Origin of the sequence: Amycolatopsis sp. A133 (genome assembly GCF_031082405.1) — a bacterium.
In the GTDB taxonomy this organism is placed as follows: domain Bacteria; phylum Actinomycetota; class Actinomycetes; order Mycobacteriales; family Pseudonocardiaceae; genus Amycolatopsis.
The window spans coordinates 285,027-331,347 of the sequence record NZ_JAVHJU010000009.1; the positions used below are offsets into that span (position 1 = coordinate 285,027).

The following is a 46,321-nucleotide window of genomic DNA, read 5'->3' on the forward strand; positions in this document are numbered from 1 at the left end:
CAGCGGAACGATCCACGGCGACACCGAAGTCGCGAACGACTTGCCGAGGAACGGACCCAGCGGCTGGTACTCCCACGCCTGGATGTCGCGCGCCGACCAGTCGTTGACCAGGCAGACGCCGAACACGTGGTCCGCGAAGCCCGCCGTGGGCACCCGAGTGCCCACAGTGGACGGAGTGCCGACGACGAAGCCGACCTCCGCCTCGATGTCGAGCCGCTGCGACGGGCCGAACGAGGGCGTGTCGGCGTTGCGGGGCTTGCGCTGCCCGTGCGGCCGGACGACCGGCGTGCCCGAGGCGACGACGGTGCCCGCCCGGCCGTGGTAGCCGATCGGCAGGTGCTTCCAGTTGGGCGGGAGCTCGGTGGCGTCCGGGCGGAAGATCTTGCCGGCGTTGAGGGCGTGGTGCTCGCTGGAGTAGAAGTCGACGTAGTCGGCGACCTCGAACGCGAGGTGGTTGGTGACCTCGGCGAGGGGCACCAGGTGCGGCCGCAGCTGGTCGGCGTAGCGGGGTTCGGTCAGCCATTCGGTGACGGTGCCGCGCACCTCCCGCCAGGTCCCGGGCCCGGCGGCCAGCAGGGGGTTGAGCACCCCGGCGGTCAGCAGCGGGGCAAAAGCGGCGGCGGTCCGCTCGGCCGCGGCGGTGAGGTCGAGCACCTGATCACCGACGGGCACGCCGACCCGCCGCTCGGGAGCCCCACCGACCGAGAAGACGCCGTAGGGCAGGTTGTCCAAGCCGAACGGCGAGTCGTCGGCAAGCTCGAGCCAGGTCACGTTCACTCCTCGTCCCGGGCGGCCCGCGCCGCCGAGTGGTCGGCCACGACGGTCACGCCCCGCCTCCGGCAGCCCGGTCGGCCGCCGCCATCACTTTCCGCTTCCGGCGGTCCGCGCCGCCGGACGGGTCAGCCACCCACGATCACTGCCCGTCCCCGCGGGAGCCCGGCCGGCCGCGGTCACTTGCCCTCTCCTGCACGCGCCGCCACCCAGTCGGCCACCACGTCCGCCAGAACCGGCAGGGGCAGGGTTCCGCTGCCCAGGACCGTGTCGTGGAACTCGCGGATGTCGAACCCCTCGCCCAGCTCGCGCTCGGCCTCGGCCCGCAGCCGCTCGATCTCCAGGCGGCCCACCATGTAGCTGAGCGCCTGGCCCGGGTGGCCCGCGTACCGGTCGATCTCCGCCTCGATCTCGATCTGAGCCATCGGCGTGTTCTCCCGCAGGTAGCCGACCGCCCGTTGCCGGCTCCAGCCCAGCGCGTGCAGGCCCGTGTCGACCACCAGCCGTGCCGCTCGCATCGAATCCTGCGTCAGCAGGCCCAGGCGCGCCGTGTTGTCCGAATACAGCCCCATCTCGTCGGCGAGGCGCTCGGCGTACAGGCCCCAGCCCTCCGCGTACGCGTTGAACATGCCGATCCGGCGCAGCAGCGGCACCCCCGTCAGCTGCTGGGCCAGCGCCAGCTGGAAGTGGTGCCCCGGCACCGCTTCGTGGAACGCCACGGCCTCGCCCAGGGTCCGCTGCCGCTGGTCCGCCTCGTGCGTGTTGGCGTAGTACGTGCCCGGCCGCGAACCGTCGAGCGACGGCTCGATGTAATAGGCGATCGACCCGCTTTCGGCCTCCGCGTCGGGCACCGGCGCCACCTGGCACCGCTGCTCCGGGACGCGCGAGAACCATCGGGGCGCCACGGCTTCCGCTCGCGTGATCGTCGCGCGGGCGGCTTCCAGCAGTTCGTCGCCGTCGCGCCAGCGCAGGGCCGGGTCCGTCCGGATGCGCTCGAAGATCTCCGCGAGGTCGGTCGTGCCGAACACCTCGGCGCCCAGCTCGCGGTACTCCCCCGCCAGCCGCTCGATGATGGCCAGACCCGTGTCGTGCAGGTCCTGCGCCGTGCGCTCGGTCGTCGTCTCGGCGCGGATCAGGGCCGCGTACCGCTCCGGCCCGCCCGGCAGGTCGCCGATCCCCGGCGACGTCTCGGGCCGGGCCACGGGGACGACCTCGTCGGCCAGGAAGTCGCGGTACCGCGCGTACGCCGGGTAGACCACTTCGGCCAGCAACCGGTCGCGCTCGGCCTCCAGCCCGTGGACCGGCACCTTCAGCGGGTCGTTCTCCGGGGCGGCGAGGTACCGCTCGACGTAGCCGACGCCGATGCGCGCCAGGAACTCCGGCGGCGTCAGGCCTTCCGCGAGCGCGGCCCGTTGCCGCTCGATGACCTGGTCCAGGTACGTGCCGACGGCGGCCAGCCTGCTCAGGTAGCCGCGGGCTTTGGCCTCGTCGTCGAGGATCGTCTGCGGCAGCTCCATCAGCAGTTCGAGGGCCGGCGCGGCCAGCCCGTCGCTCACCGCGATGTCGGCCCGGCCGGAGTCCAGCAGGTCGATCTGGGTGCGGGCCTGCCAGATCACGACGTCGCGGGTGAGGCGGTCGCCCTGCGGCAACGCCGCCGTGTCGAGCGCCTCGGCCCGGGCGATGATCCCGGCGAGCCCGGCGCGGAACCGGGCGGCCGCTGCGGCGCTCTGGTCTGCGAGCTTGTCGTGCGTGCCCGGCAGGCCGTACAGGGACGGCAACAGCGGCTGCGCCTCGAACATCAGCTCCAGGCACTCGTCGGCGAGCTTGTCGGGCGTGTCACGGCGCTGCGCCACCCAGTCGGCGACGACGCCGGACAGCACCGGCAGCGGCAAGGTTCCGCTGCCCAGCACGACGTCGTGGAATTCCCGGATGTCGAACGCCTCGCCGAGGGCTTGCTCGGCCTCGGCGCGCAGCCGCTCGATCTCCAGCCGCCCGACCATGTAGCCGAGCGCCTGGGCCGGGTCGCCGGCGTACCGGTCGATCTCCGCCTCGATCTCCAGCCGCGCCATCGGCGTGTGCTCGGCGAGGTAGTCGACCGCCTGCTGCCGGCTCCACCCGAGCGCGTGCAGGCCCGTGTCGACGACCAGCCGCCCCGCCCGCATCGAGTCCTGGGTCAGCATGCCCAGCCGCGACAGGTCGTCGGAGTACAGGCCCATCTCGTCGGCCAGCCGCTCGGCGTAGAGCCCCCAGCCCTCCCCGTAGGCGTTGACGTGCGCGATCCGGCGCAGCAGCGGCAGGCCGTCGAGGCCCTGCGCGAGGCACAGCTGGAAGTGGTGCCCCGGCACGGCTTCGTGGAACGCGATGGCCTCACTGGCGAACCGCGGCCGCTTGTCCGCTTCATGGGTGTTCGCGTAGTAGACGCCCGGACGCGTGCCGTCGAGCGACGGCCGCAGGTAGTACGCGATCGTGCCGCTGGTGGCCTCGGCCGCCGGCACCGGCGCGACCTGGCACTTCTGCTCCGGCACCCGCGAGAACCACTGCGCGGCCACGGTTTCCGCACGGGCGATGGCGGCCCGGGCCCCGGCCAGCAGCTCCTCGCCGTCGCGCCAGCGCAGCGCCGGATCGGTCCGGAGCCGGTCGAAGATCTCGCCGAGGTCGGTGGTGCCGAACAGCTTCCCGCCCAGCTCGCGGTACTCCCCGGCCAGCTTTTCGATCAGCGCCAGCCCGGTCTCGTGCAGCTCCTGCGCCGTGCGCTCGGTGGTCGTTTCGACGCGGATCAGCGCGGCGTACCGCTCCGCTCCGCCCGGCAGGGCACCGATGCCGGGCGACGTCTCGGGCCGGGCCACCGGCAGGACCTCGTCGGCCAGGAACGCGCGATAACGCCCATACGCGGGCCGGACGACCTCGGCGAGCAGGCGGTCGCGTTCGGCCTCGAAGCCGTCGAGCGCATACGGCGGTGTCACCCGCAGCGGATCGCTCCCGGGCGCGCCCAGGTAGCGGTCGACGTAGTCGATGCCGATGCGCACCAGGAAGTCCGGCGGCACCAGGCCGTCACGCACCGCCGCCCGCTGCCGGCCGATCAGCGCGTCGAGGTAACCGCCGATGCCGGCGAGCCGGCTCAGGTAACCGCGGACCTTCGGCTCGTCGTCCAGCACCGTCTGCGGCAGGTAGAGCAGCACCTGCAGCGCGGGCGCACCGAGCCCGTCGCTGACCGAGATGTCGGCGCGGCGCGAGTCGATCTCGTCGATGGCGGACTTCGCTTGGGAGAGCACGACTTCGCGGGTGACCCGCTCGTCGGCCGGCAAGCCGGTGGGGTCGAGCGCCTCGGCCCGCGCGGCGATCGCGACGTAGCCCGCGCGGAGCCGGGCTTCGGTCTCCGCACCCGGATCGGGCAGCCGGTCGTGGTCGCCGGGCAGGCCGAACACCGAGGGGTACAGCGGCTGCCGTTCGAAGTCCAGCGCGACCAGCTCGTCGGCCAGGCTGCGGGGCGTGTCCCGCTGCGCCGCCACCCAGTCGGTGACCACCTTCGCCAGCGCGGACAGCGGCAGCATGCCGTGGCCGAGCACGACTTCGTGGAACCCGCGGATGTCGAACCGCTCGCCCAGCGCCTGTTCGGCTTCGGCCCGCAGCCGCTGGATCTCCAGCCGCCCGACCATGTACCCGAGCGCCTGGCCCGGCCAGCCGACGTACCGGTCGATCTCCGCCTCGATCTCCAGCCGCGCCATCGGCGTGTTTTCGACCAGGAAGTCGATCGCCTGCTGCCGGCTCCACCCCAGCGCGTGCAGGCCGGTGTCGACGACCAGCCGGCCGGCCCGCATCGAGTCCTGCGTGAGCATGCCCAGCCGCGACACGTCGTCGGAGTACAGGCCCATCTCGTCCGCGAGCCGCTCGGCGTAGAGGCCCCAGCCTTCGGCGTAGGCGTTGAACATGCCGATCCGCCGCAGCAGCGGCAGGTCCCGCAGTTCCTGCGCCAGGCTGAGCTGGAAGTGGTGCCCCGGCACGGCTTCGTGGAAGGCGATCGCCTCGCTGGTGAACCGCGGGCGCTTGTCCGCTTCGTGGGTGTTCGCGTAGTACGTGCCCGGGCGCGTCCCGTCGAGCGACGGCTGGAGGTAGTACGCGATCGTGCCGCTCGCCGCGTCGGCCTCGGGCACCGGCGCGACCTCGCACTTTTCGGCGGGGATCCGCGAGAACCACCGCGGCGCCACGGCTTCGGCGCGGGCGATGGCGTCCCGGGCCGCGGACAGCAGTTCTTCCCCGTCCCGCCAGCGCAGGGCCGGATCGGTGCGCAGGCGCTCGAAGATCTCGGCGAGCTCGGTGGTGCCGAACACCTTCGCGCCCAGCTCGCGGTATTCCGCGGCGAGCTTCCCGATCAGCGCCAGCCCCGTGTCGTGCAGCTCTTGCGCCGTGCGCTCGGTGGTCGTCTCGGCGCGGATCAGCGCGGCGTACCGCTCCGCTCCGCCGGGCACGTGGGAGATGCCCGGGGCGGTGTCGGGCCGCCCCGCCGGCTCGACCTCCGTGCGGAGGAAGTCCCGGTACCGCGCGTACGCCGGGTGGACCACCTCGGCGAGCAGCCGGTCGCGCTCGGCCTCGAAGCCCTCGACGGCCGCCGTCGTGCCCACCTTCAGCGGGTCGGTGCCCGGCGCGGCGAGGTAGCGGCCGATGTACTCGACGCCGACGCGGGCCAGGTACGCCGGCGGCACCAGCCCGTCGGCCAGGCTTTCGCGCTGCCGCTCGGTCAGCTCGGCGAGGAACGGCTCGATCGCGCCGAGCCGCGCCAGGTAACCGCGCGCCTTCTTCTCGTCGTCCAGCTGGTAGTACGGCAGGTACATCAGCAGCCCGAGGGCGGGCGAGGTGAGCCCGTCGCTGACCGCGAGGTCGGCGGTCCGCGCCCCGAGCCGGTCGGCCTCGACCTCGGCGGAGGCGATCACGACCTCGCGCGTCACGGCTTCTTCCGGCGTCAGGTCGTCCGTGGCCAGTGCCCGTGCGCGGGCGGCGATGCCGGTGTAGGCGGCCCGGTAGCGCTCCTGGGCTTCCCGGGTCTGGTCGGCGAGCCGGTCGTGCTCGCCGGGCAGGCCGAGGACCGACGGGTGCAGCGGCTCCTGCTCGAACGACAGCTCGACGAGCTCGCTCGCCAGGCCGTCGACGGTGTCGCCGAACCCGGCCACCCAGTCGTCGACGACCGTGGCCAGCACCGAGAGCGGCAATGCCCCACCGGCCAGCACGAGGTCGTGGAACGCGCGGCGGTCGAACCGGGAGCCGAGCCGCTGCTCGGCGCGGGCGCGGATCCGCTGGATCTCCAGCCGCCCCACCATGTACGCCAGCGCCTGGCCCGGCCACGCGATGTAGCGGTCGACCTCGGACTCGATCTCGGCGCGCGCCTCCGGCGTGTGCTCCAAGAGGTAGTCCACGGCCTGCTGACGGCTCCAGCCCAGCGCGTGCAGCCCCGTGTCGACGACCAGCCGGCCCGCCCGCAGCGAGTCGCCGGTCAGCAGGCCGAGCCGGGCGATGTCGTCGGAGTACAGACCCATCTCGTCGGCAAGGCGCTCGCTGTAGAGCCCCCAGCCCTCGATGTAGGCGGTGAACATGCCGATGCGGCGCAGCAGCGGCAGCTCGGTGAGCCCTTGGGCGATGCTGAGCTGGAAGTGGTGGCCCGGCACGGCTTCGTGGAACGCGGTCGTTTCGGCCATGTGCCGGAACCGCTCGGTGGCTTCGTAAGTGTTCGCGAAGTAGATCCCCGGCCGGGAGCCGTCGACGGCCGGGCGCAGGTAGTACGCCGCGGGCGCGCCGGGCGCGACCTCCGCCGGCACCGCTTCGACCGTGCACTGCTGCTCCGGGATCCGGCCGAACCACTTCGGGGCTTCCGCCGCCGCGCGGGCGACGGCCGTGCGGGCGGTGTCCAGCAGGTCGTCCGCACTGCGCCAGCGCAGCGCCGGGTCGGTGCGCAGGCGCTCGAAGATCTCGGCGAGGTCGTCCGTGCCGAACACCTTCAGCCCCAGCTCGCGGTACTCGACGGCGAGCGCGTCGATGGTCTCGAGGCCGATCCGGTGCAGTTCCGCCGGGGTGAGCCCGGTGGTCGTGTGCATCCCCGCGAGCCGGGCGTACGTCTCTTCGCCGCCGGGCAGCCACGACACGCCGGGCCGGTCCGCGGGCCGCCCGTGCGGCCTCACCTCGGAGACGAGGAACTCGCGGTACTCGGCGAAAGCCGGGCGGACGACGTTGGCGAGCAACTCGTCCCGCCGTCGCTCGAACTCCTCGTCCGGGGCGGGCTGGCGGCGCAGCGGATCCGCGTCCGGGTCGGCGAGGTAGCGGTCGAGGTGCGCGACCGCGGCATCGACCAGGTGAGCCACCGGGAGGAGCCCGGCGGCGATGCCCTCGGCGTGCCGCCGCGCGGCCTGACGCAGGTACTCCGGGATCGCGGCCAGCCGGCCGAGCTGGGCTTCGGCGGTCTCTCCGGCTGTCACCGTCGTCATCGGCAGCGCCATGAGCAGGCCCGCGGCGGGCCCGATGGAGAGGTCGGTGACCGTGAACTCGGCCAGCCGGCTGTCGATCGCCGCGATCCGGTTCTCGGCCGTGGTGATCAGGACCTCGCGGGTGACGCGGTCCTCGGCCGAGAACCCTCCGGCAGCCAGCGCGCGGGCCCGCTCGAGGAACGTCACGAGCCGCGCGCGGAAGGCCTGTTCGGCCTCGGCGGACAGGTCCGCCAGCCCGGGCTCCGCGGGCCGGACGCCGTGCAGCGCGGGCAGCAGCGGATCGGCGGCGAACAGCGCTTCGACGAACTCGTCGGCGAGTTCGGTGACCGCGGTCATGGCAGGACCCCCAGCTTCGGCTGATGTGCTTCCCGGCCGACCCTAACGGAGATCACCGACAGAAACGGCGGACCGTTCGCCGGGGGCGGACGGCCTTCGGCGCCGCGGATCGGCGAAGCGGTAGCGTTCCCCAGGTGGCCGTGACCGATCCCGTGGATACCCGTCTGCTCGCCGCGCTCGCCGAACTCGGCAAGGCGGCCGTGCACGAGCTGGCGGCGAAGGTCGGCATGGATCCCCGCGAGGTCGCCTACCGGCTGGTCGCCCTCTCCGGCAGCGGGCTCCCCCTGCTCGTCGGCGTCGAAAGCGACCCGAACGGCCTGCGCGCGGCCATCGCCGGCGCACCGCCTTCGTGGGCGAACCGGCCGCCGCAGCAGCAGTTCCCGCCACCGTCCCAGCCGGTGCCGCAGCAGCCCGCCCCGCCGATGCCCCCGCCGGTCCAGGGCACCCCTTCGGGCCCGTACAACGTGCAAGGCGCGCCTTCCGGGCCGTACAACGTCCAGGGCGCGCCTTCGGGGCCGTACAACGTTCACGGCACGCCGTCCGGACCGCACCAAGTCCAAGGCACGCCGTCGGGGCGATACCCGGGCCCGCCGCCCCAGCAGCCGCCGCGCCCGCCCCGGCCGTTCACCCCGCCGCCGGTGCCCCTCGACCCGGCCGTGAGCACGTGGGGCGTGCCGCAGACGGCGTCCTGGGCCCGCGGTGACGAGCCCGCTCGCCCGAGCGCGCCGGCCGCGGGCAAGCGCGGCCGCCTCGGCGAGGTCATGGAGACCCAGGGCCTGGAGGGCGAGCAGCTGTCGGTGCAGCTGCTCGAGGTGCAGGACCCGGCGGACTACCTGTTCAGCGCGGCCGGGTACCGCCTGGAGGACGGCGAACGCGCGGTGGTCGTGCACACCGAGATCACCAACCGCGGGTCGATCCCGTTCGCGTCGCTGCCGGACAACTACCTCGAGCTGCTCGCCGCCGACGGCACGCCGATCGGCAAGGCGCCGGTGTCGCTGACCTCCCGGCCCCCGCACAAGATCGGCGTCGACCCGGGCGAGACCCTGGGCGGCCACACGGTGTACGTCCTCCCGGACGCCACGCGCGTGGTCTCGGTGCGCTGGAGCCCGCGGCCGGAGCCCGACGAGCGCACGATCACCTGGTCGATCGAGGACTAGTAGCTTTCGTCGCGCAGGGTTTCCAGCGCCTTCGCCAGGTCGTCCGGGTACTCGGATTCGAACTCGACCCACCGGCCGTCCGCCGGGTGCGCGAACCCCAGGGTCTTCGCGTGCAGCCACTGCCGGCTGAGCCCGAGGTGGCGGGCCAGCACCGGGTCGGCGCCGTAGGTCAGGTCGCCGACGCAGGGGTGCCGCAACGCCGAGAAGTGGACGCGGATCTGGTGCGTCCGCCCGGTTTCGAGCTTGATGTGCGCGAGCGAGGCCGCGCGGAACGCCTCGACCACTTCGTAGTGCGTCACGCTCGGGCGGCCGCCCTGGACCACCGCGAACTTGTAGTCGTGGCGCGGGTGGCGGTCGATGGGGGCGTCGATCGTGCCGCGCATCGGGTCCGGGTGACCCTGGACGATCGCGTGGTAGCCCTTGTCGACCGTGCGTTCCTTGAACGCGCGCTTCAGCACGGTGTACGCGTGCTCGCTCTTGGCCACCACCATCACACCGGTGGTGCCCGCGTCGAGCCGGTGGACCACGCCCTGGCGCTCGGCCGCTCCCGACGTCGCGATGCGCAGGCCGGCCGCGGCGAGCCCGCCGACAACGGTCGGGCCGGTCCAGCCCGGGCTCGGGTGCACGGCGACGCCGACCGGCTTCGAGATCACCACGATGTCGTCGTCGTCGTGCAGGACCTTCATGCCCTCGACCGGCTCGGCGACGACCTGCACCGGGTTCGACGGCTCCGGCAGCGTGATCTCCAGGAGGCCGCCCCCGGAAAGCCGGTCGGACTTGCCGGCGGGACGGCCGTCGAGCAGCACGTCCCCGGATTCGGCGAGCTCGGCGACGACCGTGCGGGACAGCCCGAGCAGCTTGGCCAGGCCGGCGTCGACCCGCATCCCGTCGAGTCCGTCGGGCACCGGGAGCATCCGTGACGTCACGCCTGCTCCTCCTGCTTCTTCTTGTCCTTGGTCGACGTGCCGTCGTAGTCCTTGCCCAGCAGCGACAGCAGCACGATCAGGGCCCCGCCGACGCAGATCGCGGAGTCGGCGATGTTGAAGATCGCGAAGCCCCTGCCGTTGGGGGCGAACGCCGAGATGAAGTCGACGACGTGCCCCTGCAGCCCGCCGGGCGCGCGGAAGATGCGGTCGGTCAGGTTGCCGGTGGCGCCGGCGAGCACGAGGCCGAGGCCGATGGCCCAGCCGATCGAGCGCAGCCGCCGCGCCAGCCAGACGATCGCGATGACCACGGCGAGGGCGACCAGCGCGAGCACCCAGGTCATGCCGGTGGCCATCGAGAACGCGGCACCGGGGTTGCGGATGACCTGCAGGTAGATCAGCCCGCCGAGGATCCGGACCGGCTCCTTGCCCTCCAGGTTGGCGGTGACCAGGTTCTTCGTCACCAGGTCGATCGCCCAGAACACGACGGCGATGGCGAACACCCAGCCGACCCGCCGCTTCGGCAGCAGCGGCTTCGCCGGGACCTCCGGGTTCTCCGGCGCGTCGGCGGCGGGATCGGGCAGCGCCTCGGCGGCGGCTTCGGTGTCGGGCTCGGAGTGGCTGGGCTCGGTGCTCACCGGTCCATTGTCCACGGCGCTGGTCAGACCGCTTCGGGCCCGTCCGGCCGGGGGCGCAGGAGGACGGCGAACGCGGCCGCGAACAGCACGCCCGCCCCGGTGAGCGCGCCGGCCACCGGGGGCAGGAACACCGTCGCGACCAGCGCGAACACCCCGGCGACGGCCAGCACGAACCAGCTGCGCTCGTAGCCGGCCAGCAGGAGCAGGCCGAGGGCCGCCAGCAGTGCGCCGCGGACGTCGCCGTCGAGCCGGAGCTGGAGGGCGCCGACCAGGTCGAGCAGCGGGACGGCGGCCAGTGCCCCGAGTGTGCCGAGCAGGAACCGGCCGGGCCGCTGCCGCCGCAGCGGCCACCAGTACCAGGCGGCCACGGCGAGCACCACGCAGATGAGACCGGCGAGCCAGCCGAGCGTCGCCGAGGGCACCACGTCGGCCGAGGCCGCGAACGCAATCCCGTAGAACTGTGTCTCCGGATAGCCGGTGCCGCCGACTCCGCCGGTACCGAGGCCGGACAAGCCTTGGGTCAGCGGGTACCCCTGCGCGGCTTCGATGTCGTCCGGGACCACTTCGACGGCCACCATCACCAGCAGCGCGAACCCCAGCGCGGCCAGCGGGAACCAGTACCGGCGGGAACTCCCCATCGCGTCAGGGTATCGAGCGCGGGTTTTCCCGCAGCAGGGCGATGAAGGCGGCGGCCAGCAGGATCACCGCCGAGATCAGCACGCCGGCCATGTCCGCCGAGAGCACCACGGCGACCAGGGCGAACACGATCGTGGTGAGCAGGACGAACCGGCTGCGCTCGTACGCGGCGAGGATGAGCAGGCCGAGCGTGGCCAGGAGCGGGCCGCGCAGGCCGTCGCCGATGCGGAACTGCCACGAGAAGACCAGGTCGAGCAGCGGGACGGCGAGCAGCGCGGCGACCGTGCCGAGGACGAACCGCCCGGTGCGGGCGGGCCGCAGGGCGACCGCGTACCAGACGGCCGTGCCGGCGAGGACCACGCCGAGCGCGACCAGCCACGCGGTTTCCCCCGGCAGGCCCGGTCCCAGGGCGTAGAACTCGTCCAGCGGCCGGAACTGGAGCCGGCTGTACTGCGTCGCACCGGCCGGGACCAACGGCCCGAGGAGCAGGTTCGCGGACTCGCTTCCGGCCCGGCTGCGCCGCGACAGCAGTTGTGCCGCGGCCAAGCCGATCTGCGCGAACCCCAGCAGTGCCAGCGGAAACCAGAAACGCGGCCCTCTCCCCATCGGCCCAGGTTAGCGCTCAGCAGAACGGCGGCAGCTCCCGCGGGTCGCCCACCGGCGCCCAGCGGCCGTCGACCTTCGCGTACTCCCAGCGGGCTCCGCGCGCGACGATCTGCCGCAGCGCCAGGACCACGCGGTCGACGTGTTCCTCCGTGCTGCCGAGGCCGAGGCTGACGCGGACCGCCTGCTGCCCGTCGCCACCGGCGGCGGCGATCAGGCGCTTCGCCGCGACGTGGGCGCAGAAGGCGCCGTCGCGGACGCCGATGCCGTATTCGGCCGACAGCACCGCCGCGAGCCAGCCCGGGTCGAAGCCGTCGACGACGAAGCCGACCGTGCCGACCCGATCGACCGGCGCGTCGAACAGCCGCAGCTCGGCGCAGCCCGGGATGCCCTCGAGCCCCTTGCGCAGCCGGGTGAGCAGGGCCTGTTCGTGCGCCTCGACGGCGGCCCAGTGCCGGCTCAGGGTTTCGCACGCGACGCCGAGCGCGTACACGCCGACAGTGTTGGGCGAACCGGCTTCGTGCCGCTCCGGCCCGGTGTTCCAGACGACGGCGTCCTCGGTGACGAGCTTGGTCGCGCCGCCGCCGGCGAGGTACGGCCGGGCCGCGCGCAGCCAGTCGGCGCGGCCGATCAGCGCGCCCGCACCGAAGGGGGCGTACAGCTTGTGGCCGGACAGCGCGACGTAGTCGACGTCCAGTTCCTTGATCGAGATCCGGCGGTGCGGGGCCAGCTGGGCGGCGTCGAGGGCGATGCGAGCGCCGTGTTTCCGCGCCACGGCGGCGATTTCCGCCACCGGGAGCAGCTCACCGGTCACATTGGACGCTCCGGTGACGACCACCAGCCGCGGTCCCTGCGGGGCACCCGCGAGCGCCTCGTCCACAGAGGACACGGCGGCGAGGCGGGTGCGCGGGGTGGGCAGCCGCCGGACGTTCGGGCCTTGCCACGGCAGGAGCGCGGCGTGGTGCTCGGTGTCGAACACGATCACCGTGGTGTGCCGGGGCAGGCTGCGGGCGAGCAGGTTGAAGGCGTCGGTGGTGTTGCGGGTGAAGACGACGGTGTCGGTCCGCCGCGCGTCGACGAAGCGGCGCACGACGTCACGGGTGCGCTCGTAGAGCTTGGTGGAGACCTGCGAGGCGAAGCCGGCCCCGCGGTGGACGCTGGCGTACCAGGGCAGGAATTCGTCGACGGCGCTGCGGACCGCGTCGAGGCAGGGTGCGCTCGCGGCGTGGTCGAGGTTGGCGTAGCCGATGTCCCCGCCGGTCACCAGCGGCACCCGCAGCGACGCACCCGCGACGGCGGGGATGTCCTCGGAAACAACGGTTTCGAGCTGGGTGCGGTCGATGGCGAGAGTCATCGGGTGCCTCCTCGGCGATCCGGGGGACCCCCGGCGAGGGGCCCGCGCTTGCCCGTCGCACGGCGCGACCGGCCCGGTCTTCACCCGGGGCACCCCACCGCGGTAGGAGGGTTGCCGGCCAGCAAGCCGGGGCTTCGCGCTGGCACTCATGACCTGATCCAGAAGGTAACCGAGAGCGCGCCCGGCGGCCAACCCCGCGCTCACATTCTGAGACGCCGCTCACAGGCGGTAGGCGCCGTCGAAGGTGACCGGCTTCGGGCGCAGGGGTGTCAGAAGCTTGCGCGGAAGCGGCCCGGCAGCTGGACCACCGTGTTGTCCGCCAGGTGCGTCGCGGTGCCCGAGTACTGGCCGGCTCCCGCGGTGAAGCGCCAGCCGCCGAGGGTCTTGCCGTCGACCGGCTCGCCGAGGGCCGCCGCGATCGTCGTCGAAATGCGCGCGAACGCGATCCCGTCCCAGTCGCCCGCCGCCGCGTCCGGGAGCGTCCAGAGCGTGAAGTGCACGTGCGCGCCGGTGCTGCTGCCGCCGCACGGCAGCGCGTTGCCGGTCGAGCCGAGCACCGTCCCGGCCGCCACCTGCTCACCGTCGGCGACCCGGATGCCTTCCAGGTGGTAGTAGCCGGTGCGCAGGCCGCCGGCGTGGTCGACGGTCACCCAGTCGCCGCCGGAGCAGTGCTGCAGGTGGACGGTGCCGGCCTCCGACGCGCGGACGGTGCCGTCGGCGGGGCTGAAGTCGATGGCGTTCTTCACGCCGGTGCTGCCGTTGTCAGAGTGGATGCCCGCCGAGTAGACCTGCTGACCGGCCTCGAACGGCCACGTGAGCGCCGGGAACGGAGCGGCGCCGGCCGGAGCAGCGAGGAGTCCCATCGCGGCGGCGATCGCGGCGACGAGGCTCGCCCCGCGCACAGAAGTTTTTGTCACCGGATGCACTCCTTCGGCCCTGTGTTCACCCGTTCGTGCGCACATTAAAGCCAAAAGAGGGACAACTGGGAAGACTGTTCGTAAATTTCCGTTAGCGGCCGGACTCGCCCCTCCAGCGAGCCAGGCGCCCGGCCCGGTCGACGGCGCGAAGGCGGCGTTCGACGGCGTCGCGGACGGCGCTCGTCGTCACGACCAGCAGCTGGTCGTGCTCCTGCAGCCGGCTGGTCTTCTGCGGGGTGAAGCCCGCGCCGTCGCGGACGACCAGGCTGATCGTCGCCCCGACGGGCAGGCGCAGCTCGGACAGGTACACGCCGTGCAGCTTCGACCCCGGCTGGATGCGGACCTGCAGCAGCTCGGCGCCCAGTTCGTCCAGCGGCGCCGAGTCGACCTCGATCTCGTGCGCCTCGGACTTCTTGGCCAGCCCGAGCCGGCGCGCGAGCGGGCCCAGCGTCGCTCCCTGGACCAGCGTCAGCACGATGACCAGCACGAACACCGCGTCGACCAGCCGCTGCGCACCCGGCAGGCCCTGCGACAGCGGGATCATGGCGAGCACGATCGGCACGGCGCCGCGCAGCCCGGCCCACGACAGGAACGCCTGTTCCCGCCACGGCAGCCGGAACGGCAGCATCGACAACACGACCGAGACCGGCCGCGCCAGCAGCAGCACGACGGCGCCCGCGACCAGGCCCGGCACGATCGCGTCGAGCAGCCGGCCCGGCGAAGCGAACAGGCCGAGCAGCACGAACAGCCCGATCTGGGCCAGCCAGCCCAGGCCCTCGGCGAACGAGAGCGTGTCCGACCGGTGCGGCAGCCGCGAGTTGCCGAGCACCAGGGCGGCGACGTAGGTGGCGAGCAGCCCGGACGCGTGCAGCAGCTGCCCCGACGAGTACGCCACGACGCACACCGCGACCGTGGCGAGCGGGTAGAGGCCGGTCGCCGGCAGCGCGGCCCGGCGCAGCGCGATCCCGCCGAGCCAGCCGAAGGCGAGCCCGATGGCCAGGCCCGCCGCCAGTTCGTAGACCGCCAGCAGCGGCAGCGTCCAGTCCACAGTGGTGCCTTCGGCCAGCACCACGACGGCGATGTAGGCCGGCGCGTCGTTGATGCCCGACTCGAGCTCGAGCGTCCCGGTGAGCCGTTTGCCGATCCCCGCCGTGCGCAGCACCGAAAACACCGCGGCCGCGTCGGTGGAGGCGAGCACCGCACCCCACAGCAGCGCCAGCCGCCAGTCGAGGCCCAGCAGCCAGTGCAGGGCGGCGCCGGTGACCGCGATGCTCACCACGACGGCCACTGTGGACAGTGCGATTCCGCTGCCCAGCGCCGGTTTCACCGCCGACCACCGGGTGGTCAGGCCGCCTTCGGCGAGGATCATGACGAGCGCGGCGAGGCCGAGCGACTGGGTGAGCTCGGGGTTGTCGAACCGGATGCCGAAGCCGGCTTCGCCCAGCAGCACGCCGATCCCCAGGTACAGCAGCAGCGAGGGCAGGCCGAGCCGGATCGACACGCGCACGGCCAGCACGGAGGCGAGGAGCACGACGCCGCCGACGCCGAGCAGCACGGGAAGCTGCTCCATGCCGCCTCCCTCCCGAGTGCCGTGGGGCCCTCAGAATAGTGAGGCGCGGAGGTTAACTCGTTCGTGTACCGCTGCCCGGCGCCGGACCCCCGGTGTGTTAAGGCGCCGCAACACCACTGAGCGCGTCGAGATCAACACCGAGGGCCGCGAACGGCTCCCCCGCCGCCGGCAGCACCCTGACCGCGCGGTGCCCGCCGCGGGCCACCCACCCGGCGTCGACCGCCCGGTCGAGCAGCGCTGCGGGCAGGGCACCGGCGAGGTGGTCGCGGCGCTCCGTCCAATCCAGACAGTCGCGCAGCAGCGGCCGCCGCCCGGCGGCGACCGGCACGCCGAGCCGCGCCAGCACTTCGCGCCCGCGCGAGGTGAGCGCGAGGCCGCCGGCCGCGTCGACCAGCCCGGCCGCGAGCATGCCGTCGCGGAGGGCGACGCCGAGCTCACCGGCGAGGTGGTCGTAGCAGGTCCGCGCGAACCCCAGCCGCCGCGCGCGCAGCGACGACGTCAGGCCGGTCACCCGGGGCGGGGCCCCCGATGTCACTGCGTGCTGGGCCAGGTGCTCGATCAGCTCGGCCACGCGCGGGTCGGCGATCCGGACGTAGCTGGCCCGGCCCTGCTTGACGCGGACGACGAACCCGGCCCCGGCCAGCCGGGTGACGTGCTCACTGGCCGTCGAGAGCGCGATCCCGGCCGCCTTCGCGAGCTCGCCGACGGTCCAGGCCCGCCCGTCCAGCAGGACGAGGCACATGGTCGCCCGGCTCGGGTCGGCCAGCACCGCGGCCACCTCGGCCAGCGCGATCGTCTCCATGCCCCCACGCTACGGCGCCGAAACTTCGCCCGCGCCCGAAGCAACGCCGAGCTTTCACGTGAAAGCTCGCACCAGGGGGCCGAGCTTTCACGTGAAAGCTCGGGTTTGGCCGCGAGGGAGGTCAGAGGGCCTTGAGGAACTTGGCGGCCAGGGTGACCGCCGGGCCCGAGTCGTTGGAGTTCTCCAGGACCACCGCGAACGCCACCGTCCCGCGGTAGCCGACGAACCAGCCCGTCGCGTTCGAACCGTCGCCGAACTGGGCGGTGCCGGTCTTGCCGAAGACGGTGCCCGCGGACGCGGCCGCGTGGCCGGTCCCGCTGGTCACCACCGCGCGCATCATCTTCCGCACCTCGCCGAGCACCGCTGCCGGCGGCGGCGAGTAGCCCTTGACGACCGTGGTCTCGAGGTCGTGCCACAGCCGCGGCGTGATCGCCTTGCCGGTGGCGACCGTGGCGGCCATCAGCGTGCCGCCGAGGGCACTGGCCTGGATGCGCCCTTGGCCGAACCCGTCCTCGACCTGCTCGTCCTTGCTCGCCGCGGGTTCGACCTTCCCCAGTTCGGTCTTGATCCCGGGGATCTCGTAGTCGGCGTTGAGGCCGAGTTCGTCGGCCGCCTTCTTCAGCCCGTCCGCGGGCAGGCCGAGCGCGAGCTGCCCGAACGTCGTGTTGCAGGAGCGCGCGAACGCCGTCTGCAGGTTCGTCGCGCCCAGTTCGAAGCCCTCGTTCTTGACCGTCCGCGTGCCGATCGTCGCGACGCCGGGGCAGTCGACCGGCGAAGCCGCGGTGAGGCCGCTCTGCTGGACCGCCGCCACCGACGTCGCGATCTTGAACGACGAACCCGGCTCGTACAGGCCGTTGAGCGCCTTGGGCGTGCTCCCGGCGGCGGCGTTCTGCGCGACGGCGAGGAGGTCCCCCGAGCCCGTGTCGAGGGCGACGAGCATCGCCGACCCCTGGTAGCCGTCCACCGCGGCCTGGGCGGCGTTCTGCGCCGCCAGGCTCAGGCTCGACACCAGCGGCTTCGCCCCTTCGGCCGCAGCCTTCCCGAACAGCGTCTCGACGCTCTTGCCGGCGGCGTCGACGCGCTCGACGGCGAAGCCCCCGCCGGCCGCGGCGGTGACCTGCCCGGTGAGCGCCGAGCGCAGCAGCGGTGCCGGGTTGCCGTCCACCGGCCGAACGCCGCCGGAGCCGCTGATGAGCAGCGGCTTGCCGTCGCGGTCGGCGACCGCGGTGGTGTCCTGCGCGGCCGTGCTGATCACCAGCCGCTGGCCCGCCTCCAGCTTCGGGTGCAGCAGCGACGGCACCCAGTGCACGAGCCACTTCCCCTCGGCCTGGGTGAGCTCGAACGGCACGTCGTAGGTCCAGACCTGGCCCGGCTTCAGCGTCCAGGACAGGCCGAACGTGCCGCCGGTCCGCTTCGCCCCGGCCGGGGTCGGCTGCAGCACGGTCAGCTTGGCGGTCACCGACGACGGGTTCAGCGTGTTCCGCGTGGCCCGCAGGGCCACCGCGGCGGCCGCGCTGTCGTCGGTCAGCCGGGCGGCCGCGTCGGGGTTGTTCTCGGCCAGGTCCTGCAGGTATTCGGTGATCGCCGAGCGCGGGTCGAGCGCGCCGGGACTCTCCACCGCCGTCGCGCCGGTGGCGGCCTCCGGTTTCGACCCCCCGCTGTTCAGCAGGAAGAACGCGGCCACCACGACCACGACGACCAGCAGCGCGCCACCGATCAGGATGCCGCGTCTCTTACCAGGGCTCATTTCCGGTTCCCCTCCCCCAAGGAGCCGCCCACGGGTGGCCGGCCGAGTCTGCACCCTACCGGCCACCCCCGCAGTCAGGCCTTCGCGACCGCCACGGTCACCTTCGTGCCGTCGCCGACCGTGCCGGCGAAGCCCTCGCCGGCCGGGCCGTGGGTCACCGACGTCGCCAGCGTCTCCGACGCGAGGAACTCCTCGTGCGTCCGAGCCGCCTCGACGACGTCGGCGGGCGCGTCGACGGTCAGCGCGATCCGGTCGGCGACGTCGAGCCCGGCGTCCCGGCGGGCCTGCTGCACGACCCGGACCAGGTCGCGGACCAGGCCCTCGGCCGCCAGCTCCGGCGTCACCTCGGTGTCGATCAGGACCAGGCCGGACCCGCCGGGCAGCTCGGCCGCCGCGCCGCCGCCCTTGGCGACCAGCCGGCGTTCGAACTCGCCCTCCTGCAGGGCGATCCCGGCCGCGACCACGGCGCCGCCCTGGAACGACCAGTCACCCGCCTTGACCGCCTTGATCACGGTCTGGACGTCCTTGCCCAGGCGCGGGCCGGCGGCGCGGGCGTTCACCGCGACCTCGAACCCGCCGTGCGCGGCGACGTCGGCGGTCAGCTCGACCGCCTTGACGTTCACCTCGTCGCGCAGGATGTCGGCGAAGGAGCCCATCGTCTCGGCGTCCTCGGCCGCGACGACCAGCGACGACAGCGGCAGCCGCACGCGCAGCTTGTTCGCCTTCCGCAGCGACAGCGCCGAGGACGCCACCTGCCGCACCCGGTCCATCGCGGTGACCAGGGCCGCGTCCGCGGGCAGGTCGTTCGCGTTCGGCCAATCGGTCAGGTGCACCGAGCGGCCGCCGGTGAGCCCGCGCCAGACGACCTCGGTGGTCAGCGGGAGCAGCGGCGCCGCGACGCGCGACGTCACTTCCAGCACCGTGTGCAGCGTGTCGATCGCGTCCTTGTCGCCCGCCCAGAAGCGGTCGCGCGAGCGGCGCACGTACCAGTTCGTCAGGACCTCGAGGAAGTCCCGGACGGTCTGGCACGCGCCCGCGACGTCGTAGTGGTCCATCGCGTACTCGACGTCGGTGACGAGTTCGTGCGTCTTCGCCAGGACGTACCGGTCGAGCACGTTCGTCGAGTCCGTGCGCCACTGGCCTTCCACGCCCTCGGCGTTCGCGTACAGCGCGAGGAAGTAGTACGAGTTCCACAGCGGCAGCACGGCCTGGCGGACGGCGTCGCGGATGCCCTTGTCGGTGACGATGAGGTTGCCGCCGCGCAGGATCGGGCTCGCCATCAGGTACCAGCGCATGGCGTCGGAGCCGTCGCGCTCGAGCACCTCGTTGACGTCCGGGTAGTTGCGCAGCGACTTGGACATCTTCGCGCCGTCCGAACCCAGCACGATGCCGTGCGCGACGCAGGCGCGGAACGCCGGCCGGTCGAACAGCGCCGTCGCGAGCACGTGCAGCAGGTAGAACCAGCCGCGCGTCTGCCCGATGTACTCGACGATGAAATCGCTCGGGTAGTGGTGCTCGAACCACTCGGCGTTCTCGAACGGGTAGTGCACCTGGGCGTAGGGCATCGAGCCCGAGTCGAACCAGACGTCGAGGACGTCCGGGACGCGGCGCATGGTGGACTTGCCGGTCGGGTCGTCCGGGTTCGGCCGGGTCAGCTCGTCGATGTAGGGCCGGTGCAGGTTGTCCAGCCGCACCCCGAAGTCGGCCTCAAGCTCGTCGAGCGAGCCGTAGACATCGGTGCGCGGGTACGCCGGGTCGTCGGACTGCCAGACCGGGATCGGCGTGCCGAAGTACCGGTTGCGGGAGATCGACCAGTCGATGGCGTTCTCCAGCCACTTCCCGAACTGGCCGTCCTTAACGTTCTCCGGGTGCCAGGTGATCTGCTGGTTCAGCTCGACCATCCGGTCCTTGAACTGCGTCACCGCGACGAACCACGACGACACCGCGCGGTAGATCAGCGGGTTCCGGCAGCGCCAGCAGTGCGGGTAGGAGTGGTCGTAGGTCTCGTGCCGCAGCAGCACAGCGCCCTGCTGCGCCGCGGAACCCGTGCCGTTCTTGAGGTCGCGGACGATGTTCGGGTTGGCGTCGAAGACCTGCTGGCCCTCGTAGTCCGGCACGGTCGCGTCGAACTTGCCGTGCGCGTCGACCGGCGTGACCGGCGGGATGCCGGCGGCGTCGGTGACGAGCTTGTCGTCGGCGCCGTACGCGGGGGCGATGTGGACGATCCCGGTGCCGTCGTCGGTGGTGACGTAGTCGGCGGCCAGCACCTGGTGCGCGTTCTCGGTGCCGGTGAAGTACGGGAACGGTGGTGCGTAACGGGTTCCGAGCAGCTGCGTGCCGGTGTAGTGCGCGACGACCGCCGGCTCTTCGCCGAGTTCACGCGCGTACGCGGCAACCCGCGCTTCGGCGAGCAGGAACCGCTTGCCTTCGCTCTCCACAACGACGTACTGCACTTCGGGGTGCACGGCGGTGGCGAGGTTCGACGGCAGCGTCCACGGCGTCGTCGTCCAGATCAGCAGGTAGGTGCCGTCGAGCTCGTTGTTGTTGCCCTCCAGGCGGAAACCGACCGTGACGGCCGGGTCCTGGCGGTTGCGGTAGACGTCCGAGTCCATGCCCAGCTCGTGGTTGGACAGCGGCGTCGCATCGCGCCAGCAGTACGGCAGGACGCGGTAGCCCTCGTAGACGAGTCCCTTGTCCCACAGGCGTTTGAACGCCCACAGCACCGACTCCATGTAGGTGACGTCGAGGGTCTTGTAGTCGTTGTCGAAGTCGACCCAGCGGGCCTGGCGGGTGACGTACTCACGCCACTCGTCGGTGTAGCGGAGAACGGACTCCTGCGAAGCCGCGTTGAACTTCGCGATGCCCATCTCTTCGATCTCGGACGTCTCGGTGATGCCGAGCTGGCGCATGGCCTCGAGCTCGGCGGGCAGGCCGTGGGTGTCCCAGCCGAAGCGGCGCTCGACCTTGCGGCCCTTCATCGTCTGGTAGCGCGGCACCAGGTCCTTGACGTACCCGGTGAGCAGGTGGCCGTAGTGCGGCAGGCCGTTGGCGAAGGGCGGGCCGTCGTAGAAGACGTACTCGTTTTCGCCCTTTTCGCCGGCGGGACGCGCGTCGATGGTCGCCTGGAACGTCCGGTCGCTCTCCCAGTAGGCGAGGACCTGCTTTTCCAGTGCGGGGAACGACGGCTGCGACGGAACTCCTGCGCCGTCGCCGAGCTGGGCCTGGGGGTACATCGGGGTGCTCCTCGGTTCGTCGCTCGCGTACGGACGACCGGCTCCCGCACCGGTCACCCACACGGGGACGAGACGCCTCGGCGTTCCGCGGTACCACCCCGCTTGCCCGGCAGCTGCTCCCGGGCCGCTCATTCGACGGCTGTCACGGGCCGCACCCGTCCGGTTCTACTGAGAGCTCGCGCTCGGTTCTTCCGGAGGCTCCCCGGTGATGGCCGGATCGACGCCGTGTTGCCTACCAGGTTAACCGGCCCGCGCAACCGGGTTGTCACGAGGGGCACGTACGGTCACGCCACCTGAGACCGTGCCGAAACTCGTATCTCGCGTGATTAGAGCCGTAACTCGCGTGATCAAGGCCGTAACTCGCGAGTTACGGCGGGAATCACGCGAGTTCCGGGTCTGATCACGCGAGTTCCGCCGGGCATCACACGTGATCAGAGGGGCATCACGCGTGATTGGCGGGGCATCACGCGTGATTGGCGGGGCTTTGCGGTCAGCGGTGGGCGGCTACCAGGGTGGCGTCGGGGGTGCAGCGGTCGCAGGGGGTGAAGCCGAGCTGGCGGGCCTCGCCGACGCCGATCGGGATCGTGTCGCGGGTGCCGAGCCACTCGCACGTGCGCAGGTGGTAGCGGGGGTGCTCGTCGACCACCACGACCTCGTCCTCGAGGTCGGCCAGGACGGCGACGTCCGCCTCCGGGGTGTCTTCGACTCCCGGGTCGGCATCGGGCGTTGTTTCGGGCTCGGCCGAAGTGTCGGGCGGGTCACCCAGGTCGCCGGCCGCCGGGATCAGGGTGGTTTGTTCCTCTTCGGCGGGTTCCGGCGGAGAGGAGACGGCCGGCGCCTCGGGGGCCGGCGCTTCAGGGGCCGGCGCCGCGGACCGGCGACGGCGGCGCAGCCAGTCGACGACCAGGATCAGCCCGGCCAGGACGGAAAGGCCGATGGAGACCCACGCCCACAGCGAAGAAGCCGTGATCAGCGCGGAGACGAGCAACCCCAGAGCCGCCAGTACCAGGACCAGCACTATGTAAAGCACGCTGCATTACAGCACGAACCACCCGGGAGCGGACCACGACCCGCCCACCGGTGGTACCGGATCGACTCCGAACCGTGGCACACCCCGGTAGCGGAATGTGCCACGGCCGGAAACTCAGCCGGCTTCGGCCCGCGGGCCGAAGGAGTAGCCCTGGCCGCCGCTCGTCGATCCGGACGACTGCCCGGAGTTCGAGGACGCCGACGCGGGCGCCGCCGATCCTCGGTCGTCGAGTTCGCGCAGCTGGGACTCGAGGAACCCGCGCAGCCTCGTGCGGTACTCCCGCTCGATCGTGCGCAGCTCTTCGATCTTCTTGCCCAGTCCGCTCTTCTCCGAGTTGAGGCTGTTCATCGTCTCGGTGTACTTCCGCTGCGACTCGCGCTCCAGCGTGGTCGCCTTGTCGCGCGCCTGGCGCTCCAGGGTCTCCGCACGGGTCCGCGCGTCGTTCAGCATCGTGTCGACGCGGGTGCGGGCCTCGTTCACCATCGAGTCGGACTTCGCCCGGGCGTCCGAGAGCAGCTGCTCGGACTTGGTGCGGGCCTCGGCCAGCATCCCGTCGGACTCGGTCTTCGCCTCGGCGGTGAGCCGGTCGGCCATCTCCTGGGCCAGGCCCAGGACCTTGGCGGCCTGCACGTTCGGCTCGGTGCTGTCACTCACCATCGAGTGCGCCTGGGTCTGCTCCATGGCGGACTGCGGCGGCGGCACCGGCGCGAGACGCCGCGAGGGCTCCTCACGCATCGGTGGCGCGCCGACGTTCGCCTTGGCGTTCTCCAGCTCGCTACGGGTCGATTCGAGCTCCGCGTCGAGCTGTTCCATCTGCTGGCGCAGCTCGTTGTTGTCCTCGATCAACCGGGCCAGCTCGGTCTCCACCAGGTCGAGGAACGCGTCCACCTCGTCCTCGTTGTAGCCCCTCTTGCCGATGGGCGGCTTGCTGAACGCGACGTTATGCACGTCAGCGGGGGTCAACGACATCAGATCACCTCACGCACTCCATGGCCTGCAGGTCCACCCAAGTTTTCCCCGATCAACTTGGAGTCGCCAGTTGCATCGCGAAGAACACAACCAACAGCAGCACCATAATCGACAAGTCCAGTCCGACGCCGCCGATTCGAACCATCGGAATGATCCGTCTGAACAACCGAACCGGCGGGTCCGTCACTGTGTAGATGGTCTCGAGCGTGACCGCAACCCCTCCGGCCGGATGCCACTCACGGGCGAAGGTCCGGACGAGTTCGACCACGATCCGCGCCGTGAGCAGCAGCCAGAAGGCGAACAGCACGTACCAGACGACCAGCCACACAGCTTCCACGTACCTACTCTAACCGGGCGTCCTCTTCGAAGACGCTGCTGAGGGGGTGCCGGCCGCTCCGGGTCGGCAAAGTCACGTCTGCTTGCGCTCAGCGGTCCGAGCGACTTCAGCCCCGCAAAAACAATCCGCCCTCGGCAATCCGCCGACGGTCTTCCGCGGTGACGTCCACATCGGGCGGTGAGAGAAGGAACACCTTGTTGGTGACCTTGTCCATCGACCCTCTGAGCGCGAAGGCCAGCCCAGCGGCGAAGTCGACGAGCCGCTTCGCGTCCGCGTTCTCCATCTCGGTGAGGTTCATGATCACCGGGATGCCCTCGCGGTAGTGCTCCCCGATCGCCCGCGCCTCCGCGTAACTGGTCGGGTGCAGCGTGGTGATGCGGCTCAGCGGATCGCGCACCGGCTGGCGCACGACCGGTTCGGTGACCGGGCGCAGGCGCGCCACCGGCTCCGGCTGCCGGTCGATGGCCAGCGCACCGTGAACGGCGGGCTCGGCACTGGCCACGGAGCGTGATCGGCTGCGACTGACGGGCTCGTCGTACGTGTCCTCGCGCTCGCGGTACCGTGAGCGCGACGACCGCGGGGCCGGCTCCTCGTAGGAGTCGTAGTCGTCGTCGTAGCCGCGCCGGTAGTCGTCCTCGACGTCGTAACCGTCGTCTTCTGCGGGCACCATCCCGAAGTAGGCCTTCAGCTTCTGCAGCGCGCTCATGCCTCTCCCTAGCCCTAGCCGCTCCCGCACCAACGCATATTTCACGCCATCAGTGCCCCGCGCGGGCGGATACGAAACGTCACGACCGCGCGAGCTCCCTACGGCGAGGCTAAACCGCGTCCACCGAGCAACGCGGTTCCGACACGCACACAGGTCGAGCCGTGCGTGATCGCCTGCTCGAGATCATGGCTCATCCCGGCAGAGACTTCTGCGGCATTCGGGTGATCTTTTCGCAGTGCCTCACCCGCGCGAGCGAGCCGCTCGAAGGCGGCGGCCGGGTCCGCACCGAGCGGTGCGACGGCCATCAGGCCGCGAAGCCGCAGGTCCTCCGCCTGCTCAAGGTGCTCGGCGAGCGCGTCCAGTTCGGCGAGCGGGCAGCCGCCGCGTCCGGGGTCGTCGTCGAGGCTGACCTGGATCAGCACGTCGAGGGCTTCCTCACGTTTACCGCTGTAACGCAGGGTGTGCACGGCCTTGGCCAGCGAGTCGGCGAGCCGCGCTGAATCGACGGACTGCACTTCGTGTGCCCACCCGGCCACGGACCGCGCTTTGTTCCGCTGCAGCCGGCCGACCATGTGCCACCGCAGCCCCGGGACTTCGGCGGCTTTCGGGCCGGCCTCCTGGTCGCGGTTCTCGCCGACGTCGGTGACACCGAGCTCGGCGAGCAGCGCGACGTCGGACGCGGGGAACGTCTTGGTGACCGCGATCAGCTTGACCTCTTCGCGCGCTCGGCCGGCGGCGCGGCAGGCGGCGGCGACCCGCTCCTCGACCTCGGTCAGGTTCTCGGCCAGCTCGGCCCGGCGATCGGTCATGCCTCGATCCAGGTGATGCCGGCGATCCGCCCGGTGGTCCCGTCGCGGCGGTAGCTGAACAGCGTCTTGTCCTCGTTCGTGCACCGCGGGTCGACGCCGATCTTGCCGACGCCCAGGTCGGCGAGCTGCCGCCAGAGCCCGGCGCGCAGGTCGAGCCCGGGCGTGCCCGAGCGGGTCTTGCACGCGGTGCCGGGGACGTGCTTCTCGACGTCGGCGGCCATCGCGGCCGGCACCTCGTAGCAGTCGCCGCAGATGGCCGGGCCGAGCAGGGCTTCGATCCGGCGGGGCTCGGCGCCGGCCTCCTGCATGGCCTTGACGGCGGCCGGGACGACGCCGGCGCGCGTGCCCACCCGGCCCGCGTGCACCGCGGAAACCACTCCGGCCTCGGCGTCGGCCAGCAGGATCGGCACGCAGTCGGCGACCAGCACGACCAGCGCGAGTCCCGGCGTGGCGGTCACCAGCGCGTCGGTCGCCTCCGCCGCGCCGGTCTCCGAGCCGTCGACGATCGTCGCCGTCCGGCCGTGGACCTGCTCCATCCAGGCCAGCCGGTCCTCGGCCAGGCCGAGCTCGGCGGCCAGGCGCTTGCGGTTGGCGTAGACGTTCCCCTCGTCGTCGCCGACGTGATCACCCAGGTTGAAGGTGTCGTAGGGCGGCCGGGACGCACCACCCGCCCTGGTCGTGACCACTCGCCGAACCCGCACGAAATCCTCCTCGACATCACTGAAGGCCACCACCCACGACTCTAGTTCGCGGGCGGTGGCCTTCAGAGGCGGTGTTGTCAGCGCCGCATGAACGGCGGGACGTCGACCTCGTCGTCCGACGGGTCGTCGTGCACCGGCATCGCGCGCCCGGGCAGGCTGCCCTGGGTGGCGTTGGAGCCGAGCGGCGAGTAGCCGCGCGAGCCGCCGCCGGGCTGCGGGAGCCCGCCGGACGGCTGGTTGCCCGTGGCCGACGGCAGCGGCGCGTGCGACCGCGGCGGGGCCACCGGGTAGCCGGAGCTGCCCGCGGACGGCACCGGCGTGGCGCCCGACGGCGGTCCCTGCGGGTTGGAGACCTGCCCGGCCGAAGCGGAGGCAGTCGCCCCCGACGACACGCGGGAGCCGGAGCCGAACGTCGACGGGTCCAGCTTCTTGTGCGTCGGCGCGCCGGCGTCGAAGCCGGCGGCGATCACCGTGACGCGGACCTCGTCGCCGAGGGAGTCGTCGATGATCGTGCCGAAGATGATGTTGGCGTCCGGGTGCGCGGACTCCTGCACCAGCGACGCGGCCTCGTTGATCTCGAACAGGCCCAGGTCGGAGCCGCCCGCGATGGACAGCAGCGCGCCGTGGGCGCCGTCCATCGACGCTTCCAGCAGCGGCGAGTTGATCGCCTTCTCCGCGGCCTGGATGGCCCGGCCCTCGCCGCGCGCCGAGCCGATGCCCATCAGCGCGGAGCCCGCACCGGACATGACGCTCTTGACGTCGGCGAAGTCGAGGTTGATCAGGCCCGGGGTGGTGATCAGGTCGGTGATGCCCTGGACACCGGACAGCAGCACCTCGTCCGCGGAGCGGAACGCGTCCATCAGCGACACGCCGATGTCGCCGAGCTGCAGCAGCCGGTCGTTCGGGATCACGATCAGCGTGTCGCACTCGTTGCGCAGCGCCTGGATGCCGTCTTCGGCCTGCTTGCCGCGCCGCTTGCCCTCGAAGGTGAACGGGCGGGTCACGACGCCGATGGTCAGCGCGCCGAGCTTGCGGGCGATCTGCGCCACGACCGGCGCGCCGCCGGTACCCGTGCCGCCGCCTTCACCGGCGGTCACGAACACCATGTCGGCGCCCTTGATGACCTCTTCGATCTCTTCGCGGTGGTCTTCGGCAGCTCGCTGGCCGACCTCGGGGGCGGCGCCCGCGCCGAGGCCACGGGTCAGCTCGCGGCCGATGTCCAGCTTGACGTCGGCGTCGGACATGAGCAGTGCTTGTGCGTCGGTGTTCACCGCGATGAACTCGACGCCCTTGAGGCCGACCTCGATCATGCGGTTCACGGCGTTCACGCCGCCACCGCCGATGCCGACCACCTTGATCACCGCAAGGTAGTTGTGCGGGGGCGTCATCGAAGTCCGCCTTCCTGATCGTTGTACCCGTACAGCCCGCCGGCCGGTGATCACTCTCAACCTCAACCCCAGATTGAGAGTTATGTCAACTGCCGACGTTAGGCAGGACGGTAGGCACCAGGCACGCTCTAATCCAGTAGGCACGCCGTGTGTCGCAAAGGTGTTTTGCCACAACACGTTCGAGCGCGCAAGAGCGGGGAGCCGGAAGCACCGCCCCAGCCCGGTCTGCTATGGCGCCGATCAGGCCGGCACGGGCATGCTCATCAGGACCTCCGAAGGCGTCCCGGTGACCGATCCACCGGCCGGTTCGACGCTCACCGCGAGCTTGTCCACGCCGGCGACGCCGTCCGCCACGACCAGGCCACCGTCGTCCGCCGCCGCGATCACCCCGGCCGAGCGCGGAGCCCCCGAACCGGTGATCAGCCAGGCTTCGTAGACCTTCCCGCCCGGCTGCGACGGCAGGCCCGCGTCCATCACCATCACCCGGTTCAGCGACCGGGACAGGACGACCGTCACACCCCCGCCGGTGGGCGCCTCGCCGTGCGCGGTCTTCGCGTCCGGCGCCGCGAGCAGCGCCGCCACCGGTTCGTACTGCTGCTTCGCCTGGTCGAGCCGGCTCTGCGCGGTCTGCAGCTCCTGCTGCTGATTCAGCGCGATCCCGCCGAACACCCCGCCCGCGGCGAGCCCGACGACGGCGGCCGCGGCCGCCACGACGACCGCCCAGCGCGGGGCCCCGGCCGAGCGGCGGTGCCGCTCGGGCGAGCCGGGCCGGGTCTGCGGCGGCAGCTGGCGGGTGGCGTGCATGGCGGTCAGCACGCGGTCCTTGAACTCCGGCGGCGGCTCCTCGGCCATCGCCGCGCCCAGCCGGGCCGCCGTCGCGCGCAGTTCGGCGACCTCCTGCGTGCAGGAGTCGCACTGCTCGAGGTGGCGGGCGAACTCCGCCCGCTCGACGTCGTTGACGGCGTCGAGCGCGAAGGCGCCGGCCAGGGTGTGCATCTCCGGCGTGCTCAAGCGGTCACCCCCAGGCAGTCCCGCAGGCGGATCAGCCCGTCCCGCAGCCGCGTCTTGATGGTGCCTTGCGGCGTCGACAGCACTTCGGCCACCTCGCGATACGTATAGCCCTGGTAGTAGGCGAGCAGCACGGACTCGCGCTGCAGATCGGTCAGGAAGGACAGGCACCGGCGCACCTGGGAGCGTTCGAGCCGCGCGGCGACGGACTCGGCGACCTCGTCGAACGGGCGGCCGCGGGCGGCTTCGAAGGTCGCCTTCTGCTCCCGTTCGGTGCTCGCGCGCGCCGAGCGGACGCGGTCGACGGCGCGGCGGTGCGCCAGGGTCATCGCCCAGTTCAGCGCCGAGCCCTTCTCGGGTGCGTACCGCGTCGCGGTGCGCCAGAGCTCGACGAGCACCTCCTGGGCGACCTCTTCGGACTGGGCCGCGTCGCGCACGATCCGCCGGACGAGCCCGAAGATCGGCCCCACGAGCTGGTCGTAGAGCAGCTCGAAGGCCCGTTCGTCACCCTTGGCGACGCGCACCATGAGCTCTTCGGCCGTCGGGCCCGCCGGGACTTCGGCGGGCACCGGCGCAAGGGGTCGCGAGCGGGCCGGCTCATCCATGGAGCTGTCCTCCGGCGTTCTGCGGGGTGCGCGGCACGACCGCGGCCTTGCGCAGCCACAGCGTGACGCCGTGGCGGCGGATCAGCGCGGCCACCCGCTGCGGCAGCAGCGGCCGGGCCAGGACCAGCCGGGCCAGCCACCGCGGGTTCACCGGGCGGCGAACTCCTCGCAGCGTAGCGACCAGCGGCGTGGCCGTCCCGCGCCGCAACGCCACCGTGAGGTCGAGCAGCGCTCCCGGGTGCGGCAGGCGCATCCGGTATTCGCCGTCCAGCTCCTGGAACGGCGAGACGTAGAACTCCTTCGCCGCGCGGGCGCGGCCGGCCTCGTCCGGGTGCAGCAGGTAGGCGTGGCGGCCGCCGTAGGTGTTGTGCACCTCGGCCACGACGCAGGCGAGCCCGCCGTCCGGGTCGTGGCACCAGTAGACGCTGATCGGGTTGAACGCGTACCCGAGCACGCGCGCGGCGGCCAGCATCACGACCCGGCCGCCGCGCAGGTCGACCCCGCGGTCGGCGAGCCACGCGTCCAGCTTCTGCCGGATGCCGCGCGGGTCGGCGGCGGCGAAGTGGTCGCGGCGGTCGAAGCGCGCGAACGGCCGCAGCCACCACGGCAGCCGCGGGAGGTCGTCCAGGTCGACCCGCCAGAGGTACACGCGGTGCGCGAAGGCGTGCGGCGGGTCGATCCGCCGCACGTGGGCGACCGTGGCGTCGTAGAGCGCGTTCGTCACCACGCCACCCCCAGGCTCGCGGCGGCGCGGGCGCCCGAGGCGCAGCCGTCTTCGTGGAAGCCCCAGCCGTGGTAGGCGCCCGCGTAGGCGAGCACGCCGTCGTCGAGCTCGGGCAGCCGTCGTTGCGCGGCAACGGATTCGGGCGTGTAGACCGGGTGCTCGTACCGCATCCGCGCGACCAGGTGCTCGTCCGCGGGCCCGTCGCCGGGGTTGAGCGTGACGACGTACCCGGCCGGCTCGTCGAGCCGCATCAGGTGGTTCATGTCGTAGCTGACCTGGACCGCGCCGGTGGGCGCGCCGCAGGCGGGGGCGCGGTAGTTCCACCCGGCCCGGGCACCGGGCCGCGAGGGCAGCACGCTCGTGTCGGTGTGCAGCCAGGCCGCGTTTTCGGAGTACCGGAACGCGCCGAGCACCTCGCGCTCGGCGGCGGTCGGGTCGGCCAGCAGGGATAGGGCCTGGTCGGCGTGCGTGGCGACGACGACCTTGGCGACCCGGTGCGGTGTGTCGGCGTCGTCGCGGATCTCGACACCGCCGGCGATCCGCAGCACCGACCGCACCGGGGTCGACAAGTGCACCGCCGTCAGCTGCTTCGCCGCCAGCTCGACGTACTCGCGGGAGCCGCCGACGACGGTCCGCCAGGCCGGCGAGTCCCGCACCGAGAGCATGCCGTGGTTGCGGAGGAATTCGAAGAGGTAGCGCGCGGGGTACCGCAGGGTGTCGGCGCGATCGGCCGACCAGACCGTGGACACCAGCGGCAGCATGAAGTGGTCGACGAAGTAGCGGGTGTAGCCGCCGATCGCGAGGAACGCGCCGAGCGTGACGTCGCCGGCGTCCTTCGCCTCCAGCAGCCGCTTCGCGTGCCGGTGGAACCGCTTCACCTCGGCCAGCATCCGCAGGTAGCGGCCGCGGAAGGCGTTGCCGCGCTGGGCGAACAGCCCGGCGAGGCCCTTGGCGCCGGCGTACTGCAGGCCGCAGCCGTCGCAGCGGATGCTCATCGACATCTCGGTGTCGCGCGTGGCCACTCCCAGCTCGCCGAACAGCTTCAGCAGCGTCGGGTACGTGCGCTCGTTGTGGACGATGAAGCCGGAGTCCACGCCGACGGTGCCGCCGTGGGAGCTCGGAACGTCGTGCGTGTGCGCGTGCCCGCCCAGCCGGTCGTCGGCCTCGAACAGCAGCACCTCGTACTTGCGCTGCAGCAGGTAAGCCGCGGTCAGCCCGGCCACCCCGCTGCCGATGACGCCGATGCGTTCTCCCGTGATCTCCACACCGGTCCTTCGGGACCGCGGCCCAGCCGGATTGCCGGACTTGGCGACCCCTCCCGCCTCCCCCCGAAACCGGACCAGCCCCCGCGTACCCTCTGCCGCGGCCGGTCGTGAGTGGTAAGGCGGGTTCTAACCCGCCTTACCACTCACGACCAGCTGCGGCAGACCGCTTACGGGTAACTCACCACGTTGACCGGCACCGTGCCTGAAGGCGTGACGCCACCGGTGTCGTTGATGACGTGGGTGATCGTGCCGCGGTAGTTGAGCGACACCGTCAGCAGGCTGTGGAACCGCACGCCGCTCGTGTTCGGCACCTCGAACGCGTGGTAGCTGGACACCGCCGGGTTCGTGTCGAAGAAGCAGTAACTCCCGAGGCCCCAGGCCTCATGGGACGTCACGTTCGCCCCGACCTTGTACGCGGCGTACCCGGCGACCCCCGATGGTGCGTTCCACGACGCCTGGTTCGGCACGTCGTAGGGCATCTCGTTCTGGAAGAAGATCGTCCGGCCGCCCTGGCCGTTCCAGATCACCTGGTACTTCTGGTAGTGCTCGACGAACAGGCCGGTGGCCAGCACGTTCGCGCCGTTCACCACGAGCCCCGTGTCGGCCGTGTTCACGGTCCAGCCGACCGTGCCCGCGTTGCCGTGGTCGGCGCGCCACGCCCAGATGTGGTCGATGATCGTGTTTGCGCTGTTGACGATCAGGCTGTTGGTCGCCTTGCCCGCGATCGCGCCGCCGATCCGGAAGAACACGTCCTGGACCGTCGTCGGGTTCGAGGCGTGCGAAGCCGACGACCCGGACTGGCCGACCGTGAGCAGCGCCTGCGAGTTCGCCGTGCCGGCGTCGAAGAGCAGGCCCTTCAGCCGGACGCCGTCCACATCGGACACCTGCATCGCGTTGACGCCGTTGTCGGGCACCAGCGTCGGGTAGCCGATGCCGAGGATCGTCGTGTTCGCCCGGGTCACGTTGAGCGTCTGGTTGAGGTGGTAGATGCCCGGCGTGAAGAACAGGTTGCAGCCCGCGGCGAGCGCGTTGTTGATCGAAGAGGCCGTGTCACCGGACTTGACGACGTAGAACTGGCTCATCGGGGCCGAAGTGCCCGGCGTGCTGCCGTTCGCCCAGCTCGGGCCGGACGCGTTCGTGCGCAGGGAAGGCAGGAACACGCGGTACTTGCCGGTGCCGTCGAGGTAGACGTAGGGGACGTCCCGGGAGACCGGCGTTGTGGCCAGCGTGGTCTCCGGCGGGTTCGGGAACGTGGTCGCCGGCGCACCGCTGGTGCCGGAGAAGACCATGTTCCACACGCCGCCGTTCCAGCTGCCGAGCGCCGAGTCGCGGGTGTACCACTGCTGCTGCGACACCGACGCGGCCTGGCCGGCCACCTTCGTGTCGGCGATGTAGCCGCCGCTGGCGAAGCCGTAGCTCGCCGGGTACAGCTGCAGCCCGCCGCGCACGTCCATCCGGCGGAACGGCGCGGCCTGCGCGACCGCCCAGCGTTCCTGGCCACCGGACGGGTTGACCGCCATGTTCTCCGCGGAGCGCCAGAAGTTCTGCAGCGCGACGCCGTTGTCGGAGGCGTTGAAGGCGTCGACGGTGACGTCGCCGTTGATCAGGACGTCACCCGGGTTCTGGCCGAGGCCGGCGACCGAGGTGTAGAAGCCGACGTTGTCGTGCACGCCGTTGTAGGTGCCCGGCTTGAAGAGGTGGGCGACCCGCCGATCGGCGAACTGCGCGGTCAGCGTGTCCTTCTGGTTGTTGAAGTCCGTGTCGAGCTGTGCCTGGATCGTCGCCGCGGACATGCCCGGGTCGAAGATCCGCACGTTCGGCCCGAAGTTCGGGGTGTCGGACTGCGTCGGACAGCCGGCCTGGGTGCCGATCGTGTAGCTCGCGCTCGACACCGCGGACGTCGTCGAGCCGGACTTGAGCGCGATGGCGTTGACCGTGCGGGACGTCGGGACGCTGATCGGTCCGGAGTAGACGGGCGACGACGCGGTGGGCGTCGAGCCGTCCACTGTGTACCGGATGGTCGCCCCGGAGGTGGCGCTGGTGATGGTCACCGTCTGCGCGCTGGAGTAGGTGCCGCCGGGCGGGCTGAACGTCGGCGCGGCGACCGTCGTCGTGCCGCCGCCGCCGACGGTGTAGCTGAAGTGCGGGGTGTCGTACTGCGGCCCGCTCTTCTCGTAGGTGAACCAGTAGTCCAGGACGTTTCCGCTGCTCAGGCCGCTGACGGTGGTGCGCCAGGTGCCGGAGCCGTTGGTCATCCGGAGGTTCTGCTGGCCGACGCCGGGGACACCCGTGTAGTGGACGTCCACGTACAGCGCCGGGGTAGTGGGGGTGAAGTTGAGCTGCACTTGACTGGTACTGACCTGCGTGACGCTCTGGGTGTAGTCGTCCGCGGCCAGCGCGGCCGGGGCGTTCAGCCCAGCCGCCACCAGCAGGGCCGAGGCGACGAGCGCGAGCACCGGGCCGCGTCGTCGAAGCTTGTCCAGGGTCCGGTTCACGCCGTGACACCTCCGCCGTTGGGGATCCACGAGCATTTGTTGCGAGTCACAACAAAGTAGCTCCCGGTCAGCGGGTCTTCCATCACTTTTTGATAACACTTGTCTGGACCAATGACAGTGGGCGGCGGGCCGGCTGGTGAACGTGCGGACGACCTCGCCCGAGCCGGCTCGGGCGAGGTCGCGCACCGCGGCCGTCACGCCCGCCGCGGGGCGAGGCGGCCCCGGAGCCGAGCGAGCACCCGGGCACGTGGCCGGCCGTCGACGTCGACCCGGCCCGGGTGCTGCGCGAGCTAACCCAGTGAAATCCGGTCCAGGTCCGGGGCGCCGGCGCGGTCGTTGCCGATCCGGATCGTATTGGCGCCCGCGGTCAGCGTCACCGGGACCGAAGTGGTGTACGGGGTGTTGTTCCCGGCGCCGCTGACCTTCACCTCCGCCGGGGCACCGCCGTTCACCGACACGAAGTACGACCGGTCGCCGTTGACGGTGAAGTCGAGGTACAGCGCGTACTTCCCCGCCGCGTCCACCGTGACGCCCGGGAACGTGACCGCCGCACCCGGACCGATGTTGCGCACCTTCGCCCCGCCCGAGCACGGCGAGCAGTTCGTGACGCCCGCGTCGCCGATGTCGTTCGCCGAGTCCTCCGCCTCGCGCATGAACACCCGGTCCGCCGGCCGCGGTTTCACCTGCACCGGCTTGCTCACCGACTTCGCGCGCCCGAGCGTCGTGAAGGACGCCGTGACCGGGATGGCCACGTCCTGGGCGACCGGGGCGGTCACCGTCCAGGAACCGCTCAGCACCTGCCCGAGCCCCAGCCCGGCCGCGGTGACCGGCCCGCCGGTGACCGTCCAGCCCGCCGGGACGACCGGTGCCAGCGAAACCTGGTCGATCGGGTCGTCGACGTCCAGCCGCAGCGACGCCGTCACCGTCAGGGACTGCTGCCCGGGCGAAACCCACTGCACACCGGCGGGTTGCACGGTCAACGTCGTCCTCGGTGTGGACGACTCCGGCGGCAGCGGCGCCACCGCGATCCGGTCGAGGTCGGCGGAGCCGGAGACCTCGATCGTGTTGCCACCGGCGTTCAGCGGCACCGCGACCGCCCCCGGTGCGGTGACCGCGATCGGGGCCGCGCCGTTGACGCGGACCAAAAGCGTGCCCGGCCCGCTCGTGTCGAGCTGCAGCCGGGAGGGGCCCGAGGCCTGGACGTCACGGAAGACGACGGCGCCGCGGTCGAGGCCGGTCACCGCGTTCGTGCCCGAGCACGCCTCGCACCACACCGGCGTCGCCTTGCCCTCGAAGCCGTTGCGCCACGACTCCGCCTCCAGCGGCACCTCGCCGCGGGGATCGGGATAACCGTAGGCGACGTCGATCTCGTCGAGCGCGAGCTGCCGGTAGAACGGCTTGGCCTGCGGCCCGGACCACGTGTTCAGCACCTCGAGCCGGAGGTACCGCGCGTGCACCTCGCCGACGTCGATGAACTGGACGCCGCGGGCGCTGGGCAAGGCGCCGGTGCGCACCGGCGTGCCCCAGTTCTTCCCGTCGTCACTGGCGTAGACGCGGTAGTCCTTGATCCGCGCGGAATCCTCGGCGCGGCCGAAGGACTCCCGCGCGTACGTCGGCGACGACTCGCGCTCGTGCACCGCCAGGTAGGCCGTCGACCGCTTCCGGCCCAGGTCCAGCGTCACGGACACCGGCAGCTGACCGCCGGCGTCCCAGTGGTTCAGGTAACTGCCGTCGATCAGGTGCGCCGCGGAAGACGCGTTCGCCGACGCGCTCGCCTTGATCGTGCTCTTGTCGTAGAAGTACTGCCGGCCTGCCGTGTCCACTTTGAACACGGTGTCGTAGGCGTCCCAGTCGCGGATGTCCAGAATGGACAGATAACCGCCGGACTGCGCGAACCGGATCGGCTTGCCGGTGCGCAGGTCGGACACGCCGGTGACGCGGTAGCCGTTGTCGCGCAACCGGACCAGGTTGGTCGACGGCCGCGTGACGACGTGCACGTACTGCGTCCGGGCGCCGGGCTTCACCGTGATCACGCCGTGCGCGCCGTCGTTCCAGAAGCCGGGCTGCAGGCCGCTGTACATGTACCCGCCGCCCTCGGTGCCTTCGAGGGACTCCCGGATCGGCTGGGTCCAGGTCGCCATGAAGTTGTTGAACGCCTCCTGCTGCGGCGGGAACTTCCCGTTCAGCATGGCGGTTTCGGCCATCAGTGACTTGATCGACGAGCCGGCGTTGGTGATGTAGCGGCCGGTGGAGAGCCGGAAGTCGACGGCCTGGTCGCCGCCGCTGTACCACCAGTCGCCGTTGGTCGGCAGCTTGTAGTCGGCCTCGGTGAGCCGCGGCATCGGCGTGTAGACCGCCTGCGGGTAGTCGTACGAGGGTGTCATGCCGGTCTTCTGCTCGTTGCTGACCGTGTCCATGATCGGCGTGTCCTCGTTGTTGTTGCTCAGCAACCAGGACGGCCGCTTTTCGCGGATGCGCTCGTAGAGCCCGTGCTGCTCCCAGTACTCGTTGTCGTTGTCGATCCAGAACCCGGCGAGACCGGCGTAGCGGTCCATGACCTCGTCGAACAGGTCGTAGCTGTACTCGCCGAAGCCGGGCCGGGTGGTCAGGTCGACCGGCTTGCGCCGGTACGCTGAGTAGGCGGCCGAGTCGAGCGACTCGTGGCCGGTTTCGTTGTGCCACTGGGGATCGTCGGTCATGTAGAGCAGGACGCGCACGCCCTTGGCCTGCCCCGCGGCGATCAGCTCGCCGAGGAAGTCGCGCTGCGTCGAGCAGCTGCCGGGGATCTTCGACGGCCACGGCCGCGCGTAGCCCAGCCGGCTGTGGAAGGTGGTGAGGACGACGTAGGACGCGCCCAGCTTCCGGGCCTCGTCGATCCAGTAGCCCGGCGTCCAGCCGCCGTCGCTGACGTCGCGCTCCCAGGCGGCGCAGTCGGTGTGCCGCGGCGCGGTGAACATGCCCCAGTGCAGGAACAGCCCGGCCGTCGAGGCCCGCAGCCAGTCCTGGCGCGGGTGGTGGAGCTCGGCGTGCGCGGGGCTGACCAGGCTCGCCAGCAGTGCGATGACTGCGGCGAGGCAGGCGGGTAGTCGGATTCTCAAGGGACCTCCTCGTCCGGAGAGATCCGATGATTAGTTCGTCATATATCGTACGTCAAGGGAAGATGCCGCTCATCGGCACACAGTCGTCCGATCTGTCACAACCGTGCGCTCGCGTTCGTCAGGGTGGTGATCGACCTTGAAAGGACGAACCCGTGAACGAGGTGACATCTGGGGCTTCGCCCCAGGTCGGGGGCTCCGCCACCCGCACCCCCGCAAAAGCCGATGTCCTGGCCCGCAGCTTCGAGACCCACCGCGACCACCTGCGGTCCGTCGCCTACCGGATGCTGGGCTCGCTGAGCGAGGCCGAGGACGCCGTCCAGGAGGCGTGGCTGAAGCTGAGCCGGAGCGACTCGGCGGCCGTCGAAAACCTCGGTGGCTGGCTGACCACCGTCGTCGGGCGGGTCTGCCTCGACCTGCTGCGCTCCCGCAAGGCCCGGCGCGAGGAACCGTGGGAAGCGCTGGTGCCCGACCCGATCGTCAGCCGCGAGGACGACGGCCCCGAGCACGAGGTGCTGCTGGCGGACTCGGTCGGCCTGGCGCTGCTGGTCGTGCTCGACACGCTCACCCCGGCCGAGCGGCTGGCGTTCGTGCTGCGGGACATGTTCGCGATGCCGTTCGAGGAGATCGCCTCGATCGTCGGCCGGTCCGAGGCGGCCACCCGGCAGCTGGCGAGCCGCGCCCGGCGGCGGGTCCGGGGCGCCCCCGTCGCGCCGGACCCGGACCTCGCCCGCCAGCGCGAAGTCGTCGACGCCTTCCTGGCGGCCGCCCGCGGCGGTGACTTCGCCGCGCTGGTCTCGGTCCTCGACCCGGAAGTCGTGCTGCGCGCCGACCGCGGCCCGGCCCAGGGCGGCTCGACGGAGGTCCGCGGCGCGGCCGCCGTGGCGAACCAGGCGCTGACGTTCTCGCGGCTCGGCGCGGGCGGCGGTGTGGTGCACCGGGCGCTGGTCAACGGCGCGGCGGGCGTGGTGGCGACCCGCGCGGGCCGTCCGTTCTCGGTGCTGGGCTTCACGGTCGCGGGCGGCCGGATCGTCGAGATCGACATCCTCGCCGACCCGGACCGCCTCAGCCGGCTGGACCTGGCCGTGCTGGACTGACGACCGCGCCGGTTTCGTCGGTCACCAGCGCGATCCCGCCGTCGTCGTCGAAGTGCAGGTACCGGCGCCTGCCGTCCGCGTGCTGCCGCACCATGCCCGCGACGACGACCACCAGTTCGCCGTCTTCGATGGCGTACAGGTCGTCCGGGGACAGGACTTCGTGGATGCGCGCGCTGGCGGTGACCAGGGTGCGGACCCGGCGGCCGGTGTGGTCGTAGCTGTAGAGCGCGTTGACGCCGTCGTCGCCGTGCACCCCGCGCAGCCGGCCGAACGCGTCCCGGATTTCGCTGCCGGACGGCGTCTCCGCGGCCGGCGCGGGCTCGATTTCGCGCAGCAGCCCGCCCGGGCCGGTGAGCACGTGCCGGCCACCGGTGAAGTGTTCGCTGACGCCGTTCGCGTAGTGCACGGCGGTGCGGCGGCCGTGCAGGTCGTAGTGGACGGCGTCGACGAAGCCGGGCACGCAGACCAACCTGCCGACTTCGTCGTACTGGTGGTGCACGCTCAGCCGTCCGTCGCCGGCTTCGGGGTAGACCACTTCCGACACGCGCCCGTCGGCCCGGCGCGTCACGTCGAGCCGGTACTCGACGGCGACGTGTGCCGGGCGCCAGCGCTTTTCGGCCGGGTGGCCGTGCGCGTCGTAGCCGAACTGGGTCACGCCGCACTCGTCGGTGACGCGCACCAGGCGCCCGCAGCTGTGCGGCCCCGCCCCGAGCGGGACCCCGAGCCCGCCGTCGTGGTGGGTGAACGTGGTGACCGGCGTGCCGCGCGGGTCGTCGACCAGCACCGCGACCACCCGGCCGGCCGCGTCGTGGACGCGGAACACCGTGTGCCCGCCCGTCGTCCGCGACTCGACGACGTGGCCGGCCGCGTCCCGGACGTGCACCGCGCCGTCCGCGCCGCGCAGCTCCCGGCCGAGCAGATCGTGCAGGCCGCCTTCGCCGGGGTGGTCGTCGCGGGCTTCCGCGGCCAGGAGCCGGCCCAGTGCGTCGTAGCGGAACTCTTCCGGCGGGGGCAGCGGATCGCCGTCCCGGAACGCTCGGCTCGTGCGGCACACCAGGCCCCGCGCGCAGTACTCGTGGTGCTCGTCGACGACGTCGCCGAGCAGTTCCGCGTGCCGCCGCTCCAGCAGCCGCCCGGCGCCGTCGCGCAGCTCGGCGGTCACCAGGACCTCGGCCTCGCCGGACACCGCGCGCTGCTCGGTGGTGACGCGGGTGCCGTCGTAGCGGTACCGGACGGTCGGCAGGTCCGCCGGGTCGCCCGGCCGCACGACCGTTTCGGGACGGCCCAGCGGGTCGTGGGTCGTCGTGGTGACCGCGCCCGCCGGATCGGTCGTTTCGCACACCCGCGCCGTGCGGACGTCGTGGCGGGTGATCGTCACGTTCCCGAGCGGGTCCGTGGTCACCTCGGGGAAGCAGCGGTCGGCCGAATACCGGACCTCCCGGGTGTGCCCGAGCGGATCGGTGGTCGTCGTGCGCAGCCCGGCGACGGTGTCGAGCCGCCCGTGGAACGTCGTGGCCCACCAGCCTTCCTCGCCGGGACGGCGGTGGTAGCCGTGGTGCCGGAAATCGGGCGGCCGCGAGCCGTAGACGTCGGCGACGAGCGCGTCGGTGAGCACCAGCTCCTCCCGGGCGGTGAGGAAACCGTGCGAACCGGCGAAGCCGTCGGGCTCTTCGTCGTACCGGAAGACTCTGTCGGACAGCACTTTCCCGGTGCCGTCCAGTTCGCGGACGCGGGCGGGCAGCGCGGCGAACCGGTGTTCGGGGCCGGTCGCGTACTTCGTCCGGGTCTCGCGCACGACCGGGTCGCGGCCGGGCCGTTCGGTCGTCTCCACCTCCCGGGTGGGGTTGCCGGCCTTGTCGAAGGCCGTCTCCTTCGTGGTGACCGAAACCGGGACCGCCCGGCGCTCGAACACCGTCGTGACCGAGCGCGTCCACTGTGGACGGCGGCGGTGCTCGACGCGGCGGTACGGCCGGGCCGCTTCCGGCGACCCGTCGAGGCCGTAGGTCTCCTCCTTGTCCAGGAGCCCTTCGTCGCCGAACCAGCGCACGGTCCGCAGGGTGGGCGCGTACTCGTCGCCGAGCTCGTCCTGGACGACCCGGCCGAAGACGGGGAACCGGCTGTCGTGGTACTCGAACTGCGTCACGCCCACGTGGCCGGTGGCCGGGTCGCGCCGGGCGACCCGCCGGACGACCGGCACCGACTCGACGGTCGTGTAGTCGATCGCGGTGCGCAGGCCCAGCCCGTTGTCGATCTCGCACAGCCGTCCGGTGCGGGACAGGTCTTCGAGCGGCTGGAAGGGCACGGCGTCGAGCACGGACACCGCGCCGCCGGACCGGACCCGCGCGGCCGGCTGGACCCGCCGCGGCGGCGGCGCCTCGACGGTCGCGTAGGCCAGGCGCAGCACCGGAGCGGCCGTTTCGGCGCCGTGGGTGTCGAACCCGGTGAGCGCCACCGACGTCAGCAGGGACGCGCCGGTGACGTCGTCGGCGTCGTAGCCGAGGGTCCACCGCCGCACGAGCGGCCGCGTCGAGGCGGGCACCCGCAGGTCGATCCGCGCGCAGCGCAGCGCCGTCGTGACGAGGGTGCCGTCGCGGCCCCGGCGCAGCACGTCCGGCCGCGGCTCGTAGGTGAACTCCACTTCGTACGGACCGTAGGAAACGCGCGTGAGGTAGGACTGGCCGCTCTGGTGCGCCCAGCCGAATGCGGCGGTGGTGCCGAACGCGTCTTCGGTCTTCTCGAGGTACCAGGCGGAGCCGTCACCGGGGCCGAGGAAGTGCCGCAGCCCCGATGGGGTGGTGAGCAGGTAGCCGTCGCCGCGGCGGACGAGCTTGCCCGCCGGGCCGGGCCGCGTCCGGCCGTCGGACGGCCCGACGTGCGGCAGCGGGAGCGTGAACCCGCCGCCGTACGGGCCGTCCGGCGCGCCGGTCGTGTAGCGCAGGGCGAGCTCGGGGGCGATGCCACCGGGGCCGGGCGGCAGGTCGAGTGGCACCGTGAAGCAGCCGCCGCCGGTCGCCGGTTCCGGTGTGAAGGCTGCTTCCTGCGTGCTCGACCGGAGCACAACCATGGTGATCTCCCCGCGTGGATCCGTGACTTCCGGAGGGCCAAGTGGGTGAGGCGGGGGCGCCAGATACCTCGTCACCCGTTTGCCATCGTCGTTATGCGTTCGTGACGTCGGGGTCGTATCCCGGTAGCGGCTGACGGGTCTTTCCCGGTGCCGTTGGTGATCAGTGGCGGGGGCAGAGGCAGCAGGAGGGTGGACCCGATGGTGGTCAGGTTCGTACGGGACGAGACCGCGGAAGCGGCGACGGAGGACGCGAGCACGCTCAACGAGCTCCCGGCCCCGCCCAGGCAGTTGCTCGACCGGCACGGCGCGCGCGTGCTCGACCCGGCAACGGCCGTCGTCGCGGCCGGGCAGCCGGCCCCGCGCACGACCGTCTACCGGCCGGGCGTGTTCCTCATCCCGCAGCGGTACCTCCGCGACCAGCAGACCCTGGGCGCGATCAACGGCGTCCTGGCCCGGATCGGCCTCTACGCCGATCCGGCCGGCGGCGACCCGAAGGAGACGGCCCGCTCCCGGCAGCTCGACGAGCTACCCGTCCGGGTCCTGCTGCACGTCCGCGAAGACGCCGACCCGGTGGTGGTCGACTGCTGGAAAGCGCTCCAGCTGCTGCGGTCGGCCGCGTCGGGCGAGCGGCCCGAGCTCGATCCCGAGGTGGTCGCGCGGATCTCGCCGGAGCACCTGCTGTTCACCACGCCGGTGTTCGGCGGGGTGCCGTGGGAGACCAGCGGCCTCGGTGGCACGCCGTGGGAGACCAGCGGGTTCGGTGCGGGCAGCTCCTACGGGCGCACCCGCGGCGCCAACCGGATCCCGGTGACGCTGGCCGCGGCCCCGCCCTACCGCAGCGAGAAGCCCGAGCACCGGCGGCCGGTGATCGCCGTGCTGGACACCGGCATCGGCCCGCACCCGTGGTTCGGGCTGGCCGACCGCAGCGGCCCGCCGCCCGCCGGCTCCGGGCTCGCCGTCGCGCCGGGCATCCAGGCCGCGATCCTGCAGGCCGAACTCGCGTCCGGCACGACGCTGCCCACCCAGCTGCTCTCCGACTACTGGGACGCCCCGACGACCGGCCAGCCGCTGATCGGCGACGTCGACACCGACACCGGGCACGGCCTGTTCATCGCCGGCATCGTCCGGCAGGCCTGCCCCGAAGCCGACACCCTCGCGATCCGCGTGGTGCACAGCGACGGCGTCGCCTACGAAGCCGACGTGCTGCTCGCGCTGCACCTGCTGGCCGACCGCGTCCGGGCCGCGCAGGCGGAGAACCGGACCGACGACATGGTCGACATCGTCTCGCTGTCGCTGGGCTACTACGAGGAGAACCCGGCCGACATCGCCTACACCGGCCAGTTCGGTGCGGCCGTCGCGGACCTGCTGGGCCTCGGCGTGCTCGTCGTCGCCGCCGCGGGCAACGACGCCACCACGCGCCGGTTCTACCCGGCGGCCTTCGCCGACCAGCCGCTCGGCGGCGGCAGCGGCCCGCAGGTGATCAGCGTCGGCGCGCTCAACCCCGACGTCACCGCCAGCAAGGCGCTGTTCTCCAACGAAGGCCCGTGGGTGCGGGCGTGGGCGACCGGCGCCGGCGTCGTCAGCACCTACCCGACCGACGTCCGCGGCACCGCGGCCGCCGACCACGAGGTGCCCGGCTACGGCCGCAACTCGTTCGACCCCGACGACTACAGCGCCGGCTTCGCGGTCTGGGACGGGACGTCGTTCGCCGCGCCGCTCGCCGCCGCCGAGCTCGGCAAGGCCCTGCTGCAGTCCGGGGACCTGGCCACGGTCGACCGCGAAACCGTCGTCAAGCGCGCCTGGACCGCGCTGAACTCGCTGTGAACGTGGCCAAGACCGACCACGGCCGCGTGGCGGCCCTGTTCGACGCCGCGCGGGAGGGCGACCGCGCGGCGCTGGACGAGCTGGTCACCCTGCTCACGCCGTTGCTCTGGCAGGTGGCGCGCGACCAGGGACTCGACGCCGACTCGGCGGCCGACGTCGTGCAGACGGCGTGGCTGCGGCTGCTCGGCTCGTTCGCGGAGATCCGCTCGCCGGTCGCGCTGACCGGGTGGCTGATCACCGTCACCAAGCGGGAGGCCTGGCGCACGGGGGAAAAGCGCCAGGTCGAGCGGCCGCTGCCGGAGCTCCCGGAGCGGCTTTCCGAAGCATCGCCGGCACCCGAGGAGGGGGTGCTGCGCGAGGACCAGCGCGTGCGGTTGTGGCGCGCGGTCGACAACCTGCCCGAACGCTGCCGCAGCCTGCTGCGGATCGTGGCGTTCGTGCACCGGCCGGACTACGCCGAAATCGGCGCCCGGCTGGGCATGCCGAGGGGGAGTATCGGCCCGACCAGGGGACGCTGCCTCGCGCGCCTGCGCGAGCAGCTACTCGCCAACGGCGAAGGAGATTGGCTGTGACCACCGTCGAACCACCAGGTGCTGACGAGCCCTTGGACGAGCTCGACCTCCGGCTGCTGGCCGGCGTGCGCGAGCTGTGGGAAGACGCCGACCCGATGCCCGCCACGCTGGTGGACCAGATCCGGTTCGCCATCCAGCTGGAGGACGTCGACCTCGAGGTGATGCGGATCCGCGAACAGGAGGGCCTCGCGGTCGCCCGCAGCGCGGCCGAACAGGGCAGGCTCATCACGTTCGACAGCGAGAGCTTGACGATCATGGTGAACGTGAGCCCGGAGCCCGGCGGCACGATCCGCCTGGACGGCTGGCTGACGCCCCCGGCCGAGCACCCGATCGAGGTCCGCACGAGCTCCGGCCCGCTGACGACGACCTCGGACGCCGAAGGCCGGTTCGCCGTCGGCGGGGTGCCGCACGGGATGGTCCAGGTCCTGGTCCGCACGGTCGGTCGCGCGAGGACGGTGAGCACCCCGGCGATCGAACTCTGACGCGGGTCGGGTCACCGCTCGGTGAGGTCCTCCGCGGGCCACCGCTCGAGGAACGCGCCGAAAGCGTCGTCGATGAGCACGCCCCGCGGGGTGGGCTCGTCCCAGGGGCCGAGGTGGTCGACAAAGGCGTCGACCAGCACCCCGAGCACGGCTTCCTGCTGGGCGAGCGTCGGTTTCGCCTGCGTTCGCAGCGCGGCCAGCAGGTCCGGGGCCCGGTCGCCGAGCAGTTCCACGATGATGCCGCGGAACCGACCGGGCAGTGCCCCGATGACCGGCGGCACGGGGAATTCGCTCACCATGGTGCTGCAGTCTGCAAGAACTGCCTGATACCTCTGACACGGAGGTACGATCCGGGGCGTCCTTCCCCGGCCGAAAGGCAGCCCGTGGTCGCGTCCCCGAAGGTCGAAGATCGGGTCCGCGACCTGCACCGGCGTGCCGTCGCCGCGACCAACGACGGTCAGCCCGTGGTCGGCGGGCGCCTGATCCGCTCCGCCGCGCGGCTCTTGGGCCTGCCCGCCACGAAACCGCCGCCCGGCTGGCCGGCGTGGCCCGACCTCGCGACGCGGGTGCTCGGCACCTACGCGGCCGTCGAAACCGCGCTGGGCAACAGCGCCCGCGGGCTGGCGCTGCTCGACGAGGCCGATGCGCTCGTGTCGGACGCCGGGCGCGGGATCCTGCGGCAGCAACGCGGGCTCGTGCTCATCCTGATCGGCCGGATGGACGAAGCCCTGGTGTGCTTCGACGAGGCCATTCCGCTGCTGCAGCAGGCCGGCGAGTTCGTCGTGCTCGCCAGGACGCTGCTCAACCGCGCGATGCTGCACCAGTACGCCGGGCGCGTCCGGCTCGCGCTCGCCGACCTCGACCAGTGTGAGCAGATCGGCGCCGGCCACCCCGAAGAAGAGGGCCTGGCCCGGATCTTCGCCAAGGCCGCGCACGGCCGCGGCCAGGCGCGGGTGCTCACCGGCGACATCCCGGGTGCCCTGCGCGACTTCGACGCGGCGAGCGGGTTCTACGCCGAGCAGAGCGTCGGGATGCTGCCGGTGCTGGCCGTCGACAAGGCGCGGGCGCTGCTGGCCGCCGGGCTGCCCCACGAAGCCGCCGCCGAACTTGACGCGGCGCTGGAGCAGTTCCCGCGGCTGCGGATGAACCAGGAACACGCCGAGGCCGAGCTGACCAGGGCCTTGGCGGCGCTGGCGAGCGGTGACCCGGCGGCCGCGCGCGGCTGGGCCGGGCGGGCCGAACGCCGGTTTCGCCGCCGGAGCAACGAAACCTGGGCCGCGGTGGCGCAGCTGACCGTGCTGCGCGCGGATTTCGCGGCCGGGCGGCGGATCGCCCGGGTCTCCGCGGAAGCGACCGCACTGGCGGACCGGCTCACCGGGCTGGGCCTGCGCAACGACGCGGAGATCGCGGCCCTGCTGGCCGCGCGGGCCCGGATCGCGCTGGGTGACCTGGACGGCGCCCGCGCCGGGATCGCCCCCCGCGACCGCCGGACCGCGCCGCTGGAAAACCGCCTGGTGCGGCGGCTCGCGCTGGCCGAACTCGGGGCCGCGAGCGGCCACCGGCGCGTGACCTTCGCGAACGCGCGGGCCGGGCTGACGCAGCTGGAGCGGCACCGCAGCCGGTTCGGCAGCGTCGACCTGCAGACCGGGACGACGTCGCTGGGCAAGGAGCTCGCCGACGCGGGTCTCTCCGCCGCACTCGCGCAGCGCTCGCCGGGGGTGGTGTTCCGCTGGCTCGACCGCTCGCGCGCCCAGGCGTTCCGGTTCCGGCCGGTGCGTCCGCCGTCGCACCCGGAGACCGTCGACGCCGTCGCCGAGCTGCGGTTCCTCTCGATGCAGATCCGCGCGGGCGAGCTGGCCGGGAAGCCGGACGTCCAGGCCGTGAAGCGCTGTGCCGCACTGGAACGGGAGATCCGCGCGAAGGGCTGGCAGGCCGAAGGGGCCGCCGTCGACCATTCGGAGGCGAAGCTGCGCGAGATCGGCGACGAACTCGCGGCGACCGGCAGCGCGATGGTGTGCTTCCTCGCCGACCGCGGCGCGTTGTGCGCGCAGGTGATCGCGAACCACCGGGTGGCGCTGATCGAGCTCGGCCCGGCGTCGGCGGTGGCGGAGCCGGTCGCGCGGCTGCACAGCGACCTCGACGCGTTGTGCGGGCGCCAGCTGCCGCCGCAGCTGGACCGGGTCATCCGCCGTTCGGTGCGCACGCAGGTCACCGCGCTGGACGCGATCCTGCTGGCGCCGCTGGCTCCCCGGCTCGGCGACCTGGACGTCGTCGTCGTGCCGACCGGTGCGCTTTCGGCGATCCCGTGGGGGCTGCTGCCGACGTTGCACGGGCGCCCGGTGACGGTCACGCCGTCGTCGTCGGCCTGGCTCGACGCGGGCCGCCGGGCCCGCCGGGCGACCGGGGCGCCGCTGCTCGTCGCGGGCTCCGACCTGACCCACGCGGAGGCGGAGGTCGCGCGGCTGGCGCCGCTGTACCCGGACGCCGAGGTGCTGACCGGCCCGGACGCGACGGTCGCGGCCACGCTCAAGGCGTTCGACGGCTGCCGCCTGGCCCACTTCGCCGCGCACGGCCACCACGAGCGGGAGAACGTGCTCTTCTCGCGGCTCAACCTGGCCGACGGGCCGTTGATGGCCTACGACGTCCAGCAGCTGGCGACGGCGCCGGAGCAGGTGGTGCTGTCGTCGTGCGACGTCGGCCAGGCGGTGGTCCGCGCGGGCGACGAGGTCCTCGGCTTCACGGCGGCGCTGCTCTACGGCGGGAGCCGCACGGTGGTTTCGAGCGTGGCGCGGGTCGACGACCGCACCGCGGGCGGCGTGATGCTGGCGTTCCACCAGGCCCTCGCGGTGGGCACGCCCCCGGCGCGAGCCCTGGCGGACGCGGCCAAGGCGGAACCCCTGATGCCGTTCGTCTGCTTCGGCCGCAGCTGACCTGCCCAAGCGCCCCAATGTGGCGTTCGGTGCGTCAGACGCACCCAAAGACCCCTTGGGGCG

At 72.3% G+C, this 46,321-nt stretch carries 33 protein-coding genes and 1 riboswitch (1 of these 34 running past the window's edge); of the genes, 6 read left to right on the forward strand and 27 right to left on the reverse strand.

What is annotated here, in order from left to right:
* Together fahA and Q5425_RS13085 are read right to left on the reverse strand one after the other, a co-directional pair.
* Positions 1–777, reverse strand: partial view of a fumarylacetoacetase gene (gene fahA / locus Q5425_RS13080; protein WP_308672455.1) — the 5' portion only. The gene continues 435 nt to the left of window position 1, outside the view; only the first 777 of its 1,212 coding nucleotides appear in the window; the start codon lies at positions 775–777; its stop codon lies off the left edge, out of view.
* Between the two features lie 173 nt (positions 778–950).
* Positions 951–7,577, reverse strand: a complete 6,627-nt coding sequence (locus Q5425_RS13085) for a DUF885 domain-containing protein (protein WP_308672456.1) — start codon at positions 7,575–7,577, stop codon at positions 951–953.
* 134 nt (positions 7,578–7,711) lie between these two features.
* On the opposite strand from Q5425_RS13085, the gene Q5425_RS13090 reads away from it, so the two are divergent.
* On the forward strand, positions 7,712–8,734 hold the full coding sequence (locus Q5425_RS13090; RefSeq protein ID WP_308672457.1) for an AsnC family protein: 1,023 nt from the start codon (positions 7,712–7,714) through the stop codon (positions 8,732–8,734).
* Here the strand turns inward: Q5425_RS13090 and Q5425_RS13095 are convergent.
* From Q5425_RS13095 to Q5425_RS13205, 23 genes are all read right to left on the reverse strand, one after another.
* On the reverse strand, positions 8,731–9,660 hold the full coding sequence (locus Q5425_RS13095) for an RluA family pseudouridine synthase (RefSeq protein WP_308672458.1): 930 nt from the start codon (positions 9,658–9,660) through the stop codon (positions 8,731–8,733). The two genes, Q5425_RS13090 and Q5425_RS13095, sit on opposite strands and share 4 nt — an antisense overlap.
* Positions 9,657–10,322, reverse strand: a complete 666-nt coding sequence (lspA, locus tag Q5425_RS13100; RefSeq protein WP_396135160.1) for a signal peptidase II — start codon at positions 10,320–10,322, stop codon at positions 9,657–9,659. Before lspA ends, Q5425_RS13095 begins: the two co-directional genes overlap by 4 nt.
* The gene (locus Q5425_RS13105; protein ID WP_308672460.1) at positions 10,319–10,933 is read right to left on the reverse strand and encodes a hypothetical protein; all 615 of its coding nucleotides are present in this window, start codon (positions 10,931–10,933) and stop codon (positions 10,319–10,321) included. The genes lspA and Q5425_RS13105 overlap by 4 nt, the downstream gene beginning before the upstream one ends.
* Before the next feature lie 4 nt (positions 10,934–10,937).
* Positions 10,938–11,537: a hypothetical protein gene (locus tag Q5425_RS13110; protein WP_308672461.1), complete on the reverse strand. Its 600-nt coding sequence runs from the start codon at positions 11,535–11,537 to the stop codon at positions 10,938–10,940.
* Between the two features lie 16 nt (positions 11,538–11,553).
* Entirely contained in the window at positions 11,554–12,888 is a 1,335-nt protein-coding gene (locus tag Q5425_RS13115) for an aminotransferase class V-fold PLP-dependent enzyme (RefSeq protein WP_308672462.1), read from the reverse strand.
* 39 nt (positions 12,889–12,927) lie between these two features.
* Positions 12,928–13,042, reverse strand: a riboswitch (SAM riboswitch).
* A 115-nt stretch (positions 13,043–13,157) separates the two neighbouring features.
* Positions 13,158–13,805, reverse strand: coding sequence for a M23 family metallopeptidase (locus tag Q5425_RS13120; protein WP_308672463.1), 648 nt, complete (start codon positions 13,803–13,805; stop codon positions 13,158–13,160).
* Positions 13,806–13,896: 91 nt separating this feature from the next.
* Positions 13,897–15,375: a potassium/proton antiporter gene (locus Q5425_RS13125; RefSeq protein WP_308672464.1), complete on the reverse strand. Its 1,479-nt coding sequence runs from the start codon at positions 15,373–15,375 to the stop codon at positions 13,897–13,899.
* A gap of 97 nt (positions 15,376–15,472) precedes the next feature.
* Complete coding sequence (locus tag Q5425_RS13130; RefSeq protein ID WP_308672465.1) at positions 15,473–16,177, reverse strand: metalloregulator ArsR/SmtB family transcription factor; 705 nt, start codon at positions 16,175–16,177, stop codon at positions 15,473–15,475.
* Positions 16,178–16,298: 121 nt separating this feature from the next.
* Positions 16,299–17,924: a penicillin-binding transpeptidase domain-containing protein gene (locus Q5425_RS13135; RefSeq protein WP_308672466.1), complete on the reverse strand. Its 1,626-nt coding sequence runs from the start codon at positions 17,922–17,924 to the stop codon at positions 16,299–16,301.
* 74 nt (positions 17,925–17,998) lie between these two features.
* Positions 17,999–21,157: an isoleucine--tRNA ligase gene (ileS, locus tag Q5425_RS13140; RefSeq protein WP_308672467.1), complete on the reverse strand. Its 3,159-nt coding sequence runs from the start codon at positions 21,155–21,157 to the stop codon at positions 17,999–18,001.
* 490 nt (positions 21,158–21,647) lie between these two features.
* Positions 21,648–22,187 (reverse strand): hypothetical protein, encoded by a 540-nt coding sequence (locus Q5425_RS13145; RefSeq protein ID WP_308672468.1) that lies wholly within the window; start codon positions 22,185–22,187, stop codon positions 21,648–21,650.
* Between the two features lie 114 nt (positions 22,188–22,301).
* The gene (locus tag Q5425_RS13150) at positions 22,302–23,156 is read right to left on the reverse strand and encodes a DivIVA domain-containing protein (RefSeq protein ID WP_308672469.1); all 855 of its coding nucleotides are present in this window, start codon (positions 23,154–23,156) and stop codon (positions 22,302–22,304) included.
* A gap of 52 nt (positions 23,157–23,208) precedes the next feature.
* Positions 23,209–23,484, reverse strand: coding sequence for a YggT family protein (locus tag Q5425_RS13155; RefSeq protein WP_013224824.1), 276 nt, complete (start codon positions 23,482–23,484; stop codon positions 23,209–23,211).
* 115 nt (positions 23,485–23,599) lie between these two features.
* Positions 23,600–24,199, reverse strand: coding sequence for a cell division protein SepF (locus tag Q5425_RS13160; RefSeq protein ID WP_308672470.1), 600 nt, complete (start codon positions 24,197–24,199; stop codon positions 23,600–23,602).
* 98 nt (positions 24,200–24,297) lie between these two features.
* On the reverse strand, positions 24,298–25,008 hold the full coding sequence (locus Q5425_RS13165; RefSeq protein WP_308672471.1) for a YggS family pyridoxal phosphate-dependent enzyme: 711 nt from the start codon (positions 25,006–25,008) through the stop codon (positions 24,298–24,300).
* Positions 25,005–25,709: a peptidoglycan editing factor PgeF gene (gene pgeF / locus Q5425_RS13170; protein ID WP_308672472.1), complete on the reverse strand. Its 705-nt coding sequence runs from the start codon at positions 25,707–25,709 to the stop codon at positions 25,005–25,007. Before pgeF ends, Q5425_RS13165 begins: the two co-directional genes overlap by 4 nt.
* Positions 25,710–25,786: 77 nt before the next feature.
* Positions 25,787–27,097 (reverse strand): cell division protein FtsZ, encoded by a 1,311-nt coding sequence (gene ftsZ / locus Q5425_RS13175; RefSeq protein ID WP_308672473.1) that lies wholly within the window; start codon positions 27,095–27,097, stop codon positions 25,787–25,789.
* A gap of 240 nt (positions 27,098–27,337) precedes the next feature.
* Entirely contained in the window at positions 27,338–28,093 is a 756-nt protein-coding gene (locus tag Q5425_RS13180; protein ID WP_308672493.1) for an anti-sigma factor, read from the reverse strand.
* An 11-nt stretch (positions 28,094–28,104) separates the two neighbouring features.
* Positions 28,105–28,710 (reverse strand): ECF RNA polymerase sigma factor SigK, encoded by a 606-nt coding sequence (gene sigK / locus Q5425_RS13185; protein WP_308672474.1) that lies wholly within the window; start codon positions 28,708–28,710, stop codon positions 28,105–28,107.
* Positions 28,703–29,437, reverse strand: a complete 735-nt coding sequence (locus Q5425_RS13190; protein ID WP_308672475.1) for a DUF1365 domain-containing protein — start codon at positions 29,435–29,437, stop codon at positions 28,703–28,705. Before Q5425_RS13190 ends, sigK begins: the two co-directional genes overlap by 8 nt.
* A complete protein-coding gene (locus Q5425_RS13195) occupies positions 29,431–30,699 on the reverse strand; it encodes an FAD-dependent oxidoreductase (RefSeq protein WP_308672476.1) in 1,269 nt (422 codons plus the stop codon). The genes Q5425_RS13190 and Q5425_RS13195 overlap by 7 nt, the downstream gene beginning before the upstream one ends.
* Positions 30,700–30,866: 167 nt before the next feature.
* Positions 30,867–33,194: a chitobiase/beta-hexosaminidase C-terminal domain-containing protein gene (locus Q5425_RS13200; protein ID WP_308672477.1), complete on the reverse strand. Its 2,328-nt coding sequence runs from the start codon at positions 33,192–33,194 to the stop codon at positions 30,867–30,869.
* A gap of 290 nt (positions 33,195–33,484) precedes the next feature.
* Positions 33,485–36,292 carry an alpha-L-fucosidase gene (locus Q5425_RS13205; protein WP_308672478.1) on the reverse strand — a complete coding sequence of 936 codons (2,808 nt, stop codon included), beginning with the start codon at positions 36,290–36,292 and terminating at the stop codon, positions 33,485–33,487.
* Positions 36,293–36,453: 161 nt separating this feature from the next.
* Here Q5425_RS13205 and sigJ point away from each other — a divergent pair, with 161 nt between their 5' ends.
* Positions 36,454–37,386, forward strand: a complete 933-nt coding sequence (gene sigJ, locus Q5425_RS13210) for an RNA polymerase sigma factor SigJ (RefSeq protein WP_396135161.1) — start codon at positions 36,454–36,456, stop codon at positions 37,384–37,386.
* Here sigJ and Q5425_RS13215 read toward each other — a convergent pair.
* Positions 37,355–40,450 (reverse strand): SpvB/TcaC N-terminal domain-containing protein, encoded by a 3,096-nt coding sequence (locus Q5425_RS13215; protein WP_308672479.1) that lies wholly within the window; start codon positions 40,448–40,450, stop codon positions 37,355–37,357. The two genes, sigJ and Q5425_RS13215, sit on opposite strands and share 32 nt — an antisense overlap.
* A gap of 198 nt (positions 40,451–40,648) precedes the next feature.
* On the opposite strand from Q5425_RS13215, the gene Q5425_RS13220 reads away from it, so the two are divergent.
* The 3 genes from Q5425_RS13220 to Q5425_RS13230 are packed head-to-tail and all read left to right on the forward strand — an operon-like array spanning position 40,649 to position 43,328.
* Positions 40,649–42,274 (forward strand): S8 family serine peptidase, encoded by a 1,626-nt coding sequence (locus tag Q5425_RS13220; protein ID WP_308672480.1) that lies wholly within the window; start codon positions 40,649–40,651, stop codon positions 42,272–42,274.
* Positions 42,271–42,846 carry a sigma-70 family RNA polymerase sigma factor gene (locus Q5425_RS13225; RefSeq protein ID WP_308672481.1) on the forward strand — a complete coding sequence of 192 codons (576 nt, stop codon included), beginning with the start codon at positions 42,271–42,273 and terminating at the stop codon, positions 42,844–42,846. The genes Q5425_RS13220 and Q5425_RS13225 overlap by 4 nt, the downstream gene beginning before the upstream one ends.
* Positions 42,843–43,328: a hypothetical protein gene (locus Q5425_RS13230; RefSeq protein WP_308672482.1), complete on the forward strand. Its 486-nt coding sequence runs from the start codon at positions 42,843–42,845 to the stop codon at positions 43,326–43,328. Before Q5425_RS13225 ends, Q5425_RS13230 begins: the two co-directional genes overlap by 4 nt.
* A gap of 11 nt (positions 43,329–43,339) precedes the next feature.
* Here Q5425_RS13230 and Q5425_RS13235 read toward each other — a convergent pair whose 3' ends face one another.
* Positions 43,340–43,627 carry a hypothetical protein gene (locus Q5425_RS13235; protein ID WP_308672483.1) on the reverse strand — a complete coding sequence of 96 codons (288 nt, stop codon included), beginning with the start codon at positions 43,625–43,627 and terminating at the stop codon, positions 43,340–43,342.
* Positions 43,628–43,711: 84 nt separating this feature from the next.
* Here Q5425_RS13235 and Q5425_RS13240 point away from each other — a divergent pair, with 84 nt between their 5' ends.
* A complete protein-coding gene (locus Q5425_RS13240; RefSeq protein ID WP_308672484.1) occupies positions 43,712–46,258 on the forward strand; it encodes a CHAT domain-containing protein in 2,547 nt (848 codons plus the stop codon).
* Positions 46,259–46,321 lie beyond the last annotated feature (63 nt).

Bases quoted from the DNA above. Each gene is read 5' to 3' on its own strand.
- Q5425_RS13085 (WP_308672456.1), bottom strand. From the start codon at position 7,577: ATGACCGCGGTCACCGAACTCGCCGACGAGTTCGTCGAAGCGCTGTTC.
- Q5425_RS13105 (WP_308672460.1), bottom strand. From the start codon at position 10,933: ATGGGGAGTTCCCGCCGGTACTGGTTCCCGCTGGCCGCGCTGGGGTTC.
- Q5425_RS13110 (WP_308672461.1), bottom strand. From the start codon at position 11,537: ATGGGGAGAGGGCCGCGTTTCTGGTTTCCGCTGGCACTGCTGGGGTTC.
- Q5425_RS13115 (WP_308672462.1), bottom strand. From the start codon at position 12,888: ATGACTCTCGCCATCGACCGCACCCAGCTCGAAACCGTTGTTTCCGAG.
- Q5425_RS13125 (WP_308672464.1), bottom strand. From the start codon at position 15,375: ATGGAGCAGCTTCCCGTGCTGCTCGGCGTCGGCGGCGTCGTGCTCCTC.
- Q5425_RS13130 (WP_308672465.1), bottom strand. From the start codon at position 16,177: ATGGAGACGATCGCGCTGGCCGAGGTGGCCGCGGTGCTGGCCGACCCG.
- Q5425_RS13135 (WP_308672466.1), bottom strand. From the start codon at position 17,924: ATGAGCCCTGGTAAGAGACGCGGCATCCTGATCGGTGGCGCGCTGCTG.
- ileS (WP_308672467.1), bottom strand. From the start codon at position 21,157: ATGTACCCCCAGGCCCAGCTCGGCGACGGCGCAGGAGTTCCGTCGCAG.
- Q5425_RS13150 (WP_308672469.1), bottom strand. From the start codon at position 23,156: ATGTCGTTGACCCCCGCTGACGTGCATAACGTCGCGTTCAGCAAGCCG.
- Q5425_RS13160 (WP_308672470.1), bottom strand. From the start codon at position 24,199: ATGAGCGCGCTGCAGAAGCTGAAGGCCTACTTCGGGATGGTGCCCGCA.
- Q5425_RS13165 (WP_308672471.1), bottom strand. From the start codon at position 25,008: ATGACCGATCGCCGGGCCGAGCTGGCCGAGAACCTGACCGAGGTCGAG.
- ftsZ (WP_308672473.1), bottom strand. From the start codon at position 27,097: ATGACGCCCCCGCACAACTACCTTGCGGTGATCAAGGTGGTCGGCATC.
- Q5425_RS13180 (WP_308672493.1), bottom strand. From the start codon at position 28,093: ATGCACACCCTGGCCGGCGCCTTCGCGCTCGACGCCGTCAACGACGTC.
- sigK (WP_308672474.1), bottom strand. From the start codon at position 28,710: ATGGATGAGCCGGCCCGCTCGCGACCCCTTGCGCCGGTGCCCGCCGAA.
- Q5425_RS13215 (WP_308672479.1), bottom strand. From the start codon at position 40,450: ATGGTTGTGCTCCGGTCGAGCACGCAGGAAGCAGCCTTCACACCGGAA.
- Q5425_RS13220 (WP_308672480.1), top strand. From the start codon at position 40,649: ATGGTGGTCAGGTTCGTACGGGACGAGACCGCGGAAGCGGCGACGGAG.
- Q5425_RS13235 (WP_308672483.1), bottom strand. From the start codon at position 43,627: ATGGTGAGCGAATTCCCCGTGCCGCCGGTCATCGGGGCACTGCCCGGT.